Origin of the sequence: Actinomadura barringtoniae (assembly GCF_017573505.1) — a bacterium.
Classification (GTDB): Bacteria; Actinomycetota; Actinomycetes; order Streptosporangiales; family Streptosporangiaceae; genus Spirillospora; species Spirillospora barringtoniae.
Genome location: NZ_JAGEOJ010000022.1, coordinates 1 through 57,671 on the forward strand (window position 1 = coordinate 1; position 57,671 = coordinate 57,671).

52 protein-coding genes (1 of these 52 running past the window's edge) are annotated in these 57,671 nt (G+C 71.2%); 30 read left to right on the plus strand and 22 right to left on the minus strand.

All coding sequences use genetic code 11. The features are described 5' to 3' along the window. Window positions 1–552: 552 nt before the first annotated feature. The 3 genes from J4573_RS41665 to J4573_RS41675 all read right to left on the minus strand — a co-directional run bounded on the left by J4573_RS41665 (window position 553) and on the right by J4573_RS41675 (window position 3,153). Window positions 553–1,056, minus strand: a complete 504-nt coding sequence (locus tag J4573_RS41665; RefSeq protein ID WP_208261685.1) for an alpha-ketoglutarate-dependent dioxygenase AlkB — start codon at window positions 1,054–1,056, stop codon at window positions 553–555. 243 nt (window positions 1,057–1,299) lie between these two features. Next, window positions 1,300–1,731 carry a TIGR03668 family PPOX class F420-dependent oxidoreductase gene (locus J4573_RS41670; RefSeq protein WP_208261686.1) on the minus strand — a complete coding sequence of 144 codons (432 nt, stop codon included), beginning with the start codon at window positions 1,729–1,731 and terminating at the stop codon, window positions 1,300–1,302. A gap of 12 nt (window positions 1,732–1,743) precedes the next feature. Beyond that, the gene (locus J4573_RS41675) at window positions 1,744–3,153 is read right to left on the minus strand and encodes an amino acid permease (protein WP_243774441.1); all 1,410 of its coding nucleotides are present in this window, start codon (window positions 3,151–3,153) and stop codon (window positions 1,744–1,746) included. Window positions 3,154–3,556: 403 nt separating this feature from the next. Between J4573_RS41675 and J4573_RS41680 the strand changes: the two genes are divergently transcribed. Together J4573_RS41680 and J4573_RS41685 are read left to right on the plus strand one after the other, a co-directional pair. Then, the gene (locus J4573_RS41680) at window positions 3,557–4,090 is read left to right on the plus strand and encodes a hypothetical protein (RefSeq protein WP_208261687.1); all 534 of its coding nucleotides are present in this window, start codon (window positions 3,557–3,559) and stop codon (window positions 4,088–4,090) included. Window positions 4,091–4,459: 369 nt separating this feature from the next. Beyond that, on the plus strand, window positions 4,460–5,647 hold the full coding sequence (locus tag J4573_RS41685) for a M24 family metallopeptidase (protein WP_208261688.1): 1,188 nt from the start codon (window positions 4,460–4,462) through the stop codon (window positions 5,645–5,647). Between the two features lie 132 nt (window positions 5,648–5,779). On the opposite strand, the gene J4573_RS41690 is transcribed toward J4573_RS41685, so the two are convergent. Both J4573_RS41690 and J4573_RS41695 read right to left on the minus strand, forming a co-directional pair. Continuing rightward, window positions 5,780–6,583 (minus strand): enoyl-CoA hydratase, encoded by an 804-nt coding sequence (locus J4573_RS41690; protein WP_208261689.1) that lies wholly within the window; start codon window positions 6,581–6,583, stop codon window positions 5,780–5,782. 58 nt (window positions 6,584–6,641) lie between these two features. Continuing rightward, window positions 6,642–7,307, minus strand: a complete 666-nt coding sequence (locus J4573_RS41695) for a class II aldolase/adducin family protein (RefSeq protein ID WP_307797331.1) — start codon at window positions 7,305–7,307, stop codon at window positions 6,642–6,644. Between the two features lie 491 nt (window positions 7,308–7,798). Between J4573_RS41695 and J4573_RS41700 the strand changes: the two genes are divergently transcribed. Continuing rightward, window positions 7,799–8,716, plus strand: coding sequence for a carbohydrate kinase family protein (locus J4573_RS41700; protein ID WP_208261690.1), 918 nt, complete (start codon window positions 7,799–7,801; stop codon window positions 8,714–8,716). Between the two features lie 98 nt (window positions 8,717–8,814). Here J4573_RS41700 and J4573_RS41705 read toward each other — a convergent pair whose 3' ends face one another. Continuing rightward, window positions 8,815–10,365 carry an AMP-binding protein gene (locus tag J4573_RS41705; protein WP_208261691.1) on the minus strand — a complete coding sequence of 517 codons (1,551 nt, stop codon included), beginning with the start codon at window positions 10,363–10,365 and terminating at the stop codon, window positions 8,815–8,817. A 178-nt stretch (window positions 10,366–10,543) separates the two neighbouring features. Continuing rightward, on the minus strand, window positions 10,544–11,212 hold the full coding sequence (locus J4573_RS41710) for an ACT domain-containing protein (RefSeq protein WP_208261692.1): 669 nt from the start codon (window positions 11,210–11,212) through the stop codon (window positions 10,544–10,546). A 183-nt stretch (window positions 11,213–11,395) separates the two neighbouring features. On the opposite strand from J4573_RS41710, the gene grpE reads away from it, so the two are divergent. The 13 genes from grpE (at window position 11,396) to J4573_RS41775 (ending at window position 31,946) form a co-directional block, all read left to right on the plus strand. Then, window positions 11,396–12,292, plus strand: a complete 897-nt coding sequence (gene grpE, locus J4573_RS41715) for a nucleotide exchange factor GrpE (protein WP_208261693.1) — start codon at window positions 11,396–11,398, stop codon at window positions 12,290–12,292. Window positions 12,293–12,303: 11 nt separating this feature from the next. Further along, on the plus strand, window positions 12,304–13,887 hold the full coding sequence (locus J4573_RS41720) for an Hsp70 family protein (protein ID WP_208261694.1): 1,584 nt from the start codon (window positions 12,304–12,306) through the stop codon (window positions 13,885–13,887). Between the two features lie 13 nt (window positions 13,888–13,900). After that, entirely contained in the window at window positions 13,901–16,585 is a 2,685-nt protein-coding gene (locus J4573_RS41725; RefSeq protein WP_208261695.1) for a hypothetical protein, read from the plus strand. Between the two features lie 2 nt (window positions 16,586–16,587). Beyond that, on the plus strand, window positions 16,588–17,844 hold the full coding sequence (locus tag J4573_RS41730) for a TRAFAC clade GTPase domain-containing protein (protein ID WP_208261696.1): 1,257 nt from the start codon (window positions 16,588–16,590) through the stop codon (window positions 17,842–17,844). Between the two features lie 3 nt (window positions 17,845–17,847). Further along, window positions 17,848–20,082 (plus strand): GAP1-N2 domain-containing protein, encoded by a 2,235-nt coding sequence (locus tag J4573_RS41735; RefSeq protein WP_208261697.1) that lies wholly within the window; start codon window positions 17,848–17,850, stop codon window positions 20,080–20,082. 2 nt (window positions 20,083–20,084) lie between these two features. Next, window positions 20,085–21,821 (plus strand): TRAFAC clade GTPase domain-containing protein, encoded by a 1,737-nt coding sequence (locus J4573_RS41740; RefSeq protein ID WP_208261698.1) that lies wholly within the window; start codon window positions 20,085–20,087, stop codon window positions 21,819–21,821. A 93-nt stretch (window positions 21,822–21,914) separates the two neighbouring features. Continuing rightward, on the plus strand, window positions 21,915–22,583 hold the full coding sequence (locus J4573_RS41745) for a PASTA domain-containing protein (protein ID WP_208261699.1): 669 nt from the start codon (window positions 21,915–21,917) through the stop codon (window positions 22,581–22,583). 100 nt (window positions 22,584–22,683) lie between these two features. Beyond that, complete coding sequence (locus tag J4573_RS41750) at window positions 22,684–23,910, plus strand: multidrug effflux MFS transporter (protein WP_208261700.1); 1,227 nt, start codon at window positions 22,684–22,686, stop codon at window positions 23,908–23,910. Between the two features lie 19 nt (window positions 23,911–23,929). Further along, entirely contained in the window at window positions 23,930–24,835 is a 906-nt protein-coding gene (locus tag J4573_RS41755; RefSeq protein WP_208261701.1) for an LLM class flavin-dependent oxidoreductase, read from the plus strand. 43 nt (window positions 24,836–24,878) lie between these two features. Continuing rightward, window positions 24,879–26,009: a MalY/PatB family protein gene (locus J4573_RS41760; RefSeq protein ID WP_243774444.1), complete on the plus strand. Its 1,131-nt coding sequence runs from the start codon at window positions 24,879–24,881 to the stop codon at window positions 26,007–26,009. A 96-nt stretch (window positions 26,010–26,105) separates the two neighbouring features. Next, the gene (locus J4573_RS41765; RefSeq protein ID WP_208261702.1) at window positions 26,106–27,974 is read left to right on the plus strand and encodes a hypothetical protein; all 1,869 of its coding nucleotides are present in this window, start codon (window positions 26,106–26,108) and stop codon (window positions 27,972–27,974) included. Window positions 27,975–28,149: 175 nt separating this feature from the next. Continuing rightward, window positions 28,150–29,883, plus strand: coding sequence for an ABC transporter ATP-binding protein (locus J4573_RS41770; RefSeq protein WP_208261703.1), 1,734 nt, complete (start codon window positions 28,150–28,152; stop codon window positions 29,881–29,883). Then, window positions 29,880–31,946: an ABC transporter ATP-binding protein gene (locus tag J4573_RS41775; protein ID WP_307797334.1), complete on the plus strand. Its 2,067-nt coding sequence runs from the start codon at window positions 29,880–29,882 to the stop codon at window positions 31,944–31,946. Before J4573_RS41770 ends, J4573_RS41775 begins: the two co-directional genes overlap by 4 nt. A gap of 1 nt (window position 31,947) precedes the next feature. On the opposite strand, the gene J4573_RS41780 is transcribed toward J4573_RS41775, so the two are convergent. Then, complete coding sequence (locus J4573_RS41780) at window positions 31,948–32,544, minus strand: TetR/AcrR family transcriptional regulator (RefSeq protein WP_208261704.1); 597 nt, start codon at window positions 32,542–32,544, stop codon at window positions 31,948–31,950. A 98-nt stretch (window positions 32,545–32,642) separates the two neighbouring features. Between J4573_RS41780 and J4573_RS41785 the strand changes: the two genes are divergently transcribed. After that, window positions 32,643–33,620: a phosphotriesterase family protein gene (locus J4573_RS41785; RefSeq protein WP_208261705.1), complete on the plus strand. Its 978-nt coding sequence runs from the start codon at window positions 32,643–32,645 to the stop codon at window positions 33,618–33,620. Window positions 33,621–33,655: 35 nt separating this feature from the next. On the opposite strand, the gene J4573_RS41790 is transcribed toward J4573_RS41785, so the two are convergent. After that, window positions 33,656–34,138, minus strand: coding sequence for an Lrp/AsnC family transcriptional regulator (locus J4573_RS41790; RefSeq protein ID WP_208261706.1), 483 nt, complete (start codon window positions 34,136–34,138; stop codon window positions 33,656–33,658). Between the two features lie 119 nt (window positions 34,139–34,257). Here J4573_RS41790 and J4573_RS41795 point away from each other — a divergent pair, with 119 nt between their 5' ends. Beyond that, the gene (locus J4573_RS41795) at window positions 34,258–34,743 is read left to right on the plus strand and encodes a DUF2000 domain-containing protein (protein ID WP_208261707.1); all 486 of its coding nucleotides are present in this window, start codon (window positions 34,258–34,260) and stop codon (window positions 34,741–34,743) included. Here J4573_RS41795 and J4573_RS41800 read toward each other — a convergent pair. Beyond that, window positions 34,715–35,248 (minus strand): hypothetical protein, encoded by a 534-nt coding sequence (locus J4573_RS41800; RefSeq protein ID WP_208261708.1) that lies wholly within the window; start codon window positions 35,246–35,248, stop codon window positions 34,715–34,717. The two genes, J4573_RS41795 and J4573_RS41800, sit on opposite strands and share 29 nt — an antisense overlap. After that, window positions 35,245–35,811: a hypothetical protein gene (locus J4573_RS41805; protein ID WP_243774446.1), complete on the minus strand. Its 567-nt coding sequence runs from the start codon at window positions 35,809–35,811 to the stop codon at window positions 35,245–35,247. The genes J4573_RS41800 and J4573_RS41805 overlap by 4 nt, the downstream gene beginning before the upstream one ends. Window positions 35,812–35,966: 155 nt before the next feature. Here J4573_RS41805 and J4573_RS41810 point away from each other — a divergent pair, with 155 nt between their 5' ends. Genes J4573_RS41810 through J4573_RS41825 form a run of 4 tightly spaced genes read left to right on the plus strand, consistent with a single transcriptional unit; the run spans window position 35,967 to window position 40,433 of the window. Then, a complete protein-coding gene (locus tag J4573_RS41810) occupies window positions 35,967–37,082 on the plus strand; it encodes an alpha-hydroxy acid oxidase (protein ID WP_208261709.1) in 1,116 nt (371 codons plus the stop codon). Next, entirely contained in the window at window positions 37,079–37,747 is a 669-nt protein-coding gene (locus J4573_RS41815) for a sulfotransferase family protein (RefSeq protein ID WP_208261710.1), read from the plus strand. Before J4573_RS41810 ends, J4573_RS41815 begins: the two co-directional genes overlap by 4 nt. Next, a complete protein-coding gene (locus J4573_RS41820; RefSeq protein WP_208261711.1) occupies window positions 37,747–39,057 on the plus strand; it encodes a cytochrome P450 in 1,311 nt (436 codons plus the stop codon). Before J4573_RS41815 ends, J4573_RS41820 begins: the two co-directional genes overlap by 1 nt. 2 nt (window positions 39,058–39,059) lie before the next feature. Next, window positions 39,060–40,433, plus strand: coding sequence for a class I adenylate-forming enzyme family protein (locus tag J4573_RS41825; protein ID WP_208261712.1), 1,374 nt, complete (start codon window positions 39,060–39,062; stop codon window positions 40,431–40,433). On the opposite strand, the gene J4573_RS41830 is transcribed toward J4573_RS41825, so the two are convergent. Next, the gene (locus J4573_RS41830; protein WP_208261713.1) at window positions 40,414–40,938 is read right to left on the minus strand and encodes an RNA polymerase sigma factor; all 525 of its coding nucleotides are present in this window, start codon (window positions 40,936–40,938) and stop codon (window positions 40,414–40,416) included. The genes J4573_RS41825 and J4573_RS41830 overlap by 20 nt on opposite strands. 148 nt (window positions 40,939–41,086) lie before the next feature. Here J4573_RS41830 and J4573_RS41835 point away from each other — a divergent pair, with 148 nt between their 5' ends. From J4573_RS41835 to J4573_RS41845, 3 genes are all read left to right on the plus strand, one after another. After that, a complete protein-coding gene (locus J4573_RS41835) occupies window positions 41,087–41,659 on the plus strand; it encodes a DivIVA domain-containing protein (protein ID WP_208261714.1) in 573 nt (190 codons plus the stop codon). Between the two features lie 53 nt (window positions 41,660–41,712). Beyond that, window positions 41,713–42,801 carry a S1C family serine protease gene (locus J4573_RS41840; protein ID WP_208261715.1) on the plus strand — a complete coding sequence of 363 codons (1,089 nt, stop codon included), beginning with the start codon at window positions 41,713–41,715 and terminating at the stop codon, window positions 42,799–42,801. A 137-nt stretch (window positions 42,802–42,938) separates the two neighbouring features. Continuing rightward, window positions 42,939–43,358 (plus strand): hypothetical protein, encoded by a 420-nt coding sequence (locus J4573_RS41845; protein WP_208261716.1) that lies wholly within the window; start codon window positions 42,939–42,941, stop codon window positions 43,356–43,358. Here J4573_RS41845 and J4573_RS41850 read toward each other — a convergent pair. Genes J4573_RS41850 through J4573_RS41865 form a run of 4 tightly spaced genes read right to left on the minus strand, consistent with a single transcriptional unit; the run spans window position 43,346 to window position 47,239 of the window. Further along, complete coding sequence (locus J4573_RS41850; protein ID WP_208261717.1) at window positions 43,346–44,209, minus strand: SDR family NAD(P)-dependent oxidoreductase; 864 nt, start codon at window positions 44,207–44,209, stop codon at window positions 43,346–43,348. The two genes, J4573_RS41845 and J4573_RS41850, sit on opposite strands and share 13 nt — an antisense overlap. After that, window positions 44,206–45,435, minus strand: a complete 1,230-nt coding sequence (locus tag J4573_RS41855) for a cytochrome P450 (RefSeq protein WP_208261718.1) — start codon at window positions 45,433–45,435, stop codon at window positions 44,206–44,208. The genes J4573_RS41850 and J4573_RS41855 overlap by 4 nt, the downstream gene beginning before the upstream one ends. Further along, window positions 45,432–46,412: a phosphotriesterase family protein gene (locus J4573_RS41860; protein ID WP_307797336.1), complete on the minus strand. Its 981-nt coding sequence runs from the start codon at window positions 46,410–46,412 to the stop codon at window positions 45,432–45,434. The genes J4573_RS41855 and J4573_RS41860 overlap by 4 nt, the downstream gene beginning before the upstream one ends. A gap of 5 nt (window positions 46,413–46,417) precedes the next feature. Continuing rightward, entirely contained in the window at window positions 46,418–47,239 is an 822-nt protein-coding gene (locus J4573_RS41865) for a phytanoyl-CoA dioxygenase family protein (RefSeq protein ID WP_208261719.1), read from the minus strand. Between the two features lie 49 nt (window positions 47,240–47,288). Between J4573_RS41865 and J4573_RS41870 the strand changes: the two genes are divergently transcribed. The 4 genes from J4573_RS41870 to J4573_RS41885 all read left to right on the plus strand — a co-directional run bounded on the left by J4573_RS41870 (window position 47,289) and on the right by J4573_RS41885 (window position 52,462). Beyond that, the gene (locus J4573_RS41870) at window positions 47,289–48,197 is read left to right on the plus strand and encodes a TIGR03621 family F420-dependent LLM class oxidoreductase (RefSeq protein ID WP_208261720.1); all 909 of its coding nucleotides are present in this window, start codon (window positions 47,289–47,291) and stop codon (window positions 48,195–48,197) included. Window positions 48,198–48,321: 124 nt separating this feature from the next. Further along, the gene (locus J4573_RS41875; RefSeq protein WP_307797337.1) at window positions 48,322–50,583 is read left to right on the plus strand and encodes a LuxR C-terminal-related transcriptional regulator; all 2,262 of its coding nucleotides are present in this window, start codon (window positions 48,322–48,324) and stop codon (window positions 50,581–50,583) included. Window positions 50,584–50,708: 125 nt separating this feature from the next. Next, a complete protein-coding gene (locus J4573_RS41880) occupies window positions 50,709–51,728 on the plus strand; it encodes a 2,5-dihydroxypyridine 5,6-dioxygenase NicX family protein (RefSeq protein WP_208261722.1) in 1,020 nt (339 codons plus the stop codon). Continuing rightward, window positions 51,725–52,462, plus strand: a complete 738-nt coding sequence (locus tag J4573_RS41885) for a maleate cis-trans isomerase family protein (RefSeq protein WP_208261723.1) — start codon at window positions 51,725–51,727, stop codon at window positions 52,460–52,462. Before J4573_RS41880 ends, J4573_RS41885 begins: the two co-directional genes overlap by 4 nt. A gap of 17 nt (window positions 52,463–52,479) precedes the next feature. On the opposite strand, the gene dmpI is transcribed toward J4573_RS41885, so the two are convergent. Beyond that, the gene (dmpI, locus tag J4573_RS41890) at window positions 52,480–52,662 is read right to left on the minus strand and encodes a 4-oxalocrotonate tautomerase DmpI (protein WP_208261724.1); all 183 of its coding nucleotides are present in this window, start codon (window positions 52,660–52,662) and stop codon (window positions 52,480–52,482) included. 54 nt (window positions 52,663–52,716) lie between these two features. Continuing rightward, window positions 52,717–53,961: an MFS transporter gene (locus J4573_RS41895; protein ID WP_208261725.1), complete on the minus strand. Its 1,245-nt coding sequence runs from the start codon at window positions 53,959–53,961 to the stop codon at window positions 52,717–52,719. Window positions 53,962–54,045: 84 nt separating this feature from the next. Between J4573_RS41895 and J4573_RS41900 the strand changes: the two genes are divergently transcribed. Next, window positions 54,046–54,486, plus strand: a complete 441-nt coding sequence (locus tag J4573_RS41900) for a winged helix-turn-helix transcriptional regulator (protein WP_243774447.1) — start codon at window positions 54,046–54,048, stop codon at window positions 54,484–54,486. Between the two features lie 3 nt (window positions 54,487–54,489). On the opposite strand, the gene J4573_RS41905 is transcribed toward J4573_RS41900, so the two are convergent. The 4 genes from J4573_RS41905 to J4573_RS41920 form a co-directional block, all read right to left on the minus strand. After that, a complete protein-coding gene (locus tag J4573_RS41905) occupies window positions 54,490–54,783 on the minus strand; it encodes a hypothetical protein (RefSeq protein ID WP_208261727.1) in 294 nt (97 codons plus the stop codon). Window positions 54,784–54,797: 14 nt separating this feature from the next. Next, window positions 54,798–55,388, minus strand: coding sequence for a TetR/AcrR family transcriptional regulator (locus tag J4573_RS41910; protein WP_208261728.1), 591 nt, complete (start codon window positions 55,386–55,388; stop codon window positions 54,798–54,800). A 76-nt stretch (window positions 55,389–55,464) separates the two neighbouring features. Then, a complete protein-coding gene (locus tag J4573_RS41915) occupies window positions 55,465–56,226 on the minus strand; it encodes a class I SAM-dependent methyltransferase (protein WP_208261729.1) in 762 nt (253 codons plus the stop codon). Window positions 56,227–56,451: 225 nt separating this feature from the next. Continuing rightward, window positions 56,452–57,671: the 3' portion of an outer membrane protein assembly factor BamB family protein gene (locus tag J4573_RS41920; RefSeq protein ID WP_208261730.1), read on the minus strand. It continues 517 nt past the right edge of the window; the window shows 1,220 of its 1,737 coding nt (coding positions 518–1,737); its start codon lies beyond the right edge, outside the window — the gene reads right to left on this strand; it ends in the stop codon at window positions 56,452–56,454.

Genomic DNA, 57,671 nt, shown 5'->3' on the forward strand with positions numbered 1-57,671 from the left:
CCAGGACGGGCTCATCCTCAAACAGCGCCGGCCAACCTCCAACCCTCGCGGGCTGGCCCCAAACCAGCGCGGGGTGCAGCGCCGCCCCGCTCGCACCGGCGAGGCAGCCCTGTACGCCACCCCGCCCGGCGCCATCACCTCCCCGGACCGCGGGCAGACCCACCGGGCCCTCCGCGTGATCATCTCCGACCTCCTGGACCCCGCCCCAGGCGACGACCCCGCCGCACCGGCCGTCCCCGGCGGCACCTGGGAACGCCTACTCCGCCTGGCCCGCCCGCCACCAGGTCCTCGCCGTGGAGATGATCCTCAATCAGCACAGGCTGGCGCCGATGAGCACGCGGTGATTCTCAGCAGGCGAAGGCTGGCCCCCAACCAACTGGCCCCCAAACCAGCAGACGTTGGCCCTCAACCAGCGCCGGCCGATCCCCGACGAGCACGGGCTGGGCACAAACCCGCGCGGGCTGATCTTCAGCCGACGCAGGCCGGCCCTCAACCGGCATGGGCTGGTCCTCGGCCAGCGTAGGTGGGGCTGGAGTGCCGTCTCCTCTGGGGTTAGAGGACCGTCCGCAGGGTCACTGACACTCGGCGGCCGCGCGGGATTCTTCCGTTCGGCCCTGGATCGGTCTTGCGGGCCGGGATGGCGTGGCGCCAGATGAAGCGCGAGTCGCCGGTCATCAGGCACAGGCTGCCGGGCTCTAGCCACACCGGCACGCGCTCGGGGCCCAGGAACTCCATCACGCACGCCGAGAGCAGGCTGACCGAGGCCACGATCGGGCCGAAGCACGGGACGCAGTCCACGTGCGCGCTGATGCCCTGCCCTGGCTGGTACTCGTTCACGATCACCTGGTCGGCGACATCCTCGACACGCCCCTCTCTGCGCAACCGCACCGCGAGCTCCAGCGCCCACGGTGGAAGGGGCGGTGCCTGTCGCACGCTCACCCCGCGCCGTCCGTATTCGTAGCGGTGCCCGTAGTGCTGCACCCGCCGCTTGAGCTCTCTCGACCACTGGCCCGCGTCGATGTGATCCGCGAGCCGCTTCTGCTCTTCCTCGTCCAACCAGTCCGGAACGTAGATCAGTCCAGGAACTATATCGACAACATATTCGATTCTCCTGACGTTCCGCAGAGTTATCCACAGATCCGGTCGGCTCTTGCGATGCCCTGGCGACGAGCATCAACATCGATTCTGAGCACGTTCCGCAACGAGAGGATCACCCTCATGAAACGCGAGTCAGATCCACAACCTGCGCGACCACGGCAAGGTGGCCGACGCGGGCGGAGGTTGGTTGCGGCTGGTGTGTCAGGTCGTCTCGGCCGTGGCGGACCAGCCTGTCCAGCCGTCGATGGTGACGGCGATGACCGGACCCTCTGGAGGATGCTCGCGGTACTGGGCGTACCTGTCCGCGAGAAGACCGATCGGCGCGGCCATTTCGTCGGCGTCGTCGATGACGCGGGCGTGGCCGTCCAGGCGGACCCACCAGAGGGCCGACCAGTCGTCGGCGTAGTGGTCGGCGAGCAGTGTGACGTGCGGGTTCGCACGGATGTTGGCCAGGCGCTTCAGGTCGCGGCTGCTCTTGGGTTTGTGGTCGACGGCGGTGTAGAGGGTGCCACGGTCGATTGCGAACGTGACCGGGATCAGGTGCGGGACGCCGCGTTCGTCCACGGTCGCCAGCCGGAGGACCTGGACCGTCATCAGCCGTCGCCGGGCGACGTCCTGCGGAAGCCTGGGCACCTCCGCAGCGTGTCACACCACGGGCGGTGTCTCCACGGCGACCGGAACGTCGGGGTTGATATCACGGCGCAGGTAGTTGCGGACGACGTACACGCCCACCACCACGCCGAGGCTGAGCAGGCTCGTCATGAGCTCCACGCGGGTCTTCTCCATGACGGCCATGGAGAGGAGCACCACGGTGAACGCGATGAGCACGAGGTAGGTGAGATAGGGGTAGCCCCACATCTTGAAGGTGAGCTTTTCGGGAGCCGCGTGCTCCAGCCGCGAGCGCAGGCGCAGCTGGGACGCGGCGATGATCAGGTACATGAAGATGGCCACGGCGCCCGCGGAGTTGGTGAGGAACGCGAACACCGCGTCCGGCGACAGGTGCTGGGCGAAGACGGCCAGGTAGCCGATGGTCGTGCCGAGCAGGATCGCGCGGGCGGGCACGCCGCGCTTGTTCAGCTTCACCAGCGCGTGCGGGGCGTCGCCGTGCCTGGTGAGAACGTGCAGCATCCGAGAGGAGACATAGAGCGCGGAATTGAGGACCGACAGCACGGAGGTGAGGATGATCGCCTCCATCACCGTGCCCGCGTACGGGATCTTCAGGGCGTTCAGCGCCCCCACGTACGGGCTGAGCGAGGGGCGGGCCTGCGTCCACGGCACCATCGCCACGACCAGGAACACCGAGCCGATGTAGAAGATCGCGATGCGCCAGATGACGCTCGTCGTGGCCTTGGCGACCGACTTTTCCGGCTCCTTGCTCTCCCCCGCCGCGATGGTGACGATCTCGGCGCCGCCGAACGCGAAGATGACGACCACGATCGAGCTCAGCGCCGCCGCGAAGCCCGCGGGCGCGAACCCGCCGGCCGCCGTCAGATTGGAGAAGTCCGGCCCGTTCCGCCCCGGCCACATGCCCACCACGAACGCGGTCCCGAGCGCGAGGAACACGATGATCGCGGCCACCTTGATCGAGGCGAACCAGAACTCGAACTCGGCGAACGACTTCACCGAGATCAGGTTGACCCCGGTCATCAGCGTCAGCAGCACGAAGCTGAACGCCCACGGCGGCACCCCGGGCATCCACCCGTGCAGGATCGCCCCGCCCGCCACCGCCTCGATCGCCACGATGATCACGAAGGAGTACCAGTAGAGCCAGCCGATCGTGAAGCCCGCGCCGCGCCCGAGCGCCAGCCGCGCGTAGTCGGAGAACGACCCCTTCATCGGCTGGGCGACCACCATCTCGCCGAGCATCCGCATCACCAGCATGACCAGGATCCCGGCGACGGCGTACGAGACCACCGCGGCCGGCCCGGCCCCGCTGATCGCCGACCCGCTCCCCACGAACAGCCCGGCGCCGATGGCCCCGCCGATGGCGATCATGGTCATGTGCCTCTGGTGCAGGCTCGCCTGCAGTTCCTGTCCCCCACCGGACGCGCTCATGAGACTCTCCGTGCTTCAACGGTCACTGAAAGTGATGTCTCCTGCACTCTAAGCGACGGAGGCCTTGCGTCCTGGCCCCGGGGCGCCCACCGGGAAGGATCTTGACCTCTCCCCCACCGGCAGGCCGCGACCGCGCGCCAGTTCGTCGCGAGGCCCGGCCCAGGCCCGCCATTTCACTCCATCAGCGATGGCCGTCCGGCCCGTCGCACCTACGCGGACTCCCGAGTCTCCCGGCACGTTTACCCGGCTCACCATATTGGCGTGAAACGGCCATGCCGATCGGCCGCCACCAGGGAGGCAGTCGGATGATCAATAACCAGATCACATGGATCGTTTAGGCACTTATCAAGAGGGCACCGGGACAATCTCCAACGCGGACGTTCATGAAAGGAGAATTGCGTCCATGAGGAAATTCATTGTCCGGCTGTGCGCCCTCACCGTCGCCCTTTTGACGGTGGTGGCCCTCAGTGTCAATCCGGCCTCGGCGCGTCAGGCCGCGGCGGCCCCGGCGCCGCTCGACCGCGTCCCGGTGACCGGCACGGCCTCAGACGGCTCGACCTTCACCGGAACGGTGGTGCCCACCGCCTTCGCGGGCCAGGACCGCACGATGACGCTGAACGGCGTCCTCAGCGGCACGCTCCGCGATGCCTCGGGCACCACCACCGCGGTGCCCGACCAGCCGGTCTCGCTGCCGGTTCAGCTCGATCGGACCTGCCCGATCCTGCACCTGACGCTCGGCCCGCTCGACCTCAACCTGCTGGGTCTCAAGGTGCACCTGGACCGCGTCGTCCTGGACATCACGGCGATCTCCGGCCCGGGCAACCTGCTCGGCAACCTGCTGTGCGCGATCGCCGACATCCTGAACGGTACGGGTAGCACCACCGGCCTGGCCGCGCTCATCGCCCAACTGAACGCCCTTCTGGGGCTGGGTCGGTAATCCTCTCAACAAATGGCCGGTCGCGTCTCTGGCGGGACCGGCCTCGACCCTGCCACGAGACCCGCAACCACCATTCTTCCTAGGATCATGAAGGAAATTTTCGAACCCACATCTTTGACTCTTCGTCGGTCATTAAAATCGCGCGACCGCTCCTCCTAGCCACACTGCGCGACCGCTCCTCCTAGCAACACCGCGCGACCGCTCCTCCTGACCACACCGCGCGACCGCCTCACCTGGCCACACTGCGCGGCCGCTCCCCCTGGCGGGCCTGCAGGGCCGCTTTGGAGCGGCGCATCGTGACGCAGACGGGCCGCAGTGGGGCGCCGCGTAGCGTGGGGAGAGTCGAGAGGCGATCAAAGGGGGTTGATCGTGCGGTCGATACGCACCGAGGAATACCTGGCACGCCAGGAGGCGGGCAGGCACCTGGCGGCCGAGGCAGGCCTGGACGGCCTGATCGCCTGGTCCCGAGGCGGCTCGTCCCAGGACGGATACGCCGACGTCTACTACTTCAGCGGCTATTACCAGCACCAGCCCTGGGTGCCCGACGTCCCCGGACTGTGGCGGGCCCAAGGCCATACGGCCTTCCTGCTCCCCGTACAGGAGCCCGCGATCCTCCTGACCGACGCCGGGGTCATCCAGGACCCACAACCCGCCGCCGACCGCGTCCGGACGGACGCCGATCTGGTGGAGGCACTGGCCGAGGAGATCAGGACCTCGATCCCCAGCGGACGGCTCGGCATACTCGGCTGTTCCACCATGGCCTGGCCCTGGTGGACCGCTCTCCGCTCGGCGCTGCCGGACCACGAACTGACCAACGCCGACGCACTCGGATGGCGGCTGCGGCGCGTGAAGAGCCCGGCGGAGCTGGATCTGCTCAGAACATCAGGGGCCGTCGGCGTACGAGCCATGGACTCAGCCATGGCCGCCGCCGTCCCCGGCGCGGCGGAGGCCGAGGTGGCCGCCACGGCGATCGCGGAGATCGTGAGCGCCGGAGGCGCCTACTACGGCATGGGCATCTCCTCCGGCGACGCCTCGCACACCTTCGCACCGTCCGGTCCCGGGACGGCCTCGGCAACGCGCCACCTGAAGGAGGGCGACCTCTTGCGCATAGACATGTACGGCTCCATGGAGGGCTACCTCTTCGACTTCGCCCGCACCCGCGTGGTCGGCGGCGACCCGACCACCGAGCAACGGGAGATGCTCGATGCCGTCCACGACAGTGTCACGGCTGGAATGCCCCTCCTTCACCCAGGACAAAAGCTGAGTGACATCGCACGCCGCTGCGAAGAGGCCATGACCGACTCGGCGTTCGCCCTCCGGCAAGGCGCCCCAGATTCACAGATGGGCGGCGCCTGGGGCCACGGCCTAGGCCTGTCGTTCGAACCCCCATGGGTGACCACCGACGCCGACGAGGTCCTCGAACCCGGCATGTGCCTGGCCCTGGAACGCAGAATCGCCGCACCTGCCCTGGGTGGAGCCAACTACGAAGACAACGTCCTCATCACCGAGACCGGCCCCGAGATCATCACCCCCGCCACCCACGAATACCTTCACTAGCCCGTCCATCGCGGCCGTCAGCCGAAAGCAACCGTCAACCGAAACAGGTGCCGCCCAGTCCACGACGCCACCTGGCTCGACGCTCCCGCGAAGGGGCGGCCACGGCAGGCCGTTGGCCGGAGCAGGCACGAGCTAGTCGCGGAAGGTCGGGGGGCGGTTCTCTTTGCGGGCCTTGATGGCTTCTTCGAAGTTCTGGGTGGTGAGGCGGACGAAGAGCTGGGCCAGGCCCTCGTGGTCCATGTGGGCGTTCAGGCTGGCGGCGTCCAGGCTCGACCACAGCATGCGCTTGGTGAGCTCGATGCCGGGGCGGCTGAAGTTCACGATGCGTTCGGCGAGCTCGAAGCATTCGTCGAGGAGCTTGTCGGCGGGGACGGCGCGGGAGACCAGGCCGATGCGTTCGGCCTCGGCGGCGTCCACGTCCCGGCCGGACAGCATGATCTCGAAGGCGCGGGAGGAGCCGATGGCACGTGGGAGGAGGTAGCTGAGGCCGAGCTCGCTGGCGGTGAGACCGTTGTTGATCCCGGCGGCGCGGAAGTAGGCGCCCTCGGCGGCGATGCGGATGTCGGTCGCCAAACTGAGGCACAGGCCGCCGCCGATCGCCGCGCCGTTGATGGCGGCGATCACCGGCTGGTGGACCTTGCGCATCGCCCGGATGACGTCGTCGAGGAGCTCCATGGAGCGCAGGGCGATGGAGCTGACGGTGAGGCCCTCGATGCCGGGGATGCGGCCGGGCGACTCCAGGTCGGCGCCCGAGCAGAAGCCGCGGCCGGCGCCGGTGACAACGATCGCGCGGGTGTCGTTGTCGCGCCCGACCTCTTCGAGGGCCTCGCGGAACGGGATCATGACGTCGAAGGCCATCGCGTTCATCCGCTCGGGGCGGTTCAGCGTGATCAGCGTGACGTGCGGGCGCGGCTTGTCGATCAGGACAAAGGACACCGGCGGGCTCCTCCCAGATGAACCTAGCAAGCGTTAGGTTACATGGATGGGCGGCCGGTCACGCGGGCGGCCACTCGACCGGCGTCAGGCCTCGTTCGACCACCTTGAGGAGGTCCTCCTCTGTGAGGATGCGCGGCTCGCCGATGGACTTGGCACGGACGTAGACGCCGCACAGCCATTCGAGGAGCTTGGCGTTCTCGTAGGCCTCCTCCAGGTCACCGCCGATGGTCACGCCGCCGTGGTTGGCCATCAGCGCGGCCCGCTTGCCGCCCTCCATCGCGGCGCGGACGTTGGCGGCCAGCTCCGGGGTGCCGTACGTGGCGTACTCCGCGACCTTCACCACGCCGCCGAGCAGCAGGGTGTTGTAGTGGATCGGCGGCAGCTCGCTCATCGTCGTCGCCACGACCGTGCCGTACGTCGAGTGCGTGTGCACGATCGCGGACGCGCCGGTGACCTCGTAGATCGCCAGGTGCATGGGCGTCTCGGAGGACGGCTTCTCATCGCCCTCGACCAGGTGGCCGGTGACGTCCACGACCGGGCAGGCCTCAGGGGTCATGCGGTCGAGCATCCAGCCGCCGGGCGTGACGACCACATGATCGCCCCGGCGCACGCTGATGTTGCCGGACGCCCCGCTCACCAGGCCGGTCTCGACCATCCGCCGCCCGATCTCGCACAGCGCCCGCCGCTCCTCGGCCAGATACATGGCCCCGCCTCTCTCCGTCACACGCCACCCCTCTCGTTCACGCCGCCCCTCCCGTTCAGGCCATATCGCCGTCGCACGCCGCCTCCGCCCTTCACACCTCGTATCGCCGTCGCGCCGTCATCGCCTCCCACGCCGCCGCACGCCGCCGCACGCCGTCACCGCCGTCACCGCCGTCACACGCCACCTCCGCCCTTCACACGCCGTATCGCCGTCGCCCGGTCATCGCCTCGCACGCCGTCGCTTGCTGTCACCGCCTCGCACGCCGCCGCAGGCCGCCATCGCCTCGCACGCCGTCGCTTGCTGTCATCGCCTCGGACGCCGCCGCACGCTGTCATCGCCTCGGGCGCCGCGCGCCGTCCGTCGCCTCGGCTGCCGTCAGCGCCGTTGTACGCCGTCATCGTTCTTACACGCCGTCATCAACGCGATTGCGCGAGGGGGTTGCGAATCCCTCTCACATTTCGCGGCTTCCAGGCCGTACGCTACGGCCTGACGATCACGAGGGAGGTACCGCCATGGCCGTCGTCACGCTCGGTGTGCACATCGTCGACGTCCTCGCCCGCCCGGTCGAGGCGATCCCGCAGGGCCAGGACACCGTCCTGGTCGACCAGATCCGGATGACCGCGGCCGGCTCGGCGGCCGGGACCGCGGTCGATCTCGCCAAGCTCGGGAACGAGGTGATCTCGGTCGGCGCGATCGGCGACGACGAGCTCGGCGACCTGCTCGTGGCCGTGATGACGCGGCACGGCGTGGACGTGAGCGGCCTGGTCCGCCGTACGGGCGACCAGACCAGCGCCACGATCCTGCCGATCAGGCCGGACGGCGGGCGGCCGTCGTTCCACGTGCCGGGCGCCAACCTGACCGTGACGGCGAGCATCGTCGACCCAGGCCTGCTGACCGCCGCCGGCGCGGTGCATCTGGGCGGCCCGGACGTCACGTTCGGCCTGAACGACCCCGCGTTCTTCGACGCGCTGGAGGCCGCGCGGGCGAGCGGGACCGTGGTCACCATGGACCTGTTGTCGAACATGCCCGACCTGGTCAAGGGCGCCGCCGCGTTCCTCCCGCACGTCGACTACTTCCTGCCGAACGAGGAGCAGGCGCTCATGATGACCGGGACCGGCGACCCGGTCCTGGCCGCCCGCAAGCTGCTCGCCGAGGGCCCCCGCGCCGTTCTCATCACGCTCGGCGAGCACGGCAGCCTGGTCGCCACCACCGACGGCGTCGAACGCATCCCGGCGATCGAGGTGGACGTCGTCGACACCACCGGCTGCGGCGACGCGTACTGCGCGGGCTTCATCACGGGCCTGATGAACGACCGCGACCTGGGCGAAGCCGCCCGCTGGGGCACAGCCGCCGCCGCGACCGTCGCCCAAGGCCTCGGCTCGGACGCCTGCCTCACAGGCCTCGACGCCGTCCTCGCGCTGCTGGACTAGTCGCGGCCTTCCGACAGCGCTGGACTGGCACGGCCTTCCGGTGGCGCTGGACTCGCCGCCTTCTGGCGGCGCTGGACTGGCCGCGGCCTTCCGGCGGTTCAGATCTTCTGGTCCTGCTCCTGCCAGTACGGCTCGCGGAGGAGGCGCTTGTAGAGCTTGCCGGTGGGGGTACGGGGCATCTCGGTGACGAAGTCGATGGTGCGGGGGGCCTTGTAGCCGGCGAGGGAGGCTCGGCAGTGGGCGATCAGCTCGGTGGCGAGGCCCTCGGAGGGGGTGGCCTCTTCGGTGAGCTCTACGGCGGCCTTCACCTGCTCGCCGAACTCCTCGTCCGGGACGCCGAAGACGGCCACGTCGCGAACCGCGGGGTGGGTGATGAGGACGCCCTCGATCTCGGCCGGGTAGATGTTGACGCCGCCGCTGATGATCATGTCGATGGCGCGGTCGGCGAGGAAGAGGTAGCCGTCCTCGTCGAAGTAGCCGATGTCGCCGGTGGTGAAGAGGCCGTCGGCGCGGTGGACGGACTTGGTCTTCTCCTCGTCGCCCCAGTACTCGACGTCGTCGCCGCTGGTGTAGCGGAACCAGATCTGGCCTCGCTCGCCGGGTGAGGTCTTCTCGCCGTCGTCGCGCAGGACGATGACCTCGGTGGTCGGCAGGGGGCGGCCGACGCTGCCGGGGCGTTCCAGCCACTCGGCGGCGGTGATCACGGTGTTGATCGAGGCCTCGGTGGAGCCGTAGTACTCGTGCACCTTCGGGCCGAACCAGTCGATCATGTCACGCTTCACGGCGGGCGAGCAGGGCGCGGCGCCGTGCCAGACGACGGCGAGGCTGGAGCCGTCGAACGCGTCGCGGATCTTCTCGTCCAGGCGCAGCAGCCGGACGAACTGGGTCGGCACCAGGTGGATCTGGTTGATCTGGTGCTCGTCGATGAGGCGGAGGGTTTCGGCCGGGTCGAACGAGGGGCGCATCACGACCGGGCGGCCGTTCAGCAGGAAGACCAGCGACCACAGCCACTGCGCCGAGTGGTAGACCGGGCCGACCAGCAGCGACCGGCCGCCCTGGGGGATCTGCAGGATGTCGGCGAACACGCCGCCGATCAACAGGGCGGTCTCGATCGGTACGCCGGCCGTGACGAGCTTGCGGTTCACGCCCTTGGGACGCCCGGTGGTGCCGGAGGTGTAGACCATGGGCATGCCCAGGACCTGGTCGGCGGGTTCGCCGTCCGGCCCGGCGGCGAGGAAGTCCTCGTACGGCGTGAAACCGTCGATCGACCCGCCGATCGCGACCGTGGCGGCCAGGTCGAGGCCCGCGGAGGCCTCGCGCGCGATGTCGCCGAACGCGGCCTCGGAGAACAGCGCCTTGGCCCCGGCGTCCTCCAGCACGTAGCGGAGCTCGTCGGTGGTCCAGTGCCAGTTGACCAGCACGTACCGCAGCCCGATGTGCCCGGCGGCGACCATCAGCTCGAAGTGCTCGCGGCGGTTGCCCGAGTGGATCGCGATCGCGTCACCGGTGCCGAGGCCCAGGCCGCGCAGCGCGCCGGCCAGCCGGTCGGCCCTGGCGTTCAGCTCCCGCCAGGTCGTGGCGCCGCGTTCGTCTGTGATCGCGGCGACATCGGGGCTGGATTCGACGTACGGACGGAGCAGTTCGGCCATCGGGCGACCTCCCAGGGACCGGCGCGGGGGATTCCAGGAATCCGACTCTAGGTCGCCCATCACCCAAAACACCAGGTCACCCCAGAAATGAAATATGGCCCCGGTGCGACCGCGCCGCCGCACCAGGGGCCATTCCGGAAAGGTAGACGCACCAGGCGTCCATCCGGTTTCACCCTTGTTAAGAACTCTGGACCGCTCCCACCCCGGCCGCCCGAGTCCCCAGAACGGCCTCCGCCGCCTGCACGAGCTGCGACAGCCGGAACACCTCGGTCCGATGGAACGGAGGCGCTCCCGTACGAGCCACCAGCAGCACCAGCCCGTCCGCCATGGGACTGATCGCGTACTGCGTCCCGTCCTCGGCGGTGAACGCCCGCGCCCGCACCGGCACCAACTCCGGCACCTCCACCTTGTCCGGCCCGCCCACGCTCACATGCGTCAGCACAGCACCGGCGCCACCCTCGAAGCCCGTCGAACGCTCGGGATCGACAAGACCGGCCCAGTCGGCGCTCAGGATCGCGGGGACCGCGTCGGTGAGGGTCAAGGGGCCGCGTTCAGGATCGCCGGCCAACTGGCCGATCAGGGCGGCGTCGGGGAAGGCGCCCTGGGGTTCGGCGGTGGGCCAGATGCCGATGATGTCGACGCCGGGTATCGAGGCCAGGCCATCGCAGAGGCGGTCGATTCCCGCGCCCGCGGGCCAGGCCACGGTGAAGTCGTCGAGCGCCCTGCCGTTGTCTCGTTCCAGCACGGCCATCTGCACCACGTCGGCGCCGGCGACGCCCAGGACACGGGCCACCTTGCCCAGCGAGCCGGGGCGGTCCGGCAGGCGGACACGAACGCGCAACAACATCGCCACCTCCTCCAGAAACACTCACCTCAGGGTGTGGGAGGCGCATTTCGGGCGTGTTACCCGGGCGTGTCGTCGCCGAGAAGATGTCCGCGCACGTCAAGGGCCTAGAGCCAAGGAAATGTCCCGGGCGGGTCAAGAGCGGGGACTATCCCGGGAGGTTGCATCCCATTAAGGTAACTGCACGTGTCGAGCGCTCGGGAACGCCCAGTAAGCGAGGGTTCCGCCCCCAAGGAACCCGCTAACGCTGAGCCCGGACCCGCCGATCCCAGTTTTTCCGAGGGTGACCCCATCGAGGGCGGGGCCGAGGCCGAGTTCCGGTCGGAGGTCAGGGACGCCCTGGCCAAGCTCACCAAGCAGCTCGAACGCGACCATCAGCGCGCCGGGCATCGCGAGGCGGTCATCGACCGGCTTCACCAGGAGAACCAGGAGCTGCGCCGCGGCGAGCTCCAGGCGATGCTGGAGCCGATCCGCACCGCGCTCTACCGGCTGCACGACCTGGCCCGGCAGGGCTCGGACCGCTGGTCGGCGCCCGAGCCGCCCGAGCCCAAGGACGCCGCCGATCTGCTCGCGGCGGTCGCGGACGAGGTCGCCGACGCGCTCGCCCGTACGGGCGTGGAACGTTTCTCGGTCGACCTCGGCGCGCCCTACGACGCGACCCGGCATCGTCCGGTCGCGGTCGAGGCCGTCACCGATCCCGCCCTGGCCGGCACGGTCGTGGCCGTTCGCACGCACGGGTTCGAGCACGCGGGCAAGGTGGTCCGCAAGGCCGAGGTGTCGGTCGGCAAGATCCAGGAGCCGCCGGAGGTCCAGGAGAGACCGGCCGGCAAGCACGCGGCGCCGGCCGGCCGGCAGGACGTGCCCGTCCACGAGCAGGACGTGCGGGTCGGCAAGGTGGAGGTACCGGCCGGCAGGCATGAGAACGCCGGGAAAGGCGACAAGGCCGGGAAGGGCGCGAAGGGCGACGAACCGGCGCCCGAGGGAGGCGGAAACGATCCTGTGGCCGTGGAACCGCTGCGCAACACCGAGAACGAGCGAGACGATGAACATCAGGGCGCGGCGCCCCGGCCCGGTAGCGATTAGGTGAGAGGGACATGGCTGTCTACGGGATCGACCTGGGAACGACCTATTCCTGCATTGCCTCCATCGACGATGTGGGGCGGCCCACGGTCCTGCGCAACCTGGAGGGCACCGACACGACGCCGTCGGTCGTCTACTTCGAGAGCGGCGACAACGTCGTGGTCGGCGCGACCGCCAAGGACACCGCGGTGCTGGCGCCCGACCAGGTCGTCAGCCTGATCAAGCGGGACATGGGCCGGGAGGTGACGCGGGAGATCCACGGGTTCGACTACACGCCCGAGGAGCTGTCGGCGTTCATCCTGCTGAAGCTCGCCACCGACGCGCGCACGACCACCGGCGAGGAGGCGCGCGACGTGGTGGTCACGGTGCCCGCCTACTTCGGCGCGGCCGAACGCGACGCCACCCGCAAGGCGGGCCGGATCGCGGGCCTGAACGTGATCGACATCGTGTCCGAGCCGATCGCCGCCGCGATCACCTACGGCGTGCTGAACCCCGAGCAGGACCGCACGATCCTGGTGTACGACCTGGGCGGCGGCACGTTCGACACCACGATCATCGCGCTGCGCGGCGGGCACATCGAGGTGGTCTGCACCGACGGCGACCATGAGCTGGGCGGCGCCGACTGGGACTCGCGCCTGGTCGAGTACCTGGCCGAACGGTTCCGCGCCGAGCATCCCGAGGCAGGTGACCCGCTCGACGACAAGCAGACCGAGCAGCAGCTGCGCCGCGACGCCGAGGACGCCAAGAAGTCCCTCACCACCCGCACCACGCACACCGTCCGGGTGATGCACGACGGCCGCGCCGCCGCGATCGAGGTCACCCGCGAGAAGCTGGAAGAGCTCACCAAGGACCTCCTGGACCGCACGATAGAGATCACCGGCCGGACGCTGTCCACGGCGGCGGAGAAGGGCGTCGACGACTACGACGACCTGGTGCTGGTCGGCGGCTCCACCAAGATGCCGGTCGTGGCGTCACGGCTGGAGACCGAGCTGGGCCTGTCGCCGCGGCTGCAGGACCCCGACCTGGCGGTCGCCAAGGGCGCGGCGCTGTACGCGTTCGAGGAGACCTACCGGCGGCTGCTGGCGGCGGGCGAGCAGGACCAGGCCGAGGAGATGGCGGGCCGCGCGGGCCTGTCGGAGGAGCAGCAGCGGCAGATCGCGGGCCGCCAGATCAAGACGGTCGCCTCGCACGCGTTCGGCATCGTCGTGGTCGACCGCGAGACCTCGGCCGAGCACGTCGCGCATCTGGTGCACGCCAACGACGAGCTGCCGGCCGCCAAGACCGAGGACTTCTTCACCGTCTACGACGACCAGACCTCGGCCGACATCCGGGTGATGGAGCAGGCGGGCAGCGTCGAGTCCGGCGAGCTGATCGACAACACCGAGATCGCGACCGGCGCCGTCCGTATCCCGAAGGGCAAGAAGGCGGGCTGGCCGATCGAGGTGACGTTCTCGCTCGACTCCTCCGGGCTGCTGCACGTGACGGCGGTCGAGAAGGAGACCGGCGAGCGGCTGGAGCTGAAGGTGGACGTCGGCGGCATGTCCGAGGAGGAGGTCGAGCGGTCCCGCACGGCCCTCTCCCGCGTCAAGGTGAGCTGACCCGGGACGGCCCGTGTCCTTCGACGACGACTACCGGCGTGAGGTGCTGGAGCCCGCGCGGGAGGCGGGCGACCAGCCGCCCGAGGATCTGCGTGCCCGGTACGCGCTGCCCGACCCGCTGGCGCCCGGCGTGGTCGTCGAACGCGTCAAGCTGGTGCGGCAGTGCTGGCGGCGGGCACGCGGGCAGCTGAAGTACCGCAAGCTGATCGACCGGCTGGAGGCCGAGCACCGCGAGCTGGCGCCGATCTTCACCGCTGCCGAGCGCGGCGACCTGAAGCCGCTGGCCGAACGACTGCGGGGCGGTCAGGAGCGCACGCAGAAGCGGGTGTCGCAGACGCGGGCGCGGCTGATGGACGCGGCCGGGATGCTGCGGATGGTGGCGCCCGCCGAGGTCGAGGGCATCGCGCGGGCGGGCGGGGTGAGCCGGGCCGAGCTGGAGTCGCTGGCCGCCGCCGACCGGATCGAGATCCGCGAGCCCGACCCGCTGCCCGCCACCGCGCCGTACGCCGCCTATCGCAAGGTCCGCGAGTCGCTGGACGTGCTGGGCCGCCGCCACCTCCCCGACTTCGTGTTCGGCGGGCGGCTGGCCGGTCCGATGCGGGTGCTCGGTGGTTTCGCCGCGCCGGTGCCGGACGGGAGCGGGCCGCTGCGGCTGGACGCCGCGGCCGTGACGGCGGTCGCCGCGCAGTGGGCGCGCCGCAGCCGCGACACCAGCCTCACGCACGCCGACACGGTCCTTGCCGCGCTGCGCTCGGACGCCGACCTGCACGAGCTGGTCCTCTACGACCTGGTGGAGCGCCTCCGGGAGCGGCAGCGCCAGCGCGCCTCCGAACGCGCGCTCCTCCGCCACGCGATGGAAGACCTGGGCATCGACCCGAACGACGCGCGTCGCCTGGTCTTCGCCGTTCTCCGCGAGACCGGTCCGGGCGGCGGGCTGGCGGGACGGCTGCGCATGCTGCTGGACTCCGGCGAGGTCTACGCCGCCGCCGAGCTGGCCGAGGCCGAACGCCCCGACGAGTCCAACGAGGAGGCCGCCCTGCTCGCGGCCGAGGCGCAGCGCCGCGTCGCGACCGCCGTACGGCTGCGCGAGGCGGCGGCCGGCGAACGCGACCCCGACGCGGCGTGGCGGCTGCTCGCCGACGCCCTCCAGCTGGTGAACGACCTGCCGGGCGCCGCCGAGCATCAGCGGCGGCTGGCGCCTCGGCCCGTTCCCTCGCTCGGCGCGGACGTCGACGACGACGGAACGCGCGTGCGGCTGTCGTGGGCCGCGTCGCCCTCCACCGCCGGGGACCTGATCTATCACGTGGTGCGCCGCCGCGACCGGCCGCCGCGCAACGCCGCCGACGGGGAGTCGCTGCCCGGCCCGCGCGACGACCATCCGCCCGTCAACGTGCCGCTCTACTACGGCGTCGTCGCGGTGCGCGGCGAGGCGGCGGCCGCGCCCGCCGTCGCCGGGCCCGTGGTCGTACGGCCCGAGCCGGGCGACGTCGAGCTGCTGCCCGGCGACGGCGTGGTCACCGGCCGGTGGCGCTGCCCGCCCGAGGCGGCCCGCGCGCTGGTCATCCGCGGCAGCGGCGGCGGCACCGGCGGCAAGGCGGTCGCCGCCGGACGCGAGGGCTTCCAGGACCGGGTGCCGAACGGCAGGACCCATCACTACCGGATCTGCGCGGTCTACCTCGACGCCGACGGCGGCGAGGTGGTCACGCCAGGCGTGCGGGCGTCGGTCACGCCGAGCGCGCCGCCCGAGCCGGTGTACGAGCTGACCGCCGAGCCCGACCCGGGCGACCCGGGACTACTGCTGGTCACGTTCGAGGAGCCGCCGCACGGCACCGTCGAGCTGGTCCTCACCGACGGGCCGCCGCCGTGGCCGCGCAGCGCGCTGGTCCCGGTCGAGGAGGTGCGGCGGACCGGCCGCCGCGTCACCGCGACGCCGGTGCCGGGCGGCCTGTCGGTGCGCCCGCCGAGCGGCGGCTGGCTGGTCGCGGTGTCGGTCGCCGAGGGCACGGCGGCGATCGGCGCGTACCACCGGCACATCAACCTGCCGCCGCCGCGCCGCCTGGTCGCCGAGCGGCGCGGCGAGTTCGTGCACGTCGGGTTCGATTGGCCCGCCGACGTCGCCGAGGTGCTGCTCGTCTACCGGATCGGCGCCGACGCGATCGCGACCGGGAAGATCGAGGCGCGGCTGGTGGAGGCGGGCCGGATCGAGCCGGGCCGGATCGACGACGACGGCCCGCGCGAGGAGATCGTCACCCGCGCCGCCTACGACTCCCAGGGCGGCCTGCGGCTGCCCGTTCCCGAGAACGAGCCGGTCGAGCTGTCGGTCGCGGCGGCCGGCACGGTCGGCGGCGTCCGCGTGACCGGCCCCGAGGCGACCGCCGAGGTCGCGGCGCGCACCGTCGTCCACTACGCCATCGAACGCGGCGGGCCACGCTGGCGCCGTTCGCTCACCATCCGCCTGACCTCCGCCAAGCCGCTGCGCATCGCCAAGCTGGAGTTGGTGATGCGGACCGGCCGGGTCATGCCGCACCGCGCCGCCGACGGCGAGACCCTCGGCTCGTGGGAGCAGGTCCCCGTCCCCGGCGAGCTCACGCTGGCCCCGCCCGACGCATCGGGTCCATATTGGCTGCGCTGCTTCGCCGATGATGATGTCATCGAACTCAGCGACCCCCCGGTTCGCCACCTCCAGGTCACGAGGTGAGGATGCTTCTCGACAAGGCCCGCAAGCCGGGCGCCCACTCGCGCGGCGACGTCACGTGCCCGTACTGCTTCGCCGTGGTGGCGCTCCAGCGCGTGGAGTTCCGCTGCCGCGGCCAGGTGGGGCGGCGTCCGGGCTGCCCGCCCGAGCTCGACCAGGCGCTCGCCGACTACATGGGCTCGCCGGCGGGCGCGTCGCTGCCGCCGGTGTTCGCGGCGGACGGGCGCAAGAGCCGCGCCGAGTGCCCCGACTGCGGGCAGGCGACCGGCAACCGGGTCTGCCCCGAGTGCCACAACCCGCTGCCGTCGGCCTACTGCGACTCCCCCGGCCGGATCGTCGCGCTGGTCGGGGCGAAGAACGCGGGCAAGAGCACCTACATCGCGGTGCTGCTGCACGAGCTGATGAACCGGGTCGGCACCGAGCTGGACGCCTCGCTGGTGGCCTGCGACGACCGCACGATCGAGCGCTACAAGCGCGACTTCGCCCGGCCGCTGCTGGAGGAACGGCGGCTGCTGCCGACCACCACCAGCGCCGCGACCAGCCCGCGCGAGCCGCTGGTCTACCTGCTCAGCCGCAGCCGTCCCGCCGGGCGCCTGTCCAAGGTGCGAGGACGGGCGGCGCGCGACAGGACCGACTCGCTGGCGCTGGTGCTGTTCGACACCGCGGGCGAGGACCTGCGCAGCCGCGAGGTGCGCGACCTGCACCTGCGTTACCTGGAGGCGGCGGACGCGATCATCTTCCTGGTCGATCCGCTGGAGCTGCCCGGCGCCCGGTCCGAGGTCGCCGACGGTACGCCGCCGACCATGGCCGACGACCCCGACAGCGAGCCCATCAACATCATCGCCCGCGTGACCGAGGCGCTGCGGCAGCGCGCGGGCACCAAGCCGGGCGACCCGCTCAAGGTCCCGGTCGCGGTCGCCCTCACCAAGATCGACGCGCTGCGGCCCGAGCTGCTGCGCCAGTCGGCGCTGCACCGCACGCGGGGCGGCGAGGGCGTGCTGGACCTCGACGACCGCGAGGCGGTGGACGAGCAGGTCCGCGCGATGCTGCACGACTGGCAGTCCGGCAAGCTCGACCTCTACCTGCGCCAGCAGTACGCCGAGTACGCGCTGTTCGGGCTGTCGGCTCTCGGCGGCGTGCCGCACGACGGCCGGGTCGGCACCGGCGGCGTCCGCCCCTACCGGGCCGAGGATCCGCTGCTGTGGCTGCTCTACCGGTTCGGGATGCTCGACGGCGTGCGCCCCCAGCGTGACGGGGGCTGACCGATGGCCTGGCAGCTCCACTACACCTCCGCGCGGCGGGGTCCGACCGGACGAGCCGGGTTCCAGTTCGTCGCCGAGACCCCCGGGCTGCCCGACGGCCTGCGGGCGGGCGTCACGCCGTTCCTGTCGTACCGGCCGCCGCCCGGCGCGCCGCTCAGCCCGGACGAGGGTGAGCTGCGCGACTTCCCGCTGGCGTTCCTGTACGACCGCGCCGACGGCCGCACCGAGGGCGGCGCCGAAGGCCGTCCGATGCTCCTGCAGAGCCGCTACCTGGGACGCGACTACTCCGGCCGCTACGGCAACTTCTTCACGCACGCGGTCGTGGCCGACCCGGACGAGCTAGAGGGCCTGCGCCCCATCGAGCTGTGGCGCGCGCCGATCTGGGCAGCCGCGCCCGCCGAGAGCGAAGAGCTGCCCGAGCTGGACGACCTGCCGCCCGGCGCCGCGTTCGATCCCGAGATGCTCGCCGAGTGGCTCGCGGGCGAGAACGCGTTCGGCGCGCTGGCCGGGCTGCTCGACTCGACCATCGGCGTGCTCGGCCGCGGGCACGGCCGGATCGTGCTGGTCGGCGACGACGTGGAGCTGATCGCCCGCTGGATCGCCGTCGTGTCCTACTCGCTGCCGGTCGCGGCCGCGTCCCGGCTGACGTTCGTGACCTACAGCGCCGATCCCGAGGGCGCCGCCCAGCGCCTGGTCGGCACGACCCCCGACGTGTGGGCGACCGCGCAGCGCCACGGCGGCGACGTCTTCTTCGTCGGCCGTCTCGCGGCGAAGACGGCCGAGGCGGGCCGGTTCGCCCGTACGGCCGCCGAGTGCTGGCGGACCATGGACTTCGCGGGGCTCGACGCGCTCGGCGAGCTCGCGCTGCTGGACTCCGGCGAGCCGCCCGCGCTGGAACGGGCGGCCGGGCTGCTGGCGCTGTGCCGTGGTGACGCGTCGGTGACGCCGGAGGAGGAAGAGGCGGTCGCGGCGCTGCTCACCCGGCACGGCACGGCGATCCCCGAGTCGATCTGGCACGACCTGGTGCGCGGCGTTCCGGCGATGGGCCTGGATCTGGCGCTCGCGGTGCACGGCTGGGCGCGCAAGGCCGGCGCGGCCGACGTCCTGCCGCGCCTCGCTCCGGCGATCTCCGCCGCGCTCACCGCCGCGCCCGGTCTGGCCGGGGCCGCGCGCGTGGCAGGGCGGGCGCACGACGCCGGTGCCGCCATCGACCCGGCCGAGGTCAGCGCGATCGCTGCGGAACGTACCGCGGCGGGCGCCGACGACCTGTCCGCCGCCCTCGACGGTGGCCCGGCACAGGTCCGCGAGGCCGTCCTGTCCGGAGTCCTCACCGGCCTGGCCGGGTCGGGCGAGGACGCCCGCGAAGCCGTGCTCACCGACGACGCCTGCGACCTGCTCTACGCCGCCGGGCCGCGGCACCTGCACGTGATGCCCACGGTCGCGGTGCGCGTGCTCGTCTCGGTCGGGCGGCGCCGCCGGGCCGAACGGCCGGTCGTCACCGGGCACCTCCTCGACCTGAACGCCCCCGGCCTCGACGAGGCGTTCGATCAGATCTGGGCCGCGCCGACCGTCACCGAATGCGCCGAGCTCCTGGCCTCCCATCCGGACGCGATGACCGCGCATCGCGTTCTCGGCGTCCTGCCGTCGCGGGCGTTCACCCGCCTGAGGCCCGAGTCGCTCACCGCCGAGGAGACGCTGCGGCTGGCCGACCAGGTCCGTACCGCCCTGCCCGACGGCCCCGCCGCCCGCGACGCCGCCGCCGTCAAAGCGCACGCTGAAGCGCTCAGCATCGAACGCCCCGAACGCGCCGCGCGGGCTCTCGGTTCGCTGGCTGCGGCGGGCGCGTCCCCACGCCTGACCGAACGGGCCTTCGAGAACGCCGCCGCCCGTCTCGCCGAACGTGACCCCCGGTTCCGCACGGCGCTCCTCGCCTCCGCCACCGAGGCCATCCGCGCCGAAGTGGGCGAGCAGTGGCGCGCGAGGCTGTCCGACCGCGCCCGCGCGGGACGTTCACCGCTCCGGCAGGCCGAGACCGCCCAGCGCAACGAGCTCGTCGAGGTCGTGCTGCGCCTGCGCCGCCGCGGCATCACCGAACCCGGCCTCGAGGCGTGGGCGCGCCGGGCCGCCACCCGCTGGATCGCCTCGCGCCAGCTGGAGTCCTACTTCTCCGGCGACCGCGAGATGCGCGCCGAGCTGAAGCGCCTCATCGCCGAGGCTCGCTCCGGGCCGGGTGACTGACCGTGCAGATCGTTCTCATCGTCCTGCTCGCCGCGCTGTGGCTCGGCACGATGTGGCTCGGCTTCGTCGTCGTCTTCCCGCTGCTCTTCCCGATCACGCTGACGGTCGCGGCCGTCGCCGCGGTCGGGCTCTACTACCTGCACGCCTGCCGCACCCTCGCGCCGTCCACGCTCAAGGGCCCCTCGCCCGTCGCCCCGCCCACCGACTCCTACCGCCACTACCTGCTCTCGCAGGTCTGGCAGGACTGGTGGGTGATCGCCCGGACGGTGGTGCCGAAGGTCTGGCAGACCACCAAGTCCCTCCTGGTCCTCCTCACCCAGACGCTGCTCGGCGGGCTCTGGGGGTTCTTCGCGTTCCCGGTGTGGGCGGCGCTGTGCGCGGGCATCGTGGCGGCGGCGGTCCCGGCTGCCGTCCTCGGGCTGGTGATGACGGTGCTGTACGGCGTCGTCGCGTTCATCGGCCTCGCCGGCTGGCTGGCCTGCGTCCTGGTCCTGGCGGCCGTCGAGCGCGTCTTCATGGCCTACGGGCGGATCCTGCAGACCTGCCCGCACCCCTTCTGTTACGAGAAGGTCGGGCTGCCGGTGTACGAGTGCCCCGGCTGCGGCGCCCGCCACCACCGCCTCAGCCCCGGCCCGGCGGGTGCGTTCCGGCACGTGTGCCGCTGCGGGGCGCGCCTGCCCACGACCGTCCCGTTCGGCCGCTTCCGGCTCGCCGCCTACTGCCCGCACTGCGGCGGCCGCCTGCCCGAACGCATCGGCCGCGTCCGCGTCGAGCCGCTGCCCTTCGTCGGCGGCCCGGCCGCCGGCAAGACGACGTTCATGTTCCTGGGCATCCGCGCCCTGCACGCGCGCGCCCGCGCCGTGGACGGCCGCCTGGCCTTCGTCGAGCCGCGCCACGCGCAGGCCTACGCGGGCGCGATCCGCGAGTTCCAGCGCGGCGGTCACCTCGCCAAGACCGGCCCCGAACTGCCCCTGGCCACCATGGTCGACGTCGAGCTGCCCGGCCGCGCGCGCCGCATCCTCTACCTCTTCGACCCCGCCGGTGAGCACTACACCGGCGCCACCGAGGTCGAGTCCCTGCGCTACCTCGACCACGGCGAGGCGCTGCTCTTCATCGTCGACCCGTTCGCGCTCCCCCAGGTCAGGCGCGCCCTCACCGCCGAGGAACGCGGCCTGGTCGAACGGTCCGCCGCGTCCTCGGAAGAGGACCCGGCCGACACCCTGCAGCGCGTCCTCAACGAGCTGCGTTCGCGCCCCGACCGCGGCAAGCAGCGCCGTATCGCCGTCGTGGTCACCAAGACCGACCTCCTGCGCCGCACCGAGATCGGCCGTTCCCTCCAGAACGGCGCCACCCTGCGCCTCTGGCTGGACCAGGTCGGCCTCGGCAACACCGTCCGCACCCTCGACCAGGTCGCGGGCCAGGTCCAGTACCTCGGCTCCGGACTGGAGACCCACCCGGCCGACGTCGCCAAGCTCCTCGGCTGGGTCTCGGGCCTGCCCACCAACGGCCAGGTCAGGCCGGACGCCGAGATCGACGTCCAGGCCGACGAGGTTCCCGGCACCGCCCCGCTCCGTTCCCCCTGGCCCGTCCGCGGCCGCGACGGCTCCCGCGTCCCCCTCGGCTACCAGGTCGGCCGCTGGGCGGTCCTCGCCGGCCTGTCGATCCTGACCGTCGCCGCCATGACCGCCAGCGTGATCGTCGCGGTGACCCAGCTCCGCCTGCCGCCCTGGCCCTTCTGATGCCGGATCGCGTGAACGCCGAACTCCGCACCGTGAAGCCGCGTCCCAACGCACAAGAGGGGTGAGACCCCGCCGGAAGATTCGGGGGCAGCCATGCCCGAGCAGGACCAGCAGAGCGCCGAGCAGGGGCAGGAGCAGCAAGGCGTCGGACAGCAGGGCATAGAGCAGCAGGCCCCGGTCCCGCCGCCGCCCGGCCAACCTGAGATGTCGGGCCGCACCATGATCCTCATCGCCGGGATCGCCAGCGTCGCCGCCGTCGGCGTCCTCGGGCTCAGCCTCCTGTTCGGCGGGTCCAGTGGCGGGTCCAACGGCACCACCGGCGACACCCCGCAGACCGAGGCCGTCTCGGTGACCACGCTCCCGACCGCCCCCGTAGCCGTCCCCAAGGTCGTCGGCCTCAGCTCCAACGCCGCCATCAACCACCTGGCCGCCCAGCGCATCCCTTTGGGCGCGGTCATCCGGGTCCCGTCCTACCGTTCGGCGGGCACGGTCGTGCGCAGTTACCCGACCGGCGGCTCCAACGTGGCCCCCGGCAACCCGGTCACGCTCTACGTCTCGGCGGGCCAGGGCGGCTCGGTCACCGGCAGCCAGGTCACGATCCCCTACTTCATCGGCCTGAACGAGCAGCAGGCCCGCAGCACCGCCGCGAGCATGGGCCTGGACGTGTCCGTCACCGGCAGCGGAGCCACGGTCGGCGGCCAGCAGCCCGCCCCGGGAAGCATGCAGCCCCGGGGCAGCTCGGTGACCCTCACCCTCCACTGAGCGCGTGTGTGATCAAAGACACCGCTGAGGTGGGCAGATAACGCTGCGTCATCTCGTTGCATGTCCGGGAGACCCGATTCCGGCGAGCAGAGAGGTGACGATGACGACGAGCGAGCGCGCCGCCGTCCCCGTGCACGCCTCGGCCGCTCGCCCGCCGGATCGGCGGCTCCGGCTGATCTTCATTCTGGGCGCGCTGAGCGCCATCGCGCCGCTGTCGATCGACATGTACCTGCCGGCGTTGCCGCAGGTGTCCAGGGACCTGTCGACGGGCGCCGTGCAGGCGCAGCTGACGCTGACGGCGTGCGTGGTCGGGCTGGCGGTGGGCCAGATCGTGGCCGGGCCGCTGAGCGACCGGTGGGGGCGGCGCAGGCCGCTGCTGATCGGGCTGGGCGTGTACGCGGTGGCCTCGCTGCTGTGCGTCTTCGCGCCGACCGTCGAGACGTTCATCGGGCTGCGGCTCGTCCAGGGCGCGGCGGGGGCCGCGGGGATCGTGATCGCGCGGGCGGTGGTGCGCGACCTGTACGACGGGGTCGAGGCGGCCAAGTTCTTCTCGATGCTGATGCTGGTGAACGGCCTGGCGCCGATCCTGGCGCCGGTGCTGGGCGGGCAGTTGCTGCGGTTCACGCCGTGGCCCGGTGTCTTCGCGGCGCTGTCGGGGATCGGTGTGCTGATGTTCCTGGCGTCGCTGCTGGGGCTGCGCGAGACGCTGCCGGTGGAACGCCGGGAGACCGGGGGGATGCGGGCGACGCTGTCGACGTTCCGCGCGCTGCTGGTCGATCGCTCGTTCGTGGCGCCCGCGTTGGCGGGCGGGCTGGGGTTCGCGGCGATGTTCACCTACATCAGCGGCAGCCCGTTCGTGCTCCAGGACCTCTATGGGCTCTCGCCGCAGGCGTTCAGCATCGTCTTCGGGATCAACGCGCTGGGGATCGTGCTGGTAGGGCAGGTCAGCGGGTGGCTGGCGGGGCGGGTGTCGCTCGATCGGCTGCTGGCGGCGGGGCTCGTGATCGTCGCGGTCGGGGGTGTGGGGCTCCTGGTCGCCGTGATCACCGGGGTGGGGCTGGTGGGCGTGCTGCCCGCGCTGTTCCTGGTGGTGTCGGGTCAGGGGCTCGTGCTGCCGAACTCGACCGCGCTGGCGCTGTCGGGCCGCCCGCCGAACGTGGCGGGGAGCGCTTCGGCGCTTCTGGGCCTGGGGCAGTTCGCCATCGGGGGCGCCACCGCGCCGCTCGCCGGGATCGCCGGGTCGGGCACCGCGCTGCCGATGGCGCTCACGATCGCGGTCACCGCGCTGGGCGCGGCGGCGGTCGCGCGGGTTGCGTCACAGAACTAACCCGCCGTACGGTCGAGTGGTGATCGTGCGCATCGGCTACATGCCTCCGGCCGCCACCCCTGACCCCGAGAACCTGACCGCACTCGTGCAGGGCCTGGAGCGGGAGGGCTTCGACTCCCTGTGGGTCTCCGAACGGGCCACCGGGCCGTCCGGGGATCCCGTTTCGACGCTCGCGTTCACCGCGGCGGCGACCAAGCGGATCAAGCTGGGCATGGCCGTCATGGCGCTGCCCGGCCGCCAGCCCGCCCTGGTGGCCAAGGAGATGGCGTCCCTGGATCGGCTGTCGGGCGGACGCCTGCTCCCGGCGTTCGGGCTGGGCATCCGCAATGTGGGCGAGCAGCAGGCGTTCGGCGTGGAGCGCACCCAGCGCGCGGCGATGCTGAACGAGGCGCTGCCCCTCCTGCGCCGGTTCTGGGCGGAGGACGAGGTCAGCCACGACGGCACGTTCTACCACTACGACAAGCTGCGCATCCTTCCCAAGCCAGCCAAGGGCGGCTTCGACGTCTGGCTGGGCGGCGCCTCCGACGCCGAACTGCGCCGCACCGGTCGCCTGTCGGACGGCTGGTTGGCCTCCTTCGTCGCGCCCGCGGAGGGCGAACGGGGCCGGGAGATCATCCAGCGGGCCGCCGCCGAGGCCGGCCGGGAGATCGAGGACGAGCACTTCGGCGCCGTGGTCCTCTACCGCCGGGGGCCGCTCGGACCCGACGTCGAGGCGCGGTTCGCACGGGTGCGCCAGGTGCGCGGCGGCGAGGCCGGGCTGAACGAGGTGATCCCGGCTCTCGACGGTCTCGAGGCCCACCTGAAGCGGTTGGTCGAGGCGGGGCTGTCGAAGTTCGTGCTGGCCCCGATCGCGCCGCCGGACGACTGGGCGGCTGAGCTCGCCGACGTCCGCGACGCCGCGCTGAGCCTGCAGACCCGCAGATGACGGGCTCGTCGCGCCGTCAGGCACTTGTCGTACCGTAAGGCTCATGTTCGACGATCTTGACCCCGAGGTGCTGCGCCGTGCCTCCGGAAAGAAGTGGCAGCAGCCCGCACCCGGCGTGCTGCCCGCCTGGGTGGCGGACATGGACTACCCCTCCGCGCCCCCGATCCGTGCCGCGATCCAGGAACGTCTCGAACTGGGCCTCGGCTACCCGCACTGGGACGACGCACCCGACCTGAACCCGCTGCGCGAGGTCTTCACCGAGCGCATGCGCCGCCAGGGCGTGGCCTTCGCCCCCGCCGACGTGCGCGTGTTCACCGAGCTGATCCAGGCCCTTCAGGTCGTCCTGCACCTGGGCACCGAGCCCGGCGACACCGTGGCGCTGCACACGCCCGCCTATCCCCCGTTCCTCGACACGATCAGCGCGATGGGCCGCCGCCTCCGGCCCATCCCGATGATCGACACCCCGGACGGCTGGACGTTCGACACCGAGCGCCTCGCCGCCGCGCCGCCCGCCGCGCTGATCCTGGTCAACCCGCACAACCCCACCGGGCGCGCGTTCACCCGGGACGAACTCGCCGGCCTCGCCGAGATCGCCGACCGGCACGGCGTCCTGGTCATCTCCGACGAGATCCACTCCGATCTCGCCTACGAGCCGCACCGGCACATCCCGTTCGCCACGCTCCACGAGCGCACGGTCACGCTGACCTCCGCCAGCAAGGCCTTCAACCTGGCGGGCCTGCGCTGCTCGGTGGCCCACGTCGGCGACGCCCGCATCCGGGAGGCGCTGGCCGCGATGCCGCCGCAGTTCTTCGGCGAGGTGAGCAGCCTCAGCGTGGTGGCCACGGTCGCCGCTTGGAAGGAGGGCGGCGCCTGGCTGGCCGAGGCCCGCGAGACGCTCGCGCGCAACCGCGACCTGGTGAAGGACTCGCTGCCGCCGGGCGTGCGCCACCACAGCCCGGAGGCCACCTACCTGGCCTGGCTGGACTGCCGCGAACTCGGCCTGGGCGACGATCCCGCCGCGCATTTCCTGGCGGACGGCAAGATCATGCTCAGCAACGGGCCCGCCTTCGGTCCGGGCGGCGAGGGCTTCGCGCGCCTCAACTTCGCGACCAGCGGCCCGATCCTCACCGACGTCCTGCAGCGCCTGAACGACTCCGCGTCGCGCGCCACATGACGCCGAGGCGGGGCGTGGCCGCCTGAGGCCAGTTACAGGCGGGAAAACCGTGCCACTATTAGCTGGCATCGTCTCCCGCCCCCAGGAGTGACCGCTGTGACAGCCCGCAGGATCGCCGCACTGTCCCTGGCACTGGCCCTTGCGGCCCTGCTCCCGGCCGCCGGCACCGCGCACGCCGCACCACCCGCACCCGCCGCACCACCCGCACCCAGCGCACCCGCCGAACCGGTCGCCACCGGTCCCGCGACCCGCACGGTCACGACGGCCGCCGGAGACCAGGTCGTCATCGATCGACGGGCAGGAGGATCCCCGCAGGTCACCGTCGCACCGCGCGCGGGCCACAAGACCTCGTTCGCCACCGTGGTCGGCGACGACACGATCACGGTGACGGCGCTGGACGACCGCTCGCATCCGACCCGGCTGGGGCTGGACGGCCGGGTCAAGGCCGCCGAACCACAGCCGAGAGCGCTGGCGGCGGACGATCCGGACATTGTGGACCTGACGATCCCCACGACCGACCGCGACGGCAACCCGGGCACCCTGTTCGGCGCGTTCATCCTCATCACCAACACCGAGACGCACCAGGGGTTCTATCCGCCGGTGGACGCCGACGGCGTCGCGCGCGTCCAGGTGCCCGCCGGGACCTACGAGGTCTCCGGCATCGTCACCACCGGAACGGCCTGGAGCAGCGGGTTCATGCAGGTGGTCCGGCTGGAGGCCGGGGCGCGCGAGGTCCCCTTCGACGCCCGCCGGACGACCCCGGTGGAGATCACCAACGACCAGCCGGACGCCGTCCTCTCGCAGGCGGTGGCGCAGCTGGTCTGGCAGTCCGGGGGCCTGGGCAGCGGGCTGTTCCTGCGCGGGGACGCGCACACGCGCATGTCCGTCCAGACCGTCAGCGGCCCCGATCTGGCCTACAACCTGTCCACGGTCTGGGAGCAGGGCGAGAACGTCTTCCGCGACCACACCTACACGGTCGGGTCGGTCCCGGCCGACCCCGGCCTGCGCACCCGCAAGGCCGATCTCGCCCGCATCCTGACCGACGTCCGGTCCCAGGGGGTGGCGGCGAACGGCTGGCTGCGCTGGTCGGCGACTACGCCCGGCATGGGCCCGATCACTCCGGAGCCGATGGGCGTCACCCGGGCGGTCCCCGACACGTTCACCGTCTACCTGCGGCCGGACAAGAACATCAGCTGGCACACCGAAGTCTGGCTCTACGGGACCGATCCGTACGACAGCCCCACCCGGATCTACCGGGGGCCGCGCACCTACCGGCCCGGCCCGCAGGTCGACATCATGAACGCGGCCGTCCTCGGCCACACCCCCGACCAGCAGACACCCAGCACGCGGACCGGGGACGCGGTGCACGTCGACTCGGGCTGCCCGTTCACCGGCGCCCTCGACGACTGCGGCATGGACGGCACACTCGGCGGAACGCTGGCGCTCAGCAAGGGCGACACGGTCCTCGCCGAGAAGCAGATCCCCGACGGCTGGAGCTGGTACTGGCTCGACGCCACGCTCCCGCCCGAGGACGCCGCCTACACCCTGCGCGAATCACTGACCCGCAAGAGCGCACAGGCCACTCTGGCCACCAAGACCGAATCGGCATGGACGTTCCGTTCGTCCCATACGGCCGAGGCACGGAAACTGCCGCTGCTTTCGGTCGCCTTCCTGCCCGCGCCGCTGAACGCGCACAATTCCGCGCCCAAGGGCCGGCCGACGGCGATCCCGTACTGGGTCAGGCGCGGCACGCCCGACGCGGCGCCCACGTCGATCGCGATCGAGGCGTCCTTCGACGACGGGGCGACCTGGAAGCGCGTGCCGGTCAGCGGAACGCCGTCCGTCGGGACCGTCACGGTCACGCCGCCCGCCGGGGCCGAGTTCGTCTCGCTGCGGGTCACGGCCGCGGACACGGCGGGCAACGGTGTCGTACAGACCGTCACCCGCGCCTATCACGTCGGCTGAGACCGGCCGGGAGGGGAACATCCTAAGGTCGGAACACAAGTCCCTCCATTAGTCGGATCCGGGGGCGGATCAAAGGCCGGATAATCGGTTGCGAAAATGGTTGGGCCCGGAGAATATGCCTGCCGGGCTGCGTTCTCTCAGCCATCCATCCCTTGCCTCAACCGAGAGTTCCCGCGTGCTGATCCGACTTCTCCGGTCCCATCTCGGGCCCTACAAACGGCCCATCGGCCTCCTCGTGCTCCTGCAGCTGGCGGCCACCATCGCCGCGCTGTACCTGCCCACGCTGAACGCCGACATCATCGACGAGGGCGTGGTCAAGGGCGACACCGGAGCGATCATGAAGTTCGGCGCCATCATGATCGCCGTGACCCTGGTCCAGGTGCTGGGCTCGGTCGCCGCCGTCTTCTTCAGCGCCCGCACCGCGATGGCGGTGGGCCGCGACATCCGGGCGTCGATCTTCGACCGGGTGCAGCGGTTCTCCGCCCGCGAGGTGGGCCAGTTCGGCGCCCCGTCGCTGATCACCCGGACCACCAACGACGTCCAGCAGGTCCAGATGCTGGTGCTGATGACCTTCACGCTGATGGTCTCCGCGCCGATCATGGGCATCGGCGGCATCATCCTGGCGCTCAGCCTGGACGTGCCGCTGTCCACCGTGCTGATCGCGGTGGTGCCGATCCTGGGCCTGCTGGTGACGCTGCTGGTCCGGAGGCTGCGCCCGCTGTTCCGCGGTATGCAGGAACGGCTGGACGTCGTCAACCGGGTGCTGCGCGAGCAGATCACCGGCATCCGGGTGATCCGCGCGTTCGTCCGCGACGACCACGAGCGGGACCGGTTCGGCGATGCCAACGTCGAGCTCACCGACGTGTCGCTGCGCGCGGGCCGCCTGATGGCGCTGATGTTCCCGCTGGTGATGACCGTCGTGAACGTGACGAGCGTGGCGGTGCTGTGGTTCGGCGGTCACCGGATCGACGACGGGAGCATGCAGATCGGGGCGCTGACGGCGTTCCTCAGCTACCTCATGCAGATCCTGATGTCGGTGATGATGGCGACCTTCATGTTCATGATGGTGCCGCGCGCCGAGGTCTGCGCCGAGCGGATCGAGGAGGTGCTCGGCACCGACACCAGCGTCGTGCCGCCCGCCGAGCCGGTCGCCACGCTCAGCCGGGAGGGCCGGCTGGAGCTGCGCGGCGCCTCGTTCCGCTACCCGGGCGCCGAGGAACGGGTGCTGTGCGACGTCGACCTGGTCGCCGGGCCCGGTGAGACCACGGCCGTGATCGGCTCGACCGGCAGCGGCAAGACGACGCTGCTCGGGCTGGTCCCCCGGCTCTTCGACGTCACCGGCGGCCAGGTGCTGATCGACGGGGTGGACGTACGGGAGCTGGATCCGGCGCTGCTGGCCGAGACGGTCGGCATGGCGCCGCAGAAGCCCTACCTGTTCTCCGGCACCGTCGCGACCAACCTGCGCTACGGCCGCCCCGACGCGACCGACGAGGAGCTGTGGCGGGCCCTGGAGGTCGCCCAGGCCAAGGACTTCGTCGAGGCGATGGCCGAGGGCCTGGACGCGCCGATCGCCCAGGGCGGCACCAACGTGTCCGGCGGCCAGCGCCAGCGCCTGGCGATCGCCCGGCTGCTGGTGCACCGGCCCGAGATCTACCTGTTCGACGACTCGTTCTCGGCCCTGGACTACGCGACCGACGCGGCGCTCCGGGCGGCCCTGGACCGCGAGGTGTCGAACGCCACCGTGGTGATCGTCGCCCAGCGAGTGAGCACCATCCGCGACGCCGACCGGATCATCGTTCTCGACGAGGGGCGCGTCGTCGGCACCGGCACCCATCACGAGCTGATGGCCGACAACCCCACCTACCGGGAGATCGTGCTCTCCCAGCTCACCGAGCAGGAGGCCGCGTGACAACCCCGAATGGCCAGAACGGCCCGGGCGGACAGAACGGCCAGGGCGGGCAGAACGGCTCGGCCGGCCAGAACGGGCCGAGCGGGCAGAACGGCTCGGGCGAGCAGAAACCCACGTCGGCGCCGCGTCGCGGCCCGGCGCCGATGGCGGGCCCGGCCCGCTTCATGGCCGGCGGCCCGGTCGAGAAGTCGATGGACTTCAAGGGGTCCAGCCGCCGCCTGCTGGGCCTGATGAAGCCCGAGCGGACCTCGCTGTACGCCGTGCTGGGGTTCAGCGCGATCGGCGTGGCGCTCACGGTCACCGGCCCGCGGATCCTCGGCCACGCCACCGACCTGATCTTCGCGGGCGTGGTCGGGCGGCAACTGCCCGCGGGCGTCACCAAGGAGCAGGCGATCGAGAACCTGCGCCACACCGGCAAGGGCGGCGTCGCCGACCTGCTGCAAAGCACCGACTTCACTCCCGGCCAGGGGATCGACTTCGACGCCGTGGGCAAGGTCCTGCTCACCGTCCTGGCGATCTACGCGCTGGCCGGGGTCTTCGGCGTGATCCAGGGCCGGCTGGCCGCGCGCGTGATCCAGCGTTCCATGTCCCGGCTGCGCACCCAGGTCGAGGACAAGCTCGGCCGGCTGCCGCTGTCCTACTTCGACAAGCAGCCGCGCGGCGAGGTGCTGAGCCGTACGACCAACGACATCGACAACATCGGCCAGACCCTGCAGCAGACCATGGGCCAGCTGGTGAACTCGCTGCTCACCATCATCGGCGTGCTGGCGATGATGTTCTGGATCTCCTGGCTGCTGGCGCTCATCGCGCTGGTCACGGTGCCGGTCTCGGTGGTCGTCGCCGCCCAGGTCGGCAAGCGGGCGCAGCCGCAGTTCGTCAAGCAGTGGCGGACGACCGGCAAGCTGAACGCCCACATCGAGGAGATGTACACCGGCCACGCGGTGGTCAAGGTCTTCGGCCGCGAGGCCGAGGCCGCCGAGGCGTTCCACAAGGAGAACGAGGCGCTCTACCGCTCCTCGTTCCGCGCCCAGTTCATCTCCGGGATCATCCAGCCCGCGATGATGTTCATCGGCAACCTCAACTACGTGCTGGTCGCGGTCGTCGGCGGGCTCCGGGTCGCCTCGGGCGCGCTGTCCATCGGTGACGTCCAGGCGTTCATCCAGTACTCGCGGCAGTTCACCCAGCCGCTCACCCAGGTCGCGAGCATGTCCAACCTGGTGCAGTCCGGGGTGGCCTCGGCCGAGCGGGTGTTCGAGCTGCTGGACGCGCCGGAGCAGCCGGCCGACCCGGTGGACCCGGCGCGGCCCGAGGAACTGCGTGGCGAGGTCGCGATGGAGCACGTGTCGTTCCGCTACGACCTGGACAAGCCGCTGATCGAGGACCTGTCGCTCAAGGTCGAGCCCGGCCACACGGTCGCGATCGTCGGCCCGACCGGCGCGGGCAAGACCACGCTGGTCAACCTGCTGATGCGGTTCTACGACGTGACCGGCGGCCGGATCCTGCTGGACGGCACCGACATCGCCGCGATGTCCCGCGAGGAGCTGCGCGCCGACATCGGCATGGTCCTGCAGGACACCTGGCTGTTCGGCGGCACGATCGCCGACAACATCGCCTACGGCCGCCAGAACGCCACCCGCGAGCAGGTCGAGGAGGCCGCGAAGGAGGCGCACGCCGACCGGTTCATCCGCACCCTGCCCGACGGCTACGACACCGTGATCGACGACGAGGGCACCGGCGTCAGCGCGGGCGAGAAGCAGCTGATCACGATCGCGCGGGCGTTCCTGTCCGACCCGGTGATCCTGGTGCTGGACGAGGCGACCAGCTCGGTCGACACCCGTACCGAGGTGCTGATCCAGCACGCCATGGCCACCCTGAGCACCGGCCGGACCAGCTTCATCATCGCCCACCGGCTGTCCACGATCCGCGACGCCGACGTGATCCTGGTGATGGAGCACGGCTCGATCGTCGAGCAGGGCACCCACGACGAGTTGCTGGCCTCCCGGGGCGCCTACGCGCGCCTGTACGAGGCCCAGTTCGCGCAGGCGGTGGCCGAGGTCGACTAGGTCAGGCCATGGGCCGGAGGGCGTCGAGCACGAAGGTCGAGACCTCGTCGGCCAGCTGCTCGGCGGTCTTCGGCCCGTCGGCGCGGTACCAGCGGGGCATCTGGTTGACCATGCCGAGCGCGACCAGCGTGACGGTGTCGGCCGCGACCGAGGGGTTGAAGACGGCGTCCTTCTGGGCGTCCTCGATAACCCGGCGGAACGTGACGTGGTAGCGGCGCCAGCCGGCCCGCAGGGCGTGCATGTGCTCGCCGTCCAGCCGGTGCGCCTCGCGGCTGAAGACCTTGGCCTCTCCGATGTGCTCGGCGGTGCTCATGATCAGGTCGGTGAGGATCGTGCGCACCGTCTCGGCGGGCGGCAGCCCCTCGGCCAGGGCGCGGTCCAGGTCGGCCAGCTGCCGGGTGAGCAGGGAGTGGTAGATCTCGTAGAGGAGATCGTCCTTGGAGTCGAAGTAGTGGTAGAGCGCCCCCTTGGTCACCTCGGCGGCCTCGACCACCTCCTGGACCGAGGTCCCGGCGAAGCCGCGCGCGGCGAACAGCCGTACCGCCTCGTCCAGGATCCGGCGCTCCGTCGCGCTCTCCCGAGGCCTGACGTCCTCCATCGCCGTTCCTCCTCCCATTGACGGGTGCGTGCGCCCGGTCATAGCTTGCCAGATACCGACCGGTCGGTATGGCAGCAGTACGGACGGAGGACTCCCTCATGCCCGCAGTCGAGACCGCGCGCGGACCCGTCGAGGTCGACGCCCTGGGCCGCACCCTGATGCACGAGCACGTCTTCGTGCTGTCCACAGAGCACGTCCAGAACTACGGCACCGCCGCCTGGTGGGACGAGGAGGAACGCGTCGAGGACGCGATCACCAAGCTCCACCAGGTGATCGAGCGGGGCATCACCACGATCGTCGACCCCACCGTGTGGGGGCTCGGCCGCTACATCCCCCGCATCGCCAGGATCGCCGAACGCGTGCCCGAGCTCAACATCATCGTGGCGACGGGGATCTACTCCTACAACGACGTCCCGTTCCAGTTCCACTACCGGGGCCCGAACACCCTGCTCGGCGGGGCCGACCCGATGATCGCCGACTTCACCCGCGACCTCACCGAGGGCATCGCCGGGACCAGCGTGAAGGCCGCGTTCCTCAAGTGCGCCATCGACGAGCCCGGCCTCACGCCGGGCGTGGAGCGGATCATGCGGGCGGTCGCCGCCACGCATCGCGAGACCGGCGCCCCGGTGAACGTGCACACCCACAGCCCCTCCCACGCCGGCCGGGTCGTGGTCGACCTGCTGAGCAAGGAGGGCGTGGACATGACCAAGGTCGTCATCGGCCACGCCGGCGACAGCAACGACGTCGACTACCTGATGGAGATGGCCGACACCGGCGCGATCCTCGGCATGGACCGCTTCGGGCTCGACCTGCTGAACCCCACCGCCAGCCGGGTGAGCACGATCGCGACGCTGTGCGAGCGCGGCTACGCCGACCGGATGGTGCTCAGCCATGACGCCAGCTGCTACATGGACTGGTTCGGCCCCGATCCCGAGCTGCTGCAGGGCATGGCGCCCAACTGGAACTACCGCCACATCAGCGACGACGTGCTGCCCTCGCTGCGCGCGCTGAACGTCTCCGACGCCCAAATCGACCAGATGCTGATCGACAACCCCCGCCGCTACTTCACGCGTTAGACCGCCTGCTTCGCGTGCCGAGCGCCGGGCCCTCGTCACTTCGCGCGCTGAGTGGGCGGGCCGGGCGGGAGAACGCCGACGTCGGTCTTGCGGATGTGGTCGTAGACCAGCGAGGTCCGCAGGTCGGCGACGTTGCGGTGCTTGGAGACATGGTCGAGGACGAAGTCGCGCAGCTGGGAGGTGTCGCGCACCGCGACCTGGACGATGAAGTCGTCGCCGCCCGAGACCACGAACACCGCGATGGTCTCGGGCAGGGCCGTCACGTACTCGCGGAAGGCCTCCACGGCGGCGCGCTCCTTGGGATGCATCCGCACGTTGATCAGCGCCTGCACGGGCCTGCCGAGAGCGTGCAGGTCGACCTCGGCGTGGTAGCCGGTGATCACGCCGCGGCGGCGCAGCGACCGGACCCGTTCCAGGCAGGTCGAGGCGGCAAGGCCCAGGCGCTCGGCCAGGTCCCGGTTGGTCTGCCGCCCGTCCTGCTGCAGGGCCTGTACGATGTCCGCATCAAGTTCGTCCATCGTTCCTCTCCCCCTCGACTTTCCGAACTTAATTCGGAATCGCGTCTCCTGAGTTGAGGATATGACGAACGATCGCGGATTCTCCTGTCAGTACTTCGATCTCTGACGGGGAGGACGCCTTGACCTCGACGACCACCACCACGGCTCCCGCCTGGCTGACGGGCCTCGAACAGCGCCCCGACCTGCCCACCCGCGAGCAGGCCGTGAAGTGGGTGATCGTGGCCGACCGTGAGCTGCCGCGCGGCGTCCAGGCGAACGCCGTGGCGTGCCTGGCCGCCGCCGTGGGCAGGCAGGCGCCCGCGCTCGTCGGCGAGGGCGCGACCGACGCCTCGGGCAGCCCGCACGCGGGGCTGCCCTGGATCGGCTGCTCGATCCTGGGCGTCACCGCGCCCATCGTCCGTACGGTCCGCGAGGCGGCGCTCGCCGAGCCGGACCTGCTCGTCGCCGACATGGCGACGGTCGCGCAGCGGATCAGGGTGTACGACGACTACCGCGCCGCGCTGGCCGGGTCGGCCGACGAGGACATCGCCTACCACGCGGTCAGCATCGCGGGCCCGCGCGCCCTCGTCGACCGCCTCACCGGTCGCTTTCCCCTGCTGAAGTAGCTCTCCTGGAGGAGACGGCCCCGACGACCCGCCGTCCCAGCGGGACGAAGAGCGCGAGGCCGGCCAGGAGCAGCAGGCCGGTCAGGATCCACTCGTGCGAGCCGGCCGGGTCGTACACGCGCCCCTTGCGGCCCACGTCGACGGCCGTGACCTGCTGGCCCGTGTGCAGCGTTCCACGGTTCGCGCCGTAGAGGTAGTAGTCGTGGCGCACCGCGGAACCGGAGCCGGGGCCAGAGCTAGAGGCGGGGAGCTGGAACGTCCCGTACCAGGTGCACTGCTCGTGCCCGGGATGCTGCACGCACGAGACGCGCTGCGCGGTGAACGTCCCGCGCGGGCCGTCCGCGCGGGCCGCGCGCATGACCGGCCCCACGTTCGGCACGGTGATCGCCAGCAGCGCCAGCCCGACGAGGGTGGCCAGCACGACGGTGAACGCGGACGGGGGACGTCGCCGCCGGCCGGTGGTCCGAGCGGCCGGCGGCTCCCCGGTGGTCCGTACGGCCGTCATGACCGCGCGTGCGCGCAGTCGCAGGTTCCGGCGGGCCGCGCCCCTTCCTGGGGCCGCTTGTGCAGGACCAGCGCGACGACCATCGGGATGAAGACGATCGTGTTGTAGAACAGGTGCAGCTCGACCCGCGGGACCAGCAGCTGGATGACGCTGGTCGGCACGGGCTTGCCCCAGAAGTCATGCCCGGACTGGGCCTGGATGAGCAGCAGCAAGTGCTCCACGTGATGCCAGACTTGAATGACCAGGGCGACGGTCCACCACGTACGGGCGGCGCCGGTGAACCCCGGGCGCAGCAGGATGAGGCCGATGAGCATCACCAGCGCGTAGCCGTAGTGCATGGTCTCGGAGGTGACCAGCCAGGGGAAGAACTGGCCGAGGATCCCCCTGGACTCCTTCACCGGCTTGCCCATCACCCAGATCTGGATCGCCTGGACGATGTGCTCCGCCCAGTGGGCCAGCACGATGAACATGAAGACGTTGAGGGCGGTTCGGTGGCCGTCGGTGTTGAGGTAGGTGTACCAACGGGCGGGCCAGATCGGCCGGCGCTGTGTGATGACGGTCAAGGCTCGGCTCCTTCGTAGGGAGACGCCTGGTCGCTCGGTTCTACGGTCCCCGGCGGCGATCGGATTCACACGGGACGGGACGAAGTGGCCCGGACTGGAACGAATCGGCGAATGTCCGATGAATCCAGATTCCATCGTGTGCCGTAGAACCGTTCATGGATTACGCCAACGTGCGGTCTCTGGAAGAGGCGGCCCGCGCCGTCCTCGACCCGGTCCACTACGACTACTTCGCGGGCGGCGCCCAGGACGAGATCACGGTCGCGGCGAACGAGGCCGCGTTCGCGCGCATCGGCCTCGTGCCCCGGATCCTGCGCGGCGCCGCCAGGCCGCGGCTGGGCACGACCGTCCTCGGCGCGGAGATGTCGATGCCGGTGATGCTCTCGCCCACCGCGTTCCACAAGCTGGCCCACCCCGAGGCCGAACGCGCCACGGCACGCGCCGCCGCCGCGGCCGGGGTCACGATGATCTCGGCGATGCTCTCCACGGTCGCGATCGAGGACATCGCCGCCGAGGCCCGTAAGGCCGCCCCCGGCGGCGCCGAGCCGAGCCTGTGGTTCCAGCTCTACGTGCAGCCCGACCTCGGGTTCACCGAGGCGATCGTGCGGCGCGCGGAGGCGGCGGGCTGCCGGGCGCTGGTCGTCACCGTGGATTCCCCCGCGCTCGGCCGGCACGAGCGCAACGACCGCAACGACTTCCACGACCTCCCGCCGGGCATGCGCTGCGAGAACCTCCGCGAACTCCCCGGCGAGGGTCTGCGCGATCTCGGCGGCCGGGACTCCGGCCACGTCCGCCAGGTCGTGCTGTCCCCGGAGATCTCCTGGGACCACATCGCCTGGCTGCGCCAGATCAGCGACCTGCCGATCGTGCTGAAGGGCGTGCTGCATCCCCGCGACGCCAGGCTCGCGGTCGAGAACGGCGTGGACGCCCTGCTGGTCTCCAACCACGGCGGCCGCCAGCTCGACACGACGCCCGCCACCATCGACCGGCTCCCGATCATCGCCGAGGCGGTCCAGGGCCAGGTCCCGTTGCTGCTGGACGGCGGCGTACGGCGCGGCACCGACGTGATCAAGGCGCTGGCGCTCGGCGCGACCGCCACGGCGATCGGCCGCCCCGCGGTCTGGGGCCTGGCGGCCGCGGGCGAGGCGGGCGTGGCGCGCGTGCTGGACCTGCTGCGCAACGAGCTGGACAACGCCCTCACGCTGTGCGGCTGCGCGTCGCCGCAGGACGTCACCGCCGAACTCCTCACCACCATGGAAGGACCGCACCAGTGAAGGTCATCGGAGTCGGGATCGGCCGTACCGGAACCCTGTCGCTCAAGGCCGCCGTCGAGCGGCTCGGCTTCGGCCCGTGCTTCCACGGCCGCCACGTTCTGGACCACCGCGAGCGCCTGCCGCTGTGGATGGCGGCGGCGTCCGGCGAGAAGGTCGACCTGCGCGGGCTGTTCGCGGGCTACGAGTCGACCATGGACTGGCCGGGCGCCTCGTTCTGGCGCGAGCTGGTCGAGGCCTACCCGGACGCCAAGGTCATCCTCACCGAGCGCGACCCCGACAGCTGGTACGACAGCGTCGCGCGCACCATCTACCCGATGTTCGGCAGCCGCAGCGACCCGCGCGCCGAGGAGGCCCGCCAGGTCGTGCCGGGGCTGGACATCATGACCGAGTTCACCCGGCGGCTGATCTGGGACGGCGCGTTCTTCGGCGGCCGGTTCGAGGACCGCGACCACGCCATCGCGGTGTTCATGGCGCACAACGAGGCGGTGCGCCGCGAGGTCCCCGCGGAGCGGCTGCTGATCTGCGAGGCGGCGGTCGGCTGGGACGTGCTGTGCGACTTCCTCGACGTGCCGGTCCCCGACGAGCCGTACCCGCACCTGAACGACCCGGACCGGTTCTGGGGCCGCGTCCAGGCGCGGATGGCCGAGTCCCAGGGGGCCTCTTGATGCTCCGCCGGCTGCCGGAGCGCATCGTCTCGCTGCGGATGAGGATCTTCACCCGGGTGAACGGCGGCGAGGGCGTCCAGATCCCCGGGCCGCTCGTCGGGGTGGAGGACTTCCGGCGGATCTACTCCCATCCCGCCGCGAACGGCCGGAGCCGCGGCGCGGCCCTGTCCGACCTGTTCTGGTACTGGCTGTCCCCCGGCCCGGAGATCCACCAGGAGCACCTGGAGCCCGGCGAACGCTACGCCGAGATCTCCCGTACGACCCGCGCCATCCTGTCCATGCCCGCGCCCCGCGTTCAGGAGCTGGCGTCGCGCTACGCCGCCGAGGCCCCGTACCGGCCGCGGGTGCGGCTGCGGCTGCGCGACGTGATGATGCCGATCTGGGCGGGCTTCTTCTACGAGGTGGTCTTCGGGCGGCAGTGCCCGGCGGAGGCCCGCGCGCTCATCGTGGCGAACGCCGACGACGTGGTGACCGCCCTCAAGTGCTGCGGGCTGCGGCACATGAAGCGGCGCCATCGCCTGACCCGCTACCTGGAGGAGCATCTCGACGAGGTGGCGCATCCTCTGCCCGAGGGCCTGTCGCAACACGAGCAGGCCCTCTACCTGCAGGGAACGTTCTTCAACACCGCCGTGGTGCAGGCGTCGGAGGCGATGACGCACCTGCTGATGGTCATGGCCCATCACCCCGAGATGCAGGCCAAGCTCGCGGCGGTCCCGGGTGACGCGCGGCTGCTCGATCACGTGATGAACGAGACGATGCGGCTGTATCCGCTGTTCGGGATCGCGCACCGGATCACCAGCGACGACATCGTGGTGGACGAGGACACGACGCTGCCCGCCGGGTCGGTGCTGTGCTTCAACTACCCCGGCTTCCACCGCGAGGGCTACGACGATCCCGACGCGTTCGATCCCGACCGCTGGTCGCGGCTGTCACCGAAGACCGCCAACTTCATCCCGTTCGGGATGCCCGGCAACCGGCCCTGCCCGGCCTGGCACCTCACCCCGATCGCGATGCGCACCGTCACCGAGGAGGTGCTGAGCCGCTTCACGCTGTGCTCCTCCGCGCAGCACACGCGCTCGATCCCCAACCGCGGCCCGTGCCTGCTCATCCCTCGCGCGTCGAACGAGAAGCCCCGCCGCCTGGCCGCCCGGTTGCGGACCATGCGCGTGCGGGACCGCTGGGAGGACGTGTGGCGCAGCCTCGTGCAGCTCGTCCTCGGCACGTACATGGTCTGGGACGCGCGGCGGCAGCGCCTGTGCCGGCGTCATTTCGAGTCCGGCCAGTCCGGTCGGTCCGGTCGGTACGGCTGATCATGCGGCCCGTTCTTGAGGCCCTCCGGGCGCATCCCGACCGGCCCGCCTTCGAGCACGGCGGCCGCGTCGTCACGCGCGCCGAGCTCCGGACGATGGCGTTCGCGCTGGCGACGGGGATGCGCTCGGCGGGCCTCGGGCCGGGCAGCGGCGTCGCACTCGCGACTGACCTGACGCCCGAGACGTTCGCCGCGCATCTGGCCGCGCACGCGCTCGGATGCCGGGTCGCGGGCGCACGGCCCGGCTGGAGTCCCGCGATCCGCGCCCATGCGTTGAAGGCCGGAGACTTCGACGCGGTCCTCGACACAGATCGGCTTGAGGACCTCGCCGCCCAGGGCCGTTCCGCGTCCCGCCAAGCCGCGCCGGTCGAGGTACGTCCGGACGACATCGCACGGCTCAACTTCACCAGCGGCACGACCGGACGGCCGAAGGCCTGCGCTCGCACGTACGCCACGTTCGACCTGGACTTCCAGAGCGACCGGTGGTCACCGGACCTGGCCGCGCTCATCGAGAACTGCGGCCGCTTCCTGGCCTTCGAGAGCTGGGCGCCGCCGGTGATGCTGACCTTCGCCGGCCGCTGCCTGCTCATCGGCGGAACGGTCGTCATCGCCGACGGCGCGAACTGGGCTCCGGTCATCGAACGGCATCGCGTCACCGCCCTCGCGATGCCGGTGCCGTTCCTGCAGCGCCTCCCAGCGGGTCTGGACTCGCTGCGCGCGGTCGTGGTCACCGGCTCGCCCGCCTCCCCGACCCTGCTATCGGCCGCGATGGACCGGCTCGGCCCGATCCTGTGGCAGGGCTACGGCCAGGCCGAGTCCGGCATGATCTCGCTCTTCACCCCCGCCCATCTCGACGCGCTCGGGTCGGTCGGACGCCCGCTCCAGGAGGTGGAGGTCGCCGTCCACGCGGGCGAGATCCATGTGCGCAGTCCCCACGCCATGGCCGGTTACTGGGGCGAGCCCGAACGCACCCGCGAAGTGCTGAGCGAGGACGGCTGGCTGCGCACGCACGATCTCGGCCGCGTGGACGGCGACGGTTACCTGTGGCTGGACGGGCGGACCCGCGACATCGTGATCGTCAACGCCGAGATCTGCTACGCGGGGGCGATCGAACGCGCCCTGGCCTCCCACCCGGACGTCGCGCAGGCCTTCGTGGTCGGCGTTCCGGACGAACGCACCGGCGAGGCCGTCCACGCGTTCGTCATCCCCTCGGGGGCCGAGCCTCCGGACCCCGCCGCCCTGGCGACGCTGGTACGTTCCGAGCTCACGGCCAACAGCGTCCCGCGCACGATCACGGCCGTGCGCGAGGTCCCGCTCTCGCCGACCGGCAAGCCCGACAAGACGGCCCTCGCCCGCCTCATCGACCCCGATCGGTGAGCACCAGGCGCAGATGCGCCAGGCCGCGGCGGATGCGCGACTTGGCGGTGCCGAGCGGCACGCCCTCGCGGTCGGCGACCTCCCGCGCGGTGAGGCCGTAGTAGCCCGCGAGTACGACCGCCCTCCCCTGCACCGCCGGCAGCGAACGCAGCCCCTCGGTCAGCGCCTGCGCGTCCTCCACGGTCGTGACGGGCCGGGTCGCACCGAGCGGCAGCCGTTCCGGCGGGACGGGCTGGTCGCGCCTGCGCCGGACGGCGTCCACGGCCAGGTTCCGGGTGATCGTCAGCAGCCAGCCGGCGACCTCGCCGCGTGCGGGGTCGAACGTGGCGGCGTGCAGCCAGGCCCGGACGAACGCCTCCTGGGCCACCTCCTCGGCGAGCCCGCGGTCGGCCACCACGCTCAGCGCCAGCCCGTACACCCGGCCCTGGAACCGCGCCACGAAGGCCGCGACCGCCTCCGGATCGCCCGCCGCCAGTCCGGCGATCAACGATTCGTCCGTAAGCACCGACACATCCGAACACGGATCTTGAACGCGGTCCGTTCAACTTTGTACTAAATCTCCGGGTGGCCGGATCCGGCCGCCCGAGCCGGGACAGTTGCCCCTTCCTCCTTGGGACGGGCCACGCAGTATCTTGATCGCGGAGGTATCGGTGATGCCGGAGTTCTCGGTGGTGCTGCGGGGGTACGACCGCCGCCAAGTGGACGAGGTGGTGGCCCGCGTGGAGGGCACCCTCGGCCGCGCGCCGCTGTACGGCCGTCCGGTCACCCTCAAGGAGTTCGGCTGGATCGAGTACGACGTGGTCGCCCGCGGCTACGACCGTTTCGAGGTCGACGGCCAGATGCGCAACTACCGCCGCGAGCTCGCCGCGCGCGAGGGCGTCGAGCTCGCCTACGAACCCGAGCAGGACGCGGGCCTGTCGCTCGTCCTCGGCTCCGGTTCGCGCGACCCCGGCGACTCGCTGCCCACCACCGACCCCCTCACCACCGAGATCCGCGGTGAGCACTCGTTCCCCATCCGCTTCCGCGGCTACGACCGCGCCCAGGTGAACGCCCTCATCGCCCGCATCTGGGGCACCCTCGGCCGAGTCCCGCTCGAAGGCGAGCCGGTCACCCGCGAGGAGCTCAACAACCCCCGTCTGGACATCGTCATCCGCGGCTACGACCGCACCACCGTCGACCAGGCCATCGGTCGCTACCTCCGCGACCTCCTGGACCGGTCACGTTAGGGAACGCCCGTTCGTTCACGGTGTAGGTCCGTTCGGCGGGGAAGGATGCACTCGTGAACGAAGGGCGTCAGGGCTGCGCTTCCGGGCTGGTCGTGGTGGCGGCGGCGGTCGCGCTGGCCGTGTTCCTCCTCCGTCCCCTCCTCGACCACGGGACCGAGGACGTTCAGGCGGCGCCCCAGCCGACCGTGACGCAGACCAAGCCGGGCAAGCCGAGCGGCCGCCGCCCCGGCGTCGTCAACATCGACACCGAGCAGGGCTTCCGCATGATCCGCGCCGCGGGCACCGGCATCGTGCTGGACGCCTCGGGCCTGGTCCTCACCAACAACCACGTGATCCAGGGCGCGACCTCGATCAAGGGCACCGACACCGACAACCACCGCACCTACACCGCCCGCGTCATCGGCTACGACAAGTCCGGCGACATCGCGCTGATCAAGCTCGCCACCTCCACCCGCCTGAAGACCGCGGTCATCGGCGACTCCACCAAGGTCAGCGAGGGCGACCTGGTCACCGCGGTCGGCAACGCCGGCGGCAAGGGCGGCAACCCCACCGTCGTCACCGGCGCCGTCACCGCCCTCGAGCAGGAGATCACCGCCAGCGACTCGACCGACGGCAGCTCCGAACGCCTCACCGGCCTCATCGAGACCAACGCGCCGATCCAGCCCGGCGACTCCGGCGGCCCGCTCCTCAACACCTCCGGCCAGGTCATCGGCATGAACACCGCCGCGTCCTCCGGCTTCCGCATGAACCACACCGGCGGCCACCGCGGCTACGCCATCACCTCGGCCCGCGCCATCGAGGTCGTCCGCCAGATCCAGCGCGGCCAGACCACGGCCACGATCCACATCGGCCCCACCGCCATGCTCGGCGTCCAGGTCCGTACCCCCACCACCAAGTCCGGCGGCCGCGCCAACGGCGCCTACATCGCCAGCACTCTCTCGGGCACCCCCGCCGAAACCGCAGGCCTGCGCCCCGGCACCACGATCATCGCCCTCGACGACCAACCGGTCGACTCCCCCGGCACCCTCACCGACCTGCTCCTACGCCACCGCCCAGGCGACACGGTCCGCCTGACCCTCACAACCCCCACCGGCAACCAGACCGTCACCCCCCTGACCCTCGCCGACGGCCCACCCCAATAGCCCGCCCGTGACTCCCCTTCAGCCTCGGCTGAAAGGTGGGCTGTGCTCCGGCCGGATCACCGGGACGCTCTCCTCGGTCGTCCCGTACGGATGCGGGGCGTCGAACCGGGGGCCTCCCTCGGAGGACGGAGCTGACTGTGAAGAGCGCGAAGCTCGCGGCGGTCTTGGTGGCGGGGGCCGCCGTGACCGGTACGACCCTTCTGAGTGCGAGCGCGGCATCGGCCGCGCCCGCGGCCTTGGACTCGCGCGCCGCCGCGAAGCCCACCGCCGTGGCGGCCAAGGCGACGTCGTTCCACAAGAAGGCGAAGGGCGCCGAGGCCAAGGGCACGATCAGCATCAAGAGCGGCCGGGCCAAGGGCTGGGTCCGCGACACAGGTCCGCATGACGGCAAGTGCGCCTACGCGAAGATCGTCTGGGTGTCCTACAAGCCGCGCCACGTGGACACCGACCGGGTGAAGGACTGCACCGGCGGCCACCACTACTTCTCGGTGAGGGCCGGCGACCACGGCAACTACTGGCGTCCGGAGGGCGGGGCCGTCAGCGTCTACCGCAAGTAACGCCCGCTGGGCGGCGTGTGGCCGGGACGGCCGTCCCGGCCACACGCCGCCCAGGGGTCGAGAGCCGAGGCTTTGCGGATGGCGTGTTCGGGGCGGTGGGCTGTGGTGCCGCCGTCTATGACGATGGTCTGGCCGGTGATGCAGCGGGCTTCGGAGGAGGCGAGGAAGGCTACGAGGGCGGCCACGTCTTCGGGCTCGCAGGGGTCGGGGAGGAGGCGTTCGGCGGCCTTCTCGGCGAGCATGTCGGTGGTCATGACGTGGCGGGCGATGTCGGTGAGGACCAGGCCTGGGGCGATGGCGTTGCAGCGGATGCCGCGGTCGCCGTACATGGTGGCGACGTAGCGGGTGAACGAGACCAGGGCCGCTTTGGCGGAGCCGTAGGCGGCGTGGTCGGTGTCGCCTACCAGGGCGGAGACCGAGCTGGTGTTGACGATCGCGGCGCCGGGGCCCATGTGGGGGACGGCGTGTTTGACGCAGAGCATGGCGCCGCGGAGGCTCACCTGGAACGTGCGGTCCCAGACGTCGACGTCCATGTCGGTGAGGTCGAGGTCGCGGCCGTAGACGTCGCGGGACAGGACGGCGGCGTTGTTGTGGAGGACGTCGAGGCGGCCGAAGGCTTCGAGGGTTCTGGTCATCATCGAGCGGACGGCGGGCTCGTCGCTGACGTCGGCGGGGACGGCGAGGGCGCTGCCGTGCTCCTTGGTGACCAGGCGGGCCGTTTCCTCGGCGGATCTCGCGTTCACGTCGGCGATGACGACCGCGGCGCCCTCGGCGGCCAGGCGGAGGGCGCAGGCGCGGCCGATGCCCGAGCCGGCGCCGGTGATCAGGGCCACGCGGCCGGCGAACCTCATCGTTCGTCCCATTCGACGGGCAGGGCGGTCAGGCCGCGGCCGACCATGCTCCTGCGGTAGGTGATCTCCTGGCCCGGAACGAGGCGGAGGCTGGGCAGGCGGGTCATGAGCTGCCGGAACGCGATCTCCATCTTGAGGCGGCTGAGCGCGGCGCCGACGCAGTGGTGCACGCCGTGGCCGAAGACAAGATGGTCGCGGGCGTTGGCCCGGCGGATGTCGAAGCGTTCCGGTGAAGGGAAGTACGTCTCGTCGTGGCCGGCGGAGTCGGTGTGCAGGAGGACCTGGGTGCCGGCGGGGATCGTTGTGTTGTGCAAGGTGACGTCGGCGGTGGTCGTGCGGAAGCTGCCGAGGCTCGCGCCGTCGATGCGGAAGCTCTCCTCGATCATGCCGGGGATGAGGGCGGGGTCGGCGATGATCTCGTCCCAGTTCTCGCGCTCGCGCATGAGGCGGTAGACGGCGTTGGCCAGGCCGTTCGGGACGGTGTCGTTTCCGCCGAGGAGGAGGGCGCTGATCGTCTCGACCACTTCGCGGTGCGACAGGCCTTCGTCCTGGTCGATGAGCTCGGCCATGAGGGAGATGAAGTCGTCGCGGGGGTCGGCGCGGCGGTCGGTGACCAGGCGGTCGAGGTAGTCGAGGTACTTGAGGAAGTCCTGGGCGAGCTCGCGCTGGCGTTCGGGCGGCTGCGGAGACAGGAACAGCTGGAACCACGCGGTGACCCAGTGCTTGACCTGTTCCTCGTCCTCGGGCGGAACGCCGATGAAGACGGCGGCCAGGCGGGCGGAGGGCAGGTGCGCGATCTCGGTGACGAAATCGGCCCGGCCGTTCGGGACGACGGCGTCCAGGACGGCGTCGACCTTCGCGCGGAAGTCGTCGCCCAGGCGGCTCACGGCGCGCGGGGTGAACGCGCGGGAGATCGCGCGGCGCATCCGGGTGTGCTTGGGCGGGTCGACGTTGGCGGCGAAGTCGTCGAGGAACGAGCGGTGCTCGCCGAGGGTGTCCTTGACCTCGTCGGTGAGCGTGCGGGAGATCGTCAGCGAGCCGACGCTGGAGTAGAGCCCGTGGTCGCGGTAGGCGCCGCGCACGTCGTCGTAGCGGGTCAGCACCCGCATCTGGAGATGGTCGCTCCAGAAGACGGGCGCGGTGTGGCGCAGGTGGCGCAGGAACGGATAGGGATCGGCGACATGCCAGTCGGAGGCGACGTCGAAGTCCCTGGGGATCGGGTTCAAGGGCGGCCTCCGGTGAGGATCGCGCGGGGGTTGTCCACGATCATCGCGGTGATCTGCTCTTCGGTTACGCCGCGGGCGCGCAGCGCGGGCAGGACGTCCCTGGAGATGTGCAGCAGGTGGTAGTTCGGGTGGCGTTCCCGCACGACCTCGGGGTCGAAGCGGTCGTTGAAGCAGTACGAGTCGTGCGACAGGACCATGCGCGAGGCGTGGCCGCGCTCGCACATCGCGGCGACGGTGGCGACGCGGTCCTCGAACGAGGTGAACTCGATCCCGAACCGGTCCATCCCGAGGTACGAGCCGTTCGCGATCAGCTCCTCGAGATAGGCGAGGTCGGTGGAGTCCCCCGCGTGCCCGATCACGACGCGAGACAGGTCCACGCCCTCTTCGGCGAGGAGTTTCTGCTGGTCCAGGCCGTTGCGGGTGGACGATTCGCTGTGGGTGGTGATCGGTACGCCGGTCTCGCGGTGGGCCTGCGCGACCGCGCGGATGACGCGTTCGACGCCCGGCGTGATGCCCTGGCGGCCGGTGGCGCACTTGAGCATGCCCGCCTTGACCCCCGTACGGCCGATGCCCTCGGTGATGTCGCGGACGAAGAACTCGGCCAGCCGGTCCGGGCCGCCGAAGAGCGAGCCGGGGCCGCGGTTGCCGAAGTAGGGCGGCAGCGCGTCGTAGGTGTACAGGCCGGTCGCCGCGACGATGTTGACGCCGGTCTGCTCCGCGACCCGCTGGACGGCCGGAACGTACCGGCCCAGGCCGATCACGGTGAGGTCCACGACCGTGTCGATCCCGGCGGCCTTGAGGTCGTTCAGCTTGCCCGCCGCCTCGCGGGCGCGTTCCTCCAGGTCCCAGCCCTCGGGGATGTCCGGCCAGTTCCAGAGGATCTCCGGGCTCAGCCCGAAGATGTGCTCGTGCATCAGCGTCGCGCCGGGGTCGCCGATCGGCCCGCGGAACGTCTCCACGGCGCTCACGGGGCTCACGCGGCTCATGGCGCCGGGACCACGGGGAACATCGGGTGGTCGAACGGCTTGTTGACCTCGAGGCCCAGGCCGTCGGTCTGCCCGTACGCCGCGCCCGTGTAGAGGGTCGTCGCGTCGAAGTAGGTCGCGGTGAACGACAGCCGCGGCTCGTCGCGCCGGTTGGCCGGGGCGCCGTGGATCACCAGCGAGCTGTGCACGGTCGCGTCCCCGGCGGCCAGGTCGAACGGCTCGGACAGCTCCAGCATCTCCAGCCACGGATGCTGGGTCAGCGCGTCGTCGTCCTCCCGTACGAAGCTGCGCCCGAGCGACCCGTACCGGTGCGAGCCGTTGTAGAAGCGCAGCGCGCCCATGTCGGCGGGCACGTCCGCGAGCGCCAGCCAGACGGTCAGCATCGACGAGCGGTCCATCGGCATCCACGGGAAGTCCTGGTGGAAGGCGGTCTCCCCATGGCCTTCGCTACCGGCGGGCTCCTTGATCAGCAGATTGGTGACCTGCAGCCGCACCGAGTCGACGCCGACCAGCAGCCGGGTGACGTTGTGCGCGAGGCGCGGCGAGAGGGCCAGCGCGGCGAACGCCTCGTCGTGGCGGGCGATGTCGCGGTCCTGGCCGAACGCCTTGTCCACGAAGCCGTTGCGGAACGTGCCGCGCCGCCCCTGCCGTTCCCGCTCGCGCCGCTCCTCCAGCCGGTCCAGCGCCCGTTCCCGCAGGTCGGCGACGAACGCGGGGTCGACCAGCCCGGGCAGCCGCGCCCAGCCGTTGGCGCGGAAGTCGGCGATCTCGCGTTCGGTCACCTCGCGTACCGGAGCCTGCAGCACGGAAACACCCATGGATAGAGTATGTAGCAAGCGCTTGTTATTCGGGAGTTCGGGAGGCCGGATGTTCCGCTTCGCCGCAGTGGTCCGCATGGCAGAGTCGGCGAAGGGCTGGGCGGAGAAGGCCCGCCGCCTGGAGGACTCCGGCTTCGACGCGCTGCTGGTCCCCGACCACCTGACCGGCCCGCGCTTCGCCCCGGTCGCCGCGCTGACCGCCGCCGCCTGCGCCACCACGCGGCTGAAGGTCGGCACGCTGGTCTTCGCGAACGACTACCGCCACCCGGCCGTCCTCGCCAAGGAGGCCACGACGCTCGACGTGCTGTCGGACGGGCGGCTGGAGTTCGGGCTCGGCACGGGCTGGATGGCGAGCGACTACGACCGCGCCGGGCTCACCCTCGACCCGCCCGGCGTGCGCATGGCACGGCTCACCGAGGCGATCCAGGTCATGAAGGGCCTGTGGCGCGGCGGCCCGTTCTCCTTCGACGGCGAGCACTACAGGCTGGACTGCCTGGAGCAGGAGCCCGTACCGATCCAGCGGCCCGGCCCGCGCCTGATGCTGGGCGGCGGCGGGCCGAGGATGCTGCGCCTGGCCGCCCGCGAGGCCGACATCGTCAACCTCACCATGCGGGTGAAGCCCGACGGGTCCGGCCCCGACACCTCCGACGGCGGCCTCGACGCGTTCCGGCGCAAGGTCGAGATCGTCCGCACCGAGGCCGCGACACGCGGACGGCAGGTCGAACTCGGCACGTCCATCCTCCAGATCGGCCCCGCGCAGGAGAAGGCGTCCTGGAGCGCCGCCGCGCCGGCCGCCCAGACCGACACGCCGCAGGTGCTGACCGGCGACACCGCGAAGATCTGCGATGACCTGCGCCGTTGGCGGGAGGAGCTGGGCCTCACCTACTTCGTGCTGCACCTGGAGGCGCACCTCGACGCGTTCGCCCCGGTCGTCGCGGCGCTGGCCGGAGAAAACTGAGGCCTCGTTGCGAGGGCCTGCGGCACCGTACGATACGAGAGCGAACAATCACCCCAAGCGACGGCCCGGGGCAGCGGTGACGACTCTTGCGACGGAACGACGGACGGGGAACCTTCCCGCCGAGGTGACCAGCTTCATCGGCCGAAAGGACGAGCTCGGCGAGGTAGCGCAGGCGCTGGAACGATCGCGCCTCATCACGCTCTGCGGTGTCGGCGGCGTCGGCAAGACGCGGCTCGCGCTGCGCGCCGCCGCCCAGGTCGAGACGGCCTTCCCCGACGGGGTGTGGCTGGCGGAGCTGTCGGCGCTGCGCGAGCCGGCGATGCTCGCCCGCCGCGTCGCCGAGGCGATGCGGCTGCCCGACCTGGCCGCGGGCGACCCGCTCGACCTGCTGGCCGAACACCTCGCCGACCGGCGGCTGCTGCTGATCCTGGACACCTGCGAGCACCTGCCCGACGCGTGCGCGATGCTCGCCGAGGTGCTGCTGCGCGCCGCGCCCGGGCTGCGGATCGTGGCGACCAGCCGCGAGCCCCTCGACGTCCTGGGCGAGCATGTCGTACGCGTCGCTCCCCTGGCCGCCCCGACTCCCGATGCCGCCGAGACCGACGACGCCGACGGCGTGGCCGGTGTGGACGACTTCGACGCGGTGGCGCTCTTCCTCGACCGCGCCGCGCTGACCATCCCGCGCCGCGCTCTCGACGATCTCGACCGGCGGTCGGTCGCCTCGCTCTGCCACCGGCTGGACGGCATCCCGCTGGCGATCGAGCTGGCCGCCGTACGCCTGCGCACGATGTCGCTCGAGCAGATCCTGGAACGGCTGCACGACCGGTTCAAGCTGCTCGGCGCCGCCCGCGGCCGGCAGGACCGCCAGCAGACGCTGCGCGCCACCGTCGAGTGGAGCCACCACCTGTGCGGCCCCGACGAACGCCTGCTGTGGGCGCGGCTCGCGGCGTTCCCCGGCGGCTTCGACCTGATCGCCGCCGAGGCCGTCTGCGCCGACGAGATCATGCCGGGCGACGTCCTCGCCGACACGATCGGGCGCCTGGTGGACAAGTCGATCGTGCAGTACGAGCGCGACACCGGCCGCTACCGGATGCTCGACACGATCCGCGAGTTCGGCCTGGAGGAGCTGGAGCTGCTCGGCGGCCGCGAGGAGCTGAGCCGCCGGCACCGTGACCACTACCTGGCGCTCGCCGAGTCGGCGATGGCCGAGGGCATCGGCCCGCGCCAGCTCGCCTGGATCCACCGGATCCGCCGCGAGCACCACAACGTGCGCGTGGCCCTGGACTACTCGATGTCGACGCCGGGCGAGCAGGGCACGGGTCTGCGGATGGCCCGCACGCTGCACCCGTACTGGGTCTACCGCGGCCTGTTCGGTGAGGGCCGCGACTGGCTGAGCCGCGGCCTGGCCGCCTACCCCGAGCGCGATCTCGAACGCTGCAACGGTCTGATCGTCGGCGCCATCATGCACGCGCTGCTCGGCGAGATCCGCGTCGCCGAGACGCTGCTGAACGAGGCGGACCTGATCGCCCATCGCTACGACGACGACTACCTGCGCGCCCGCATGCTCCTGGCGAGCGGCATCACCACGTTCTGCGCGGGCGAGGAGGAGTCCCTGCCCCTGCTGGAGGCGGCGCGCGAGTCCTTCCTGCGGGTCGGCTTCCGTTCCCCCTACGACCTGGCCTGCTTCCCGCACCTGGTCGCGCTCCAGCTGTACGGCGGCGACCTCGATTCCGCCCTCGCCACCTGCGAGTCGGGCATCGCCGTCTGCGACAGCACCGGCGAGACGATGATCCGCAAGTTCATCGTGCTGTCCCGCAGCCTGGTCCGCCTGCTGCGCGGCGACCTCGAAGGCGCCTCCCGGGACGCGCGCGACGGCCTGGAGGACAAGGCCGAGGACGACGACCTGCTGAGCATCGCGGTGGCGCTGGACTCGATCGCCGGCGTCGTCGCCGCCCAGGGCGACAATTACCGCGCCACCGTGCTGGGCGGCGCCGCGAACAGCATGTGGAAGATGATCCGTTCGCCCATGCTCGGCCCGTCCTACGCCGAGCTGCGCAAGGTCTCCCTCCAGGCCGCGATGGCCCCCCTGACCGAGGCCGAACGCGCCGAGGCCATCGCCAGGGGCGCCGCCATGACGATCGCCGAGGCCGTCGCGGAGGCGCGTTCCACCGGCAAGCCCGGTGAGCCCGCCAAGTCCGACTCGCCGCTGTCCAAGCGGGAGCTGGAGGTCGCGGGCCTGGTCGCCGAGGGGCTCACCAACCGCGAGATCGCCGAACGCCTGGTCGTGGCCAAGCGCACGGTCGACTCCCACATCGAGCACATCCTGGCCAAGCTCGGCTTCACCAGCCGCACGCAGATCGCCGTCTGGAGCGACCGCCAGGAGTAACTCCCCGCTCACTTCACAGTGCCCTCTGTGAAATCTGCGTTCCACCCCTTGCGCGAGCCAACTCGTCCGTGTTCGGATTAGTTGCAGCAAATCGTCCGTATTCGGACTAATTGGAGGGGCGCACGATGTTGGACGAGATCTGCCTGCGGCAGCTGACGCTGAGCGGGGTGCACGAGGGCGAGACCGTCGCCGTCCTCTCCCAGGGCGACGAGCGGATCGACTACGCCGACGCGTTCCTGCGCGGAGCCAAGCAGCTGGGCGCGAACGCGTACCACATGCGCCTGCCCGAGCCCGCGGCCGCTTCGGGCGCCTGGGCGGTCGGCGACTCCGGCCTGGCGACCAACCCGGTGGCCGTGGAGGCGCTCAAGCAGGCCGACATGCTGGTCGACCTGAAGTTCCTCCTGTTCAGCAAGGAGCAGTTCGCCATCCAGGACGCGGGCACCCGCATCCTCACCTGCGTGGAGCCGGTCCCGCTGCTCGCCCGCCTGATGCCCACCCCCGAGCTGCGCGAACGCGTCGAGGTCGGCGCCGAGATCCTCGCCAAGGCCGGGACCATGCGCATCACCAGCCCCGCCGGCACCGACGTCACGTACCGCCTGGGCATGTACCCGACGATGAGCGAGTACGGCTACACCGACACCCCCGGCCGCTGGGACCACTGGCCCGCCGCGTTCGTCTTCACCGGCGGCGCCGACGACGGCGTGGACGGCACGATCGTGCTCTCCCCCGGCGACGTCCTCCTGCCGTTCAACACCTACGTGCAGACGCCGGTGACGCTCACCATCGAGCAGGGCTTCATCACCGACATCCGCGGCGGCCTGGACGCCGACCTGCTCTCCTCCTACATCAAGTCCTTCGACGACCCGCGCGGCTACGGCATGTCGCACGTCGGCTGGGGCCTGGACGAGCGCGCCCACTGGCACGGCCTGACCCAGTTCCCCGGCGGGATGGGCATGGAGCTGCGCTCCTTCTACGGCAACGTGATGTTCTCGATCGGCCCCAACAACGAGCTCGGCGGCCCGAACGACACCCCCTGCCATTTCGACATTCCCATGCGCGGCTGCAGCCTCTTCCTCGACGACGAGCCGATCGTCATCGACGGCGACGTCGTGGTCTCCGAGATGAAGCCCGGGAGCAAGCGATGACGCACATCGGCCTGATCGTCCCCAGCTCGAACCTCACCATGGAGACCGAGCTGCCCCGCATGCTGCACGCGCGCGAGGACGGCGACCGCTTCGTCTTCCACAGCGCCCGCGCCCGCATGCAGCACGTGACGCCCGAGCAGCTCCGCGCCATGAACGCCCAGGCGGAACGTGCCGCCGCGGAGCTGGCCGACGCCCGTCCCGACATCGTCGCCACCGCGTGCCTGGTCGCCATCATGGCCCAGGGCCCCGGCTACCACTGCACCGCCGAGGACTCCATCCGCGACACCCTCCGCGCCGAGGGCTCCGAGGCCCCGGTCGTCTCAAGCGCGGGCGCGCTCCTCACCGGCCTGGGCGCCCTCAAGGCCAGGCGCATCGCGCTCATCACCCCGTACATGAAGCCCCTGACGGCCAAGGTGGTCGACTACATCCAGGACGCGGGCATCGAGGTCGTGGACGCCCTCAGCCTGGAGGTTCCCGACAACCTGGCCGTGGGCAACCTGGACCCGCACGACCTGCGCGACCACTGGCGCAAGCTGAACCTCACCAACGCCGACGCGCTGGTCCTGTCCGCCTGCGTGCAGATGCCGTCCCTCCCCGCGATCCAGCCGGTGGAGCAGGAGGCCGGTCTCCCCGTCCTGTCCGCCGCCACCGCGACCGCCTACTCGATCCTCACCCAACTGGGCCTCTCCCCCGCCGTCCCCAACGCCGGGGCACTCCTCAGCGGCAAGGTCTAGGGCTCGAGATCCAGGGCTTACTTGTCCGCGGCGAGCTTGCCCCCGACGCCGAAGCTGTCCGCCGGAGTCTCCTCGATGAAGACCATCACCGTCTCCGCCGGAATCCGGTAGGTCTCCACGAACGCGTCGGTGATCTTCTTGATGAGCTCCCGCTTGAGCTCGACGTCGCGGGGCCCCTGCTGAACGGTCACTGCGGGCATGTCAGCCTCCTCCTAGGTCGCGTCGACGGCCCTTGCCGTCGGCGTGACCCCAGTTCACCGCCTCACGCCGCCGTGACCAAGGTGCACTTCGCTCTCACACTCATCACGAATCGTGATCAATGCCTCCGCCCTGGCCGGACGTTCACCGGTGCGCGCCATCACACGAGGACTCAACGCCCAGACGACGACGGCACAGCCCGCAAGCGCCGCGCCGAGGACGCTGGGCCCGACCCAGCCGACGGCACCGAACAGGGCCGTGGTCGAGGCCGCCCCCAGTGCCGAGCCGAGGGAGTAGAAGACCATGTAGGCGCCGATCACGGTGCTGGTGCGTTCGGCGTAGACGGCGGTGAGCGTGTGCTGGTTGCTGACGTGAACGGCCTGAACGGCGAAGTCGAGCAGGATCACGCCGGCGACCAGCAGCGGCAGTGACCACGACAGCTGCCCGATCGCGGCCCACGAGGCGATCAGGAGCGCGAGGCCGATCCCGGTGACCCGCCGTGCGTGGCCCGTGTCGCCCCAGCGTCCTGCTCGTGCGGCGCCGAGGGCTCCGGTCAGCCCGGCGATGCCGAAGAGCCCGATCTGCGCCTCGCTCAGGTGCCACGTATCGGCCAGCGGCAGCGCCATGCCGCTCCACAGGGTGCCGAACGAGGCGAACACGAAGAACGCGATCAACCCGCGCCCCAGGAACACCGGCTGAGTGAACAGCCCGCCCAACGACCGTAGAACGTCGCCATACCGCGCCGTCCCACGTCGGATGTCGGCTGGCAGCATCCTCAATGCGAGCAGCGCGAGAGCGCCTGCGAGAGACGCCAGCACGACGTAGATGCTGCGCCATCCCCACAGCTCCGCGAGGCCTCCGGCGATGACCCGCGCGCCCAGGATGCCGATCACGACGCCCGAGGTCACGATGCCGAGGTTGCGTCCGCGTTCGGTGGCCGGCGAGATCGACGCCGTGTACGCGACGGCGGTCTGCACCACCACGGCGAACAGGCCCGCCACCGCCAGCCCGGCGTACGCCGCCCAGGCACCGGGCGCCGACGCCGTGACCGCCATGCCCACGGCCACCAGGCCGAGGTGCCCGGCGATCAGGCGCCGCCGGTCCAGCATGTCCCCCAGCGGCACGAGCAGGACCAGCCCCGCCAGGTACCCGAACTGCCCGGCGGCCACGAACCAGCCGAGCGAGTCGACCGGGACGCCCAGGTCACGCCCCATCGGGCCCAGCACCGGCTGCCCCGCGTAGACGCCGGCCACCGCGACCCCGCACACGACCGCCAGCAGCAGCCTCGTCTTCCAGCTCACGGACACACCCCCGATTAGTTTCGATTTGCAACTGATCGGAGACTAGGCCAGAATGGTTTCATTACGCAACCGATGGGAGCGGCGATGACCGAGAGCCCCGCGTGGACCGACCCGAGCTGCCCGGTCGCCCGCACGGTCGATCTGGTCGGCGACCGCTGGAGCCTGCTCATCGTCCGCGACGCCATGGACGGCGCCCGTTCGTTCACCGACTTCCAGCAGCGCACCGGCATCGCACGCAACATCCTCACCGAGCGGCTCCGCAAGCTCGTCGCCCACGGCGTGCTCACGCAGGTCGAAGCGCCGTCAGGCAGACGCAGGCTCTACAAGCTCACCGATACGGGCAAGGACCTCTTCCCGGTGATCGTGACCCTGCGCCAGTGGGGCGAACGCCACGCCTTCGAGCCGGACGAGCCGCACTCGCTGCTGGTCGATGAGAAGGGGAAGCCCGTGCCGCCCCTGCAGCCCGCCGCGGCCAACGGGTCGCCGCTGACCAGCGACACGACCTCGGTCCAGCACCTCCCCTGAGCGCTACTTCGGCGTCTCCGCCCGCCCGAAGGCACCCGGACCTGCGTGGAAGAGGCCGATCAGCAGGACGCCGAGGGCGGCGAAACCGAAGGCCGCTGCCGGGTGCCGGTCGCCGTGCGCCCAGTAGATGAGCAGGGCTGCCACGACGAGCCCGACCCAGCCGCCGATGAGATTCGGGATGGGGCCGTTGCCGGTGACGTTCGGATACCGCTTGCGGGTGATGCCGTGCACGAAGTGCGGGAAGGCGTTGCCGCCCATCACCCCGCCGAGGAAGCTGAGCGTGATCGTCTGCCACATCCGGGGGGCTCCTTCTACCGCAGCCTGGCTTGGTGATCGAGCAGGGGAAGCAGAACGTCGTCGATGAGATGGTCGATGAACGCGTCGTCGAGGGGCTGACCGGTCAGGAAGAGCCGCGAGAACAACATCGCGGAGCTGATCTCGACGAACAGCGCCGTATCAACGGTCTCCGGCAGCTCGCCACGGGCGACGGCCCGGGCGATGACGGCGCCGAACGCCTCGCCCTTGTCCGCGACGACCTGCTCCCGCACCACGGCGGCCAGTTCGGCGTCGTGGCGCATCGCGATCATGAGCCCGAGAATGAGGGCCGCGTCCTGGCCGGTGAGGCCGGCCCGCATGGACAGCAGCACGGCCAGCAGGTCCTGCCGCAGGTCACCGCTTTCGTCCGGCGGCGCGGCCGGGCTGGCGGCGTACCGCCGCACCGCCGCGACGACGAGTTCGGGCTTGCCCGGCCATCTCCGGTAGATCGTGGCCTTGCTCGCGTGCGCCCGCGCGGCGACCGCGTCCATCGTCATCCGGTCGTAGCCGACCTCGGCCAGCAGCTCGAGCGTGGCCAGCAGGATCGCTTCCTCGCGCACTTCGCCGCGCCCTCGCGGAACCGCCATCGCCACACCTGCCCACATCGAAACGAAACCGTTTCGTACACTACTGGCGCGGCGGAAGTGTACGCAATCGTTTCGTTCAAAGTCCCCGTTCGAGCGTGAGCAGCGTCTCGGAGAGCGCGGGCGCCGGTGAGTCGGGATCCGCGGCGACGACCTGCTCCAGACGGCGGAAGCCGACCTCCGCCTCGTCCGGTGTGATCCGCGAGAAGAACGAGAGTGTGCGCAGCCGCAGTTGTTCGAGCACGCCGGCGCGAGTGCCGGAGGACGGCTCGGTGACCACGTCGAAGCGCACGACGCGCCAGCCGGCCGAGGTGAACATCTCGATGACCTCGTGCAGCGGCTGGAACAAGGGAGCGTCCGCCTCGTAGCCGCCCGGGAAATGCTCCATCCACCACGGCCTCGGATGGTGGTCGCTGAAGTTCGCGCGCAGCACCAAACGGCCGCCGGGCTTGAGCACCCTGGCCAGTTCCCGGACCGCCTGCGGCTTGTCCTGAACGTGGTGCCAGGACAGGAACATCAGGACGTAGTCGGCGCCGGCCGCCGGCACCGGCATGTCCTCGGCAGCACCCGCCAGATACCGCACATCGTCGTGAACGGCCTGCTCCTGCGCCACCTCGCGCATGCGCACCGACGGCTCGACGCCGATGACAGGACCGAACGTTCGTGCCAACGCGGGCGAGAACCTGCCCGTCCCCGACCCGACGTCCAGCCCCACCAGCGGCCGCCGCTCGGGCAGCACCGCCGCGAACGCGCCGAGCCACGTCCGCAGTTGCTCCTCGGTCAGCGCGCGGCCGCGCGCGTAGTCCCGGTACTGCTCGCTGTCGTAGTCGACCCGACTCATCGCGGCTCCCACCTGACTTGGGCTATATCGTCCCGATATATCAGCTCGATATATCGGGACGATATTCGCCAACCACGTCACGCCGCAAGTCACCGCGGAGCGCTCAGACCGCCGGGCATGGAGAAGGGCCCTGTCGCGCGGCCATGAGGAAGCCGCGTGACAGGGCCCGTTCCACCGGACCGATACGGGGGCTGAACGGTCCGGGTGGGATTCAGCCGTTCGCCCTTAGAGCCCGAAGGCGAGCAGGACGTGGCCGGGGAGCCCGTGGCTGAGCTGGTAGCCGGATTCGACGTAGACCATGCCGTGGGAGATCACGGCGCCGCCGTTGCCGGAGATGGAGCCGCCGGGGCCGCTGAGGCCGTTGACGCCGGTGAACATGTGGGCCGAGTCGTAGGTCCACAGGTTCTCGCCGGTCTTGGCGGAGTAGATCCGCATCTTGCCGTCCTCGGCGCCCTCGTAGACCAGGCCCGGGCTGGAGGAGACGGCGGCGACGTTGCCCGCGCTGCAGACCGGAGGGTCGTTGGGCGGGGTGATCTGGATGGGGTGGGCGGCGCCGCCGGTCTTGCAGGCGTCGGCGGGCAGCGGGGTCTTCCAGTTGATGGCGCCGGTGTCGGGGTCGAGTGCGTGCAGCGTGCCGGGGTAGGCGCGCCAGGTGGCGATGTAGAGCTGGTGGCCGTCGTAGCTGGCGCCCCACTCGATGCCGCGCCACGGCTGGTTCGGCGCGCCGACCGACAGCTGCGTCTGCCAGACGATCTTTCCGGTGCGGGCGTCGAACACGTGGTAGACACCGGACTTCTGGGTGAACCCGACGACGGGACGGCCGTGGATCTGGAACATCAGCGGGCTGCCGACGTCGTAGTCGAGCTCGTCGGCGACGTCGTCGCCCAGGCCCGGGCAGGAGCCGCCCGGGGGCTGGCCGGTCACGCACCGCACCGTCCAGGCGTCCGGGTGGGTCAGCTGATAGGTCCAGCGCTCCTTGCCGGAGTCGAGGCTCAGCGCGATGGCCGAGTCCGAGTGCCCCTCGTTGCCGCTGTAGTTGTTGCCCGCGCCGAAATAGATGGTGCGGGTGCGGGCGTCGATGACCGGCGTCGACCACACCGAGCCGCCCGCGGACACGTAGCGGGGCGTGGTGGTGCCCGGCCAGGTGCCGTCCTGGCGGGACGGCGGCATCGTGCGGTAGGTCCAGTCGATCTTCCCGGTGTGGGTGTTGAGCGCGACCATCTTGCCGCTGAACGTGCAGCAGGGGTAACGGTCGTCGGCCGCGATGGCGTACTCGGTGCTGGACACCCCGATGAAGATCCGGCCGTCGAAATAGGTCGGCGACCCGGACAGGATCGCGTTGGGGTGGGTGTCGATCTTGGTCGTCCAGCGCATCCGCCCCGTGTAGCGGTTCACGGCGTAGACGTTGGCGCGGTTGTCGCCGAAGTAGACGGTGTCGCCGACGA

Excerpts from the sequence above, each read along its gene's own strand:
- J4573_RS41675 (WP_243774441.1), bottom strand. The coding sequence starts at position 3,153 with ATGAGCGCGTCCGGTGGGGGACAGGAACTGCAGGCGAGCCTGCACCAG.
- J4573_RS41680 (WP_208261687.1), top strand. The coding sequence starts at position 3,557 with ATGAGGAAATTCATTGTCCGGCTGTGCGCCCTCACCGTCGCCCTTTTG.
- J4573_RS41700 (WP_208261690.1), top strand. The coding sequence starts at position 7,799 with ATGGCCGTCGTCACGCTCGGTGTGCACATCGTCGACGTCCTCGCCCGC.
- J4573_RS41705 (WP_208261691.1), bottom strand. The coding sequence starts at position 10,365 with ATGGCCGAACTGCTCCGTCCGTACGTCGAATCCAGCCCCGATGTCGCC.
- J4573_RS41710 (WP_208261692.1), bottom strand. The coding sequence starts at position 11,212 with ATGTTGTTGCGCGTTCGTGTCCGCCTGCCGGACCGCCCCGGCTCGCTG.
- J4573_RS41720 (WP_208261694.1), top strand. The coding sequence starts at position 12,304 with ATGGCTGTCTACGGGATCGACCTGGGAACGACCTATTCCTGCATTGCC.
- J4573_RS41730 (WP_208261696.1), top strand. The coding sequence starts at position 16,588 with ATGCTTCTCGACAAGGCCCGCAAGCCGGGCGCCCACTCGCGCGGCGAC.
- J4573_RS41735 (WP_208261697.1), top strand. The coding sequence starts at position 17,848 with ATGGCCTGGCAGCTCCACTACACCTCCGCGCGGCGGGGTCCGACCGGA.
- J4573_RS41745 (WP_208261699.1), top strand. The coding sequence starts at position 21,915 with ATGCCCGAGCAGGACCAGCAGAGCGCCGAGCAGGGGCAGGAGCAGCAA.
- J4573_RS41750 (WP_208261700.1), top strand. The coding sequence starts at position 22,684 with ATGACGACGAGCGAGCGCGCCGCCGTCCCCGTGCACGCCTCGGCCGCT.
- J4573_RS41760 (WP_243774444.1), top strand. The coding sequence starts at position 24,879 with ATGTTCGACGATCTTGACCCCGAGGTGCTGCGCCGTGCCTCCGGAAAG.
- J4573_RS41780 (WP_208261704.1), bottom strand. The coding sequence starts at position 32,544 with ATGGAGGACGTCAGGCCTCGGGAGAGCGCGACGGAGCGCCGGATCCTG.
- J4573_RS41785 (WP_208261705.1), top strand. The coding sequence starts at position 32,643 with ATGCCCGCAGTCGAGACCGCGCGCGGACCCGTCGAGGTCGACGCCCTG.
- J4573_RS41790 (WP_208261706.1), bottom strand. The coding sequence starts at position 34,138 with ATGGACGAACTTGATGCGGACATCGTACAGGCCCTGCAGCAGGACGGG.
- J4573_RS41800 (WP_208261708.1), bottom strand. The coding sequence starts at position 35,248 with ATGACGGCCGTACGGACCACCGGGGAGCCGCCGGCCGCTCGGACCACC.
- J4573_RS41810 (WP_208261709.1), top strand. The coding sequence starts at position 35,967 with ATGGATTACGCCAACGTGCGGTCTCTGGAAGAGGCGGCCCGCGCCGTC.
- J4573_RS41820 (WP_208261711.1), top strand. The coding sequence starts at position 37,747 with ATGCTCCGCCGGCTGCCGGAGCGCATCGTCTCGCTGCGGATGAGGATC.
- J4573_RS41825 (WP_208261712.1), top strand. The coding sequence starts at position 39,060 with ATGCGGCCCGTTCTTGAGGCCCTCCGGGCGCATCCCGACCGGCCCGCC.
- J4573_RS41835 (WP_208261714.1), top strand. The coding sequence starts at position 41,087 with ATGCCGGAGTTCTCGGTGGTGCTGCGGGGGTACGACCGCCGCCAAGTG.
- J4573_RS41850 (WP_208261717.1), bottom strand. The coding sequence starts at position 44,209 with ATGAGGTTCGCCGGCCGCGTGGCCCTGATCACCGGCGCCGGCTCGGGC.
- J4573_RS41865 (WP_208261719.1), bottom strand. The coding sequence starts at position 47,239 with ATGGGTGTTTCCGTGCTGCAGGCTCCGGTACGCGAGGTGACCGAACGC.
- J4573_RS41870 (WP_208261720.1), top strand. The coding sequence starts at position 47,289 with ATGTTCCGCTTCGCCGCAGTGGTCCGCATGGCAGAGTCGGCGAAGGGC.
- J4573_RS41880 (WP_208261722.1), top strand. The coding sequence starts at position 50,709 with ATGTTGGACGAGATCTGCCTGCGGCAGCTGACGCTGAGCGGGGTGCAC.
- J4573_RS41885 (WP_208261723.1), top strand. The coding sequence starts at position 51,725 with ATGACGCACATCGGCCTGATCGTCCCCAGCTCGAACCTCACCATGGAG.
- dmpI (WP_208261724.1), bottom strand. The coding sequence starts at position 52,662 with ATGCCCGCAGTGACCGTTCAGCAGGGGCCCCGCGACGTCGAGCTCAAG.
- J4573_RS41900 (WP_243774447.1), top strand. The coding sequence starts at position 54,046 with ATGACCGAGAGCCCCGCGTGGACCGACCCGAGCTGCCCGGTCGCCCGC.
- J4573_RS41905 (WP_208261727.1), bottom strand. The coding sequence starts at position 54,783 with ATGTGGCAGACGATCACGCTCAGCTTCCTCGGCGGGGTGATGGGCGGC.
- J4573_RS41910 (WP_208261728.1), bottom strand. The coding sequence starts at position 55,388 with ATGGCGGTTCCGCGAGGGCGCGGCGAAGTGCGCGAGGAAGCGATCCTG.
- J4573_RS41915 (WP_208261729.1), bottom strand. The coding sequence starts at position 56,226 with ATGAGTCGGGTCGACTACGACAGCGAGCAGTACCGGGACTACGCGCGC.